Genomic DNA, 57,671 nt, shown 5'->3' on the forward strand with positions numbered 1-57,671 from the left:
AGCCGGTGCCGGTCTGGCGTGCGGCATATCCGTCAACCGGACCGGTGGCCGTCTGCTTCTTGCCCTCGACAACGATCGTGGAAAGCTGCGTGCTGGTTTCCTGGGCCAGAGCCAGGGCCGGCGCGCCGACCACAACCAGGGCAACGCCCGCATAGCACGCCCGTGTCAACGACCGGTAATTCCTCACTGAACCCATCCTATTTACACCCCATCTGGCTGGATCTGGCATCCGCCTCAATTCCGTCAAATAAGATGAGTTTCTATATCAGGTATTATTGCGCTGCTTGTCAGATCCTGCTGCGACTGGATCAATTCTGGACAAACTTTGTGGCAGTGCACACAAGCCCGGCACGCATCCAGAAGACGCTCAAGCCGCATAGGCCTTGCGCCACGCAGACGGCGACAGGCCCGTATGGCGTCGGAAGGTGCGGGCGAAATGTGCTGGATCGGAAAAACCCGTCTCGGCTGCGACCGTGGTCAACGACATGTCGCGCTTTATCAGCAAGGCTTTGACTCGATCCATCCGCGCCCGCAATTGCCATTGATGCGGCGGCAGGCCGGTGCTTGCCTTGAAGGCATGGCTGAAATGCGATTGCGACAGGCCGGCGATCGCCGCCAACTCTTCCAGCCGGATCGCCCTCAGGCAATTGTGCTCCATGAACGCGGTGACCTTGCGCAACTGCCACGGCGCCAGCCTCGATCTGCTGCGTAGGGTCGGCGGCGCGATTTTCAGCACGTCGATCAGAAGCGCGAGCGTCAGCCCGTCGCCATAAAGATGGTGCAGCGGATCAGGCGACGCGCATTCGGCCGCAATCAGATCGGCAAGCAACAGCAACCGCTGATCCTGCACCAGGAATTTCGGCTCCTCCAGCCGGTCCAGCGGCAGATCCTCGCCAAAGCGGCGGGTGAGGCCATCGACATCAAAATGCAGATCGAGATGCTGAAGGAACTGCATACCCGACATTTCAGTTCGCAGTTCCAGCCCGGCCGGGATGAAGGACACCGAGCGACGATAGCAGGCGTCGACGAGTGGCCCACCGATTTCAGCCATGACGAAACTGCCCTCGGGCCGCCGACGGGCCGCCAGCACCGCAAACAGTCTCGGGTGCGGCCCCATGTAGTACCCACCTGCATCGACCGCGCAATCGACGTCCCAGAGATCGACAACCATGCCATCCCAATAGCGCCGATGAAAATTACGAAGGACGGAAAATCCTTCGGTGCGGGTCTGCATCTGGGGGAGGAAACTCATCTGGCCAAACCATCTGCGCCCGAACGGGCGAACACATGCGAAAAACAATACTTGAAGACATTTATCATATTTAGTAGTCCGACCTCAACACCTGTCACGTCTCAAGGGAGAACGGTCGATGAACCGTCCAGCAACAGACCAACCGGCCGCATTTTCGGCCCGCGACATTGATCTGGAGATTGATGGACGACGGATACTGAATCAGGTCTCCCTGGACTTCGGCAGTGGCGAAATCACCAGCCTGGTCGGCCACAACGGCTCCGGCAAGTCCTCGCTTCTCAAGATCCTTGCACGGCAGAACAAGGCGACAGCTGGCAGGGTGCTGTGCGCCGGACAGGAACTCGACGGCTTTTCCTCGCGGGATTTTGCCCGGAAGGTCGGTTATCTGCAGCAGGATCTCGGCGCCGGCAGCGGCATGACCGTGCGCGAACTCGTCGCCTGCGGCCGCTATCCCTGGCATGGCGCGCTCGGCCGTTTCAGCGACATCGACCGACGCAAGGTCGAGGATGCTCTGGCACTGACCCATATCGAGCCGCTGGCGGATCGTCCGATCGAAACGCTGTCGGGGGGCGAGCGCCAGCGTGCCTGGATCGCGATGCTGATGGCCCAGGACACCGAATGCCTGCTGCTGGACGAGCCGACCTCGGCACTGGATATCGCCCACCAGATCGAAGTCCTGTCGCTTGTCCGCCGTCTGTCGGCCGATCGCGGCCTAAGCGTGGTGATCGTCCTGCATGACATCAATATGGCTGCGCGCTTCTCCGATCGCATTCATGCCCTGAAGAACGGCGAAGTGGTGGCCAGCGGCACGCCGGCCGACATCCTGCAAACCGCAACCTTGCGCCAGATCTACGGCATCGACATGGACGTGACCCCGCATCCGTCCCTCAATGTGCCGATCGCCTATGTCCGCTGATCCGATGCATCCGCTCACCGCCCTGCCCTTCGGCCGTCGTCAGTTGCTCGCCGGCCTTGCCACCAGCTTGCTGGCACCGCGCCTTGCCATCGGTTCCCAGGCACCGCAACGGATCATCAGTCTCGATTACGGCCTTGCCTCGACGGCCATGGCACTCGGCGTGGTGCCCAAGGCCATTGCCGCCAGCGCCGACTGGGACAGATGGGTGATCGAGCCGCCCCTGCCGCCGGAGGTTGCCGATCTCGGCTCTCCCTGGGAGGTCAATTTCGAGATCATCTCGGAGCTGAAGCCGGATCTGATCCTGAACACGCCCTATGGCGGAGCCCTGACGCCAAGGCTGCAAGAGATAGCGCCTGTCCTGCAACTCGACGTCTATACGGCCGACGGTGGCGACGTGCTGCCAAAGGCGGTCGCTGCAACCCGCAGGCTCGGCGTGGCCCTTGGCCGCAGCGCCGAGGCCGAGCAGTTTATCCTTGAGGCCGACACACTTTTCGACACCTGCCGCGAGCGGATCGCCAAGGTCGGATCGCAGCCGGTGGCTATGGTTTATTTCATGGATCCGCGCCATGTGCGCATCTACACCTCGCCGGGCCTCTACGCCAATGTCCTGAAGCGCATCGGCATGAACAATGCCTGGACCGCAGAGGGCAATTTCTGGGGATTCGAGACGATCCCGATCGAAAATCTGGCGACAATCACAGATCCCGAGGCACGCCTGATTGCCTTCGATCCCTTGCTGCCCGACGTCATGCCAATCCTTGAGCGAAGCCCGCTATGGCAGACCCTGCCATTCGCCCGGCACGGCCATCTGACCGTTTTGCCCGGGTCGCTGATGTTTGGAATGCTGAATGATGCCATGCGCTTTGCCCGGATCATGACCGACTATGCAGAGGCCAACGCATGATCAGCCGCTCCAACCTTCTTCCGTTGCTCGTCACGCTGCTTCTGCTCGGCATGGCATCGATGCTCGCTTGGATGCAGATCGCCCCGACGTTACAGCTCGCATCCACGGCGCCCGACTACGCCATCCGCTGGATGGTTCTGGTCTACTCCACCCTGCCGCGCATGGCGACGGCACTGCTGTGCGGCGCGGCGCTCTCGCTGTCAGGCGCCTTGTTCCAGCAGGTTCTGCGCAATCCGCTAGCCTCGCCGACCACGCTCGGCATATCGGCCGGCGCCAATCTGGCGCTGGTCCTGACCATGTTGTTTTTCCCGGCATTGCTTGGCGTGGGGCGTGATCTGGCCGCTCTTGTCGGCAGCTCCGCCGCAGCCGGCCTTGTCTTCCTGCTCGGTGCAAGGCGCGGATTTTCTCCCTTCTCACTGGTCATGGCTGGCCTGGTGGTCAGCTTATGGTGTGGCGGCCTCGCGGCAATCCTGACGCTGCTCAACGAGCGCTATCTGGTCAGTCTCTACATCTGGGGTGCCGGTTCGCTGTCGCAGCAAAGCTGGGACACGTCGATCTCGCTGGCGCTGAAACTGCTCGTCATCGGCACCATGGCGGCGCTCATCATCCGGCCGCTGGGGCTGATCGAACTGGGCGAGGCCGGTGCAGCCTCCGTCGGCCTTAAACCTGCCCGCCTACGCTTCATCGCCGTGACGCTGGCGGTCATGCTGGCAGCTTTTGTCACCAGTGCCGTCGGCGTCATCGGCTTTATCGGCCTGGTGGCCCCGACACTGGCCCGGCTCGCCGGCGCCAGGCGCCCGGCCGCCCTGCTCGCCTGGTCGACCGTCATCGGTGCCAGCCTGCTGTTCTTCGCCGACAGTGCCCTGATGAACCTCGCCGGCGCCTGGTCCGACATGCTGCCGACCGGGGCGGTTACCGCCGTCTTCGGTTCACCTTTGCTGCTTGCCATGTTGCCGCGCCTGAAGATCCGCAACCGGATCATCGAGCAACCCCGGTTGGCGGGCTCCGGCCTGATGTCACCGCGCTGGGGGCTTTGGTTCGCCGGGCTTAGCTGCCTGGTAATCCTGATCGGTGCCATTTTCATCGGCCGCGCCACCAATGGAGACTGGACGATTGTCTCTCCGGATCTCTGGCAGAGCATTCTGCCGCTGCGCTGGCCGCGGCTGGTTGCCGCCTTTGCCTCAGGCGCCATGCTGGCTGCCGCCGGCACCATCCTGCAGCGCCTGACGGGCAATGAGATGGCAAGCCCCGAAGTCCTCGGAATCAGCGCCGGCGCCACGCTCGGCATCACCATCGCCGTGTTTTTTGTAGCCGTCCCGAGCCTTGCCGGCCAACTCGGTTATGCGGCAATCGGCGCGCTGTCGGTTCTGGCGCTGATCTTCCTGCTCGCCGCGCGTTCTGGCCTCGCCCCGGAACGGGTTCTGCTGGCCGGGATTGCGTTGTCCGCCATGGCAGACGCCGTTGTCGGCATACTGGGTGCGACCGGCGATCCGCGCACCGTCTTCCTGATGCGCTGGATGAGCGGTTCGACCTACAACGTCAACCAGGAGATTGCGGTCACTGTTTCCGGCCTCGCAATCCTCCTGGTCGCAGCAAGCCTGCTGCTGAGGCGCTGGCTCGATCTGCTGCCGCTGGGACAGCGCCCGGCAGGTTCCCTCGGCGTGCCGACAAGGACCGCAAGGCTGGCGCTGCTGTTGCTGGCGGGCCTTCTCAGCGCGGCCGCAACGCTGAGCGTCGGCCCGCTCACATTCGTCGGCCTGATGGCCCCGCATCTGGCGCGTGAATTCGGTGCCCGGCGCGCGACGAGCCAGCTCGTGGTTGGCAGCCTCGCCGGCGGTGGCTTGATGGTCATGGCGGACTGGATCGGCCGGACGCTTCTTTTCCCTTACGAGGTTCCGGCCGGTCTGGTATCCGCCCTGATCGGAGCACCCTTCCTGATCATCCTGATGCGGCGCAAAGCCTAGAGCCCGCAGCGGCCCTCTGCCACTGGGCAGACCTGGCCGCAACCGCCGACACCCGGCACGGCATAGCGCAGGCAGCAGACGCGGCGCTGGCTGATCACAGAACCATCCGGGCCGGGTTCGAAACGAAGCGTGCGATAAAGCGGGTTGCGCCAGCCATCCGGCCATGAAGCGTCTTCGATCAGGGGCAATGCCTCAATCTCCAGCGCCTTGTTGCCCAGCCGGCCGATTTCCCGGATCATCCAGTCGATATAGCCGGCGGCACTGGTCCACAGCACTTTCTTGCCGAGCCCGGAATGCGCGGCCACGGCATGGATCCATGGCTCGAGGTGATCGCGGATGACCGGGCTCAGCGCGTCGTGAATGCGGATCCCATTGCCGCTGCGATCTGAAATCGTGCCGATGTCTGCGAGCAGAAAACCCTTCGGCGCGGCTGTCGAAGGATCGATCAGCACCGTCAGTTCATCCAGCGCCAATGGCAAGCTCCGGCGCAGTTCCAGCCATGCGATTGCCGCGCCCATGCCGAGTGCGCTGACATAATAGAGCGACCAGAGGGAGACCAACGCCCGGCGGTCCGTGCCTTCGGGAAATCGGGCAGCGTAGCGATCGATGACGGCATTGAACCGACCTTCATCAAGCAGATCGGCGCAGGCGATGCTTTCGGTATTGGCCGGCTGGATGAAATGGAAGTAGCCTGACGCATAAACGTAGCGCTCGCCAACCACCGCGCGGAGAAGACTGCCAAGATCCTTCGGCTCTGAGGCTGGAAGCTCGCCCTTGACCGCAAGAGGGCCCTGCACGCAGATCACAGTGGGCGCACCTTTGCAGGGGTCATCTGCCAGCGATGGCCATCGAGGTCTGATATGTGCCGGCTGACCGCTTCCGGGCAAGGCATGACAGCAATGTCTCCAATCGTTCGGCCGGTCCACGGGCCGACTTGCGTCAAATCATTGGCGCAAGCTAATTACCAAACGAAAAGAGTCAACTTTAAATCTGCTGATGGCGATGACTTTATCCAGCAGCGATCTCGGCGATCAGGCCGACAGGGCGTCGTAGGCAGCCACAGACTTGATCGCCCGCTCGGAGATCAGAGCGGCGGCATCGCCCGGCTTGTACAGGCTCGTGCCGAGACCGAAGGCACGCACGCCGACCTTCCAGTAGTCGGCGAAATTGCTGTCCGACACGCCACCGACGGCACCGATCGGCAGGTTCGGTGGCAGGATCGCCTTGATGCCGGCAATGCCCGACGGACCAAGCGCGCTGGCCGGGAAGAATTTCAGCGCAGCGGCGCCTGACTTCGCCGCCAGCAGGGCTTCCGTTGCGGTGAATACGCCCGGCATGGTCACCATGCCGTGCTGCACGGCGCGGCGGATGACATCCGGCTCCACATTCGGCGTCACCAGCAGGTTGCCGCCGACATCCTTGAGCCGGTCGACCTGGGCGACTTCGAGCACTGTGCCGGCACCGATCAGGCAATTTTCCGGTGCGAGCCGGCGCGCCTTCTCGATCGAGATGAAGGCATCCGGCGAATTCAGCGGGACCTCGATCGCTTCAAAGCCGGCCTCTACGAGCGCTTCGACAGCCGCTTCGATGGCGTCCGGCGTGATCCCGCGCAGAATGGCGACGAGATTACGTTGGAGGGCTGGCCAGGCAACGACGGAAGCGGTCATGGAGCTATTCCTTGAATTCATGGTCGAAAAGAGAAAGGGCAGAGGCGAGCAGGCCGCGACGAACCAGAAGCCCGCCGTCCATCATGACAGCCTCGCCGCCGGCCCGGGTGATGGCGCGCGCATAGAGACGGGTCAGCTTGCCGGTACCGATCAGATAGGCCTTGCCATGGCGCTTGAGGTCATCGGCGATCGCGGCGATCTCCGAACCGATCAGCAGGCCAGAGAGGCGAGCAGCCGGGCCGGTGTTGCCACCTGCAGACAGAAGACCTTCGGCGCGGATGGAAAACAGCCGCGAGGTCAAGGCAAAACCGGGCTGGAGCGCCTGGTCGACAGCCTGGTCGAAGATATCGAGATCGGCTTCGGCATCGCCGTCTTCCGGCACCGAAAGCCGCAGGATCGATTGCCGGCTGATGAGATTGTAGAGTTCGCCCGTCATCACGGTGGTGAAACGGCTGATCTGGCCATCTTCCACCAGGGCCCATTTGGAATGTGTGCCGGGCAGGCAGATCAGTGCATTGTCGAGACCCTGTTCCAGCGCACCGGCCAGCTGGGTTTCTTCGCCGCGCATCACGTCGAAGGCGCCATCCTTGCGCTGGCAGACGCCGGGCAGGATATAGACCGGACGGCTGGCGCCGTCCGGAATGATGGCATGCTGGAACAGGCCGACGAGCGGGGCCGGCGTTTCGACATACGGTGCCTCACGCCATCCGGTGCGTGCGCCTGCCATGCCGGCAACAACCACCGGCAGGTCGGCCGATGCTCCGAAGGCTGCCAGATGGCTTTCGAGCACGGCAGGGTAGCTGGAGCGATCCAGACTTCCCATGCCTTCGGCCGATTGCCGTTCGGCCAGCACTTCGCCCTGGCTGTCGACCAGCCAGATGCGGAAGTTGCTTGTGCCCCAATCGACCAGTGCTGCGAAAGCTCTAACAGCCATGGTGCGGTCTCAGCGCAGATCTTCAGGCAGCAGAGCCGCCGGAATGTTCTGGTAGCTCACCGGACGCAGGAAGCGGCGGATTGCCATGGTCCCGACCGAAGTTGCACCAAAGTTGGTGGTAGCCGGATAAGGACCGCCGTGAACCATGGCATCGCAGACTTCGACGCCGGTCGGGAAGCCGTTGGCCAGAACGCGGCCCGACTTGCGCTCAAGGATCGGCAGCAGCGCCTGTGCGGTCGACATGTCGCCATCGTCCATGTGCAGCGTGGTGGTCAGCTGGCCGACAAAGCTCTCGGCAATCTTCACCATCTCGGCCTTGTCCTTGACGGTGACGAGAATGCCGAGCGGGCCGAAGACTTCTTCGCCGAGCACGTGATTGCCGAGCCAGTTTTCACCGGTGGTGGCAAACAGATACGGCGTTGCATTGCGCAGGTCGCAGGTCGAGGTCAGCACCGCCTGCACGCCCTCGGTGCCGGCAATGCGGTCCGCGCCGGCGCGGTAGGCATTGGCAATACCGTCGGTCAGCATGGTCTGGGCATTGGTTGCGGCAAGGGCTGTCTTGGCGGTTTCAAGGAATGCGTCGGCCTCTGTGCCTTCCTCGATGATCGCAATGCCCGGATTGGTGCAGAACTGGCCGGCACCCATGGTCAGCGAACCGGCCCAGCCCTTGGCCAGCGCTTCACCGCGCGCAGCAACGGCTGCCGGCAGCAGGAACATCGGATTTACCGAGCCCAGTTCACCGAAGAACGGGATCGGCTCCGGACGACGGACGCAGAGATCAAACAGCGCGCGACCGCCACCGAGCGAGCCGGTGAAGCCGACGGCACGGGTCAAGGGATGCAGGCAGATCGCCTCGCCGGTCTCGCGGTTGCCGCCCTGGACGAGCGAAAACACGCCCGGATGAACGCCACTGCGCTTGATAGCCGCATCGATGGCCTGGCCGACGATTTCGGCCGTGCCGGGATGCGCCTCGTGACCCTTGACGACGACCGGGCAACCGGCGGCAAGCGCCGAGGCCGTGTCGCCACCTGCCGTCGAAAACGCCAGCGGGAAGTTGGAAGCGCCGAACACGCCGACCGGACCGATCGGACGCTGCATCAGGCGGATATCCGGGCGCGGCAGCGGCTGGCGATCCGGAAGCGCGGCATCAAAGCGACGGTCGAGATAGTCGCCCTTGCGGATATGTTCGGCAAACAGCTTCAACTGACCGGTCGTGCGGCCGCGTTCGCCGATCAGACGGGCTTCCGGCAGGCCGGTTTCCTGGCTGCCGATCTGGGTGATCGCATCGCCACGCGCATCGATTTCCTCGGCAATCGCCTCGAGGAACTTGGCCCGCTCTTCGCGGGAAGAATAACCGTAGGTGACGAATGCCTCTTCGGCAGCCTTCATCGCCCGATCAACCAGCGCGGCAGATCCGAGCGAGAAAGTGTGGCTCTCGCCAGATGCGGGATTGGAGGCAAAGGTTCCAGAGCCTTCAACCCATTCGCCGGCAATAAGGTGCTTTCCGGTCAGGTTCAGCGTCATTGGGCAATCCTTTCAATAGAGGTCGAAATTATTCGACAAAGGGCTCGACGATACGGCGTTCGCCTGTGAGGAAGGCGTCTGCGACGAGCCGGAGGGGTTGGAAATCCGCGTCGCTTTGGCGGGTGCGGATGAGGTCGGCAAATCGGTCATAGATGCGGGCATATTCCCGGTCCGGACCTTCGATAGCCTGCTTGCCATCTATATAGAGTTCCGCGCCGCCTTTTGCGAGGCGCAACATGCCCTGCTCCGTCTCCACGACGATATCCCAGGTCTGCGGGCCTTCCTGGCGCCAATCGAATTCGGCGGTGATCGGAGCGCCGGCAGCACTTTTCATCGCGAGGCTGGCGGCAATCGGCTGCTGGCGGTTTTCAGGAAACGCCAGAATGGCTTTCTCGACGATGGTCTGGCCGGGGATGATCGCGGTCAGGATCGACAGGGCATTGATGCCCGGGTCGAACACGCCGAAACCGCCGGCTTCCCAGATCCACGCTTGACCCGGATGCCAGCGACGCACGTCTTCCTTCCAGGTGATCTCGATCTTGGCGATCGTCTTGCCCAGCAGCCATTCGCGGGCCGGCTCGACGCCATTGGCAAAGCGGGAATGCCAGGTGGCAAACAGGGTGACGCCAGATGCGTGGGCCAGTTCGGCCAGCGCCTGCGCTTCACCGATCGTCGCAGCCGGCGGCTTTTCCAGCAGCACATCCAGACCTTCAGCGATGGCCTTCTTGGCCATGTCGAAGCGAACTTCCGGTGGCGTGCACAGCGAGATCGCGCGAATATCGCCACGGGTCTCGAGAAACTTCTCGTAGCTCTCGAAATTTTCCGCGCTGTCGATCTTGCCGTTGCGGCTGATGGCAGCCTTGATGGTGAAATCACCGCCGTTTTCAACCGAGGGAATGTGCTGGTCGCGGGCGATCTTGCCAACGCCGGCCAATGCCAGCGCAATCTTCTGAGAAGAGGTCATAGCCTGCTCATCCTGTAAAGTTCAATGGAATGAAGCGCGCCGGAGGGCGCGCTTCCAAGTTCGGTTCAAGAGATCAATGCGAATCCTTGCCGACGGCAGATCCGCGACACCCCTTGAGGAAGTCGAAGTCGGCGCCGGTATCGGCCCCTTCGACGTGATCATGGAACATGCGGGCATAACCGCTGGTCGGCGGCTCCACAGACGGACGCCAGTCGGCGAGGCGGCGCTGCATTTCCTCTTCCGAAATGTCGAGGTGCACGCGGCGGGCTTCGACATCGATCTCGATGAAGTCGCCATTGCGCACGATTGCCAGCGGACCTCCGCGGGCGGCTTCCGGCGATGTATGCAGGAGAACCGTTCCATAGGCCGTACCGGACATGCGCGCGTCCGAAATACGCACCATGTCGGTGATGCCCTTGCGCAGGACCTTCGGCGGCAGGCCCATGTTGCCGACTTCGGCCATGCCCGGATAACCGCGCGGGCCACAGTTCTTCAGAACCATGACGCAGGTTTCGTCGATATCGAGCGCCTCATCGTTGATCTTCGCCTTGTAGTCGTCGATGTCTTCGAAGACGACGGCGCGGCCGCGATGCTTCAACAGATGTTCGGAGGCTGCCGACGGCTTCAGAACGCAGCCCTTCGGCGCGAGATTGCCGCGCAGAACCGCGATGCCGCCCTGCTGGGTCAACGCGTTTTCGACCGGGAGGATAACATCCTCGTTCCAGTTGCGAACGTCCTTGACCTCTTCCCAGATCGTGGTTCCGGAAACGGTGAGCGCATCCTTGTGCAGCTTGCCGGCTTCGCCGAGACGCTGGAGCACGACCGGCAGGCCACCGGCGTAAAAGAACTCTTCCATCAGGTACTTGCCCGACGGCATCAGGTTGACGATCGTCGGAATGTCGCGACCACAGCGATCCCAGTCGTCGAGCGTCAGGTCGATGCCGACGCGGCCGGCCATGGCGAGAAGATGAACAACGGCATTGGTCGATCCGCCGATCGCACCATTGGTGCGGATGGCGTTTTCGAAGGCTTCCTTGGTCAGGATGTCGGAGGGCTTCAGGTCGTCCTTGACCATCTGCACGATGCGGCGACCCGAGAGCTGCGCCATGACGCGGCGGCGGCTGTCGACAGCCGGGATCGCGGCATTGCCCGAAAGCGCCATGCCGAGCGATTCGATCATCGACGCCATGGTCGAGGCGGTGCCCATGGTGTTGCAGGTACCGGTCGAGCGCGACATCGAGGCTTCGGCTTCGAGGAACTCTTCCTGGGTCATCTCTCCGGCCTTGACGGCTTCGGAGAACTTCCACAGATGCGTGCCGGAACCGACGCGTTCACCACGGAAATAACCGTTCAGCATCGGGCCGCCGGTCACCATGATGGTCGGAATATCGGTGGAGGCAGCGCCCATCAAAAGCGACGGCGTAGTCTTGTCACAGCCGACCAGCAGGACTGCACCGTCGATCGGCTGGCCGCGCATGGCTTCCTCGACGGCGAGCGCCGCAAGGTTGCGGTACATCATCGCGGTCGGGCGGAAGGTGTTTTCAGAGGCCGAGAAGACCGGAACTTCGACTGGGAAGCCACCGGCTTCCCAGATGCCTGCCTTCACCTTTTCCGCAAGCTCGCGCAGATGGCCGTTGCAAGGCGTAAGATCGGACCAGGTGTTCATGATGCCGATCACCGGACGGCCATCGAAGAGGTCGTGCGGGTAACCCTGGTTCTTCATCCAGCCACGGTGATAAATCGTATCGCGGGACGTGCCGCCATACCAATGCTGTGACCTGAGTTGGCGCGGCCATGCCGCTGGCTTGAAATTGCTCATGACGTTTCTCTGTCTCTATCTGGGAGCCCGGCGCGGAACGCGCGAACAAGGCTCAGAGCATCTGGATGGCAACCGTTTCCTTCGCGGCAACGACAAGCTTGTTGCGCAGCGGAAGGCCGAATTGCGGAGCGTCGATCTCGAATACATCGCCTTCCCGCGTGACGAAGCCGTCCGCAACGGAGAGCGTTGCCGTGCCGTACATATGCACGTGCAGATCGCCCGGCTGGCAGAACAGCGCATACTTGAAATGGTGATATTCCAGGTTTGCGATCGTGTGGGACATATTGGCTTCCCCAGAGAGGAAAGGCTTTTCCCACACAGTCTTGCCGTCGCGCAGAATGCGAGACATGCCTTCGACGTGATCGGGCAGGGCGCCGACCAGAAGCTCCGGGCTAAACGACGCGGGCCGCAGCTTGGAATGGGCAAGGTAGAGGTAGTTGATCTTTTCCGTCACATGGTCGGAAAACTCGTTGGCAACGGAAAAGCCGAGACGGTAGGCCACACCATCGTCACCGATGATGTAGAAGCCGGCCATTTCCGGTTCTTCGCCGCCATCGAGGGCAAAGGACGGCGAAATCAGGTCGTCGCCATGGGCGACCGCATTGAAGCCGTTGCCCTTGTAGAACCATTCCGGCTGAACGCCGTTTTCGCCGGGCGCGGGCTTGCCGCCCTCGATGCCCATGCGGAACATCTTCATCGAATCGCTCATGCCCACCGTATCGGCGTGCATGCTGTCGCGCGCCGAGGCGGATCCGGTGTGGGTAAGGCCGGTACCGGTCAGGTACATATGGGCCGCATCCGGATGACGCACCGGACAATCCAGCTTGCCGGCGGCTGCGAGCGCGACGATATCCACGGCATCGCCGAGGCCCTGGCGCTCGATCAGCGCGGCCACCGAAACCTTGGCAGCGATGGCCGCCTTGGCGAGTTCATAGGTGGACTGAAAGCCAGGAACGAGGCGTGCAGCGTCACCCTGGCGGCAAATGACGCCGCCAGTCTTCAATTGCGAGAGAAACATAAGCCTTATCCTTAGACTGCTTTGTTCTTGTTGTAGACGTCGAAGTAGACGGCTGCGAGCAGCACCAGGCCCTTGACCAGCTGCTGGTAGTCGATGCCGAGACCCATGATCGACATGCCGTTGTTCATCACACCCATGATGAAGGCGCCGATAACGGCACCGGTGATCTTGCCAACGCCGCCGGACGCCGAGGCACCGCCGATGAAGCAGGCCGCGATGACGTCAAGTTCGAAGCCGACACCGGCCTTCGGCGTTGCCGAATTCAGACGGGCTGCGATGATCATGCCAGCAAGTGCTGCGAGCACGCCCATGTTGACAAAGGTATAGAAGGTGAGGCGTTCGGTGTTGATACCGGACAGCTTGGCCGCCTTCTCGTTGCCACCCAGCGCAAAGATGCGACGACCGATGGTCGAACGTGTGGTGATGAATGTATAGACCGCGATCAGCACGGCCATGATGACCAGCACGTTCGGCAGGCCCTTATAGGTCGCCAGCTGATAGCCGATGAAGATCGCAACCACGGCGGTCACCGCGATCTGCAGGAAGAAGAACACGAAGGGTTCGTTCTCCGAACCATGCTGCTCGTTGATCTTGCGTGAACGGAAGCCATTGTAGACCATCCAGGCGACCGCGATCAGCACGACGACCAGCGCCGTCCAGTTCTTGATCGTGTCGGTTGCGGGATCGGTCGAAAGGAACCACAGGACATCGGGAATGAAGCCGGTCGACAGGATCTGGAAGTCCTTCGGGAACGGGCCGATCGGGCGGTTCTGCAGGACCAGATAGGTCACGCCGCGGAACACAAGCATGCCGGCCAGCGTGACGATGAAGGCCGGGATCTTCTGATAGGCAACCCAGTAACCCTGGGCAGCACCGATCAAACCGCCAAGAACCAGACACAGCGGAATGACGATGATGTAAGGAATGCCCAGTTTGACCAGCATGATTGCTGAAAGCGCGCCGACAAGCGCCACGATCGAGCCGACCGACAGGTCGATATGACCCGCCACGATGATCAGCAGCATGCCCAGCGCCATGATGACGATGAAGGAGTTCTGCAGGATCAGGTTGGTGATGTTGAGCGGACGCAGAAGAACGCCGTTTGTCACCACCTGGAAGAACAGCATGATGACAACGAGCGCCAGCAGAAGCCCGTATTCACGGACGTTCTTACGCAGGTAGTCACCAACGGAAACTTTGGGGGTTTCGGTTTTTGTGTCGATAGCCATTAGTGTTTCTCCCCAGAGCGCATGATGGCACGCATGATGGACTCCTGACTTGCCTCTTCCTTCGAAAGCTCGGCAACGATGCGTCCCTCGTTCATCACATAGATGCGGTCGCAGGTGCCGAGCAGCTCGGGCATTTCCGATGAGATCATCAGGATGCCCTTACCTTCGGCGGCAAGCTGGTTGATGATGGTGTAGATTTCGAATTTCGCGCCAACGTCGATGCCGCGGGTCGGTTCATCGAGGATAAGGACCTCGGGATTGGTGAACAGCCACTTCGACAGAACGACTTTCTGCTGGTTGCCGCCCGACAGGTTGACGGCTTCCTGATAGATCGAATGCGAACGGATACGCAGCTTCTGCCGGTAGTCGGAAGCAACCTGGGCTTCCTTGTGTTCGTCGATCACACCAGCGGATGCCACCGCATTGAGGTTGGCAAGCGTGGTGTTGTCCTTGATGTTGTTGTTCAACACCAGACCGAGATGCTTGCGGTCTTCGGTGACGTAAGCCAGTCCAGCGGCAATTGCCTTCGGGATCGTGCTGACATCGACCGGCTTGCCATGCATCGAGACATCGCCGGTAATCTTGTGACCCCAGGCCTTGCCGAAAATGCTCATGGCCGTTTCGGTACGACCAGCACCCATCAGGCCTGCGATCCCGACGACTTCGCCGGCACGCACCGTGAAATTGACGTCATGCAGGAACTGGCGGTCGCGATGGTTCTGGTGGAAGACGTTCCAGTTCTTCACTTCAAGCAGCGTTTTACCGATATTCGGCGTGCGCGGCGGATAGCGATCTTCCATGTCGCGGCCGACCATGCCCTTGATGATCCGGTCTTCGCCGATATCCTGGGTATGACAGTCGAGCGTCTCGACCGTGCCGCCATCGCGCAGGATGGTGATCTGGTCGGCAACTTTGCGAATCTCGTTCAGCTTGTGCGAGATGATGATCGAGGTCATGCCCTGCTTGCGGAACTCCATCAGCAGGGTCAGCAGCGCGTCCGAATCCGTTTCGTTCAGCGATGCGGTCGGCTCGTCGAGAATGAGCAGGCGCACCTTCTTCGACAGCGCCTTGGCGATTTCAACCAGCTGCTGCTTGCCGACGCCGATATCGGTGATGCGCGTGCTCGGCGCATCTTTAAGCCCGACTTTCTCCAGCAGCGTCTTGGTGCGCGCGAAGGTCTCGGGCCATTTGATCACGCCATTGGTGGCGACTTCATTGCCGAGGAAGATGTTTTCGGCAATCGACAGGAGCGGCACGAGAGCCAGCTCCTGGTGGATGATGATGATGCCCAGATGCTCACTGTCGGAGATCGTGGAAAAACGGCGGACCTCTCCATCGAAATGGATGTCGCCTTCGTAGGTTCCCGCGGGGTAGACGCCGCTGAGCACCTTCATGAGCGTGGACTTGCCGGCGCCGTTTTCGCCGACCAGCGCGTGGATCTCTCCTTCGCGCACCTTGAAGCTGACGTTGTTCAGCGCCTTGACGCCCGGGAACGTCTTGGTGATGCCACGCATCTCGAGAATGATGTTATCCATGTGCAGATTCCAGCGCCTGCTCGACGACGATCACGTCAGGTCGGCGGCGCGAGCTCCCTCAATGCGAAAGAAAAAGGGTCCGCGACGTGGCCGCGGACCCGCATGTATCAGAACGATTAGTTGTCGATCTGCTCGGCAGTGTAGTAGCCGGAGGTGACCATGACATCCTTGATGTTGGTCTTGTCGACGGCAACCGGCTTCAGCAGGTAGGACGGAACAACCTTGACGCCATTGTTGTAGGTCTTGGTATCGTTCACTTCCGGTTCCTTGCCGCCCATGATGGCATCAACCATCGAGACGGTGACCTTGGCCAGTTCGCGCGTGTCCTTGAACACGGTCGAGTACTGTTCGTCAGCGAGGATCGACTTGACCGACGGAAGTTCGGCGTCCTGACCGGTGACAACAGGCATCGGCATATCGCCAGAGCCGTAGCCAACGCCCTTCAGGGCCGAGATGATGCCGATGGACAGGCCATCGTAAGGCGACAGAACGCCGTCAACCTTGGCATCGGTGTAGGTCGAGGACAGCAGGTTCTCCATGCGAGCCTGGGCGACAGTGCCGTCCCAACGCAGGGTACCAACCTGATCCATGCCCATCTGGCCGGACTTCACGACGATCTTGCCCGAGTCGATCAGCGGCTGCAGGACAGACATTGCGCCATCGTAGAAGAAGAAGGCGTTGTTGTCGTCCGGCGAACCACCGAACAGCTCGACATTCTTGGCTTCGGTCGCAGCGTCAAGCTTCAGGCCTTCGACGAGCGAAGTTGCCTGCAGAACGCCAACCTGGAAGTTGTCGAAGGTTGCGTAGTAGTCGACATTGCCGGAGTCGCGGATCAGGCGGTCATAGGCGATAACCTTGACGCCAGCATCAGCGGCCTTCTGCAGGATGTCCGACAGCGTGGTGCCGTCGATAGCGCCGATGACGAGAACCTTGGCACCCTTGGTGACCATGTTTTCGATCTGAGCGAGCTGGTTCGGGATATCGTCGTCAGCAAACTGCAGGTCGGCCGTGTAGCCGGCTTCCTTGAACAGCTTTTCCATGGTCTCGCCGTCGGAAATCCAACGGGTCGAGGTCTTGGTAGGCATCGAGATGCCGACGGTGCCCTTGTCCTGTGCAAAAGTGATAGGTGCAAAAGATGCGATACCGATTGCGACAGACGCAATCAGAGTGCCTAATTTCTTCATGGTAACCTCCCTGGTCATACCGTGCGCGACCAAGTCCTCCTGGCCACGCTGAAATCATGGACGGGTGACCGACGCGGCGGACCCCAGCTCCGTCGCGAGTCTTATCGCGTGCCACATATCGATCAAATGATTATTTTGACTTTGTGCATATCGTGGTTGATATGTTGTTTATGTCTGAAGCACGTATTGATCGTTTGCAACCCAAACATTTGAGCCTGATCCGCTCCATCTCGGAACTTGGCCAACTCAGCCTTGCGGCGCAAGCCCTTGCGCTGACACAACCGGCGGCTTCGCGCATGCTGAGCGAAATCGAGCGCGATGTCGGATCGCCGATCTTCACGCGTACGCCGAAGGGCATGGAGCCGACCGCCGTGGGAAGCGCGCTTGCCCGCCGCGCCCAGAACGTGCTTCAGGAAATGCGCGAGGCAGCGCGCGAGATCGAAGCCATACGACGCGGCCTGACCGGCAAGGTTCGTGTTGGCGCCGTCACCGGTGGCGCGGTCGGATACGTCGTTCCGGCTATCCAGCAGCTTAAGGGCGAAGCAGAAACGGCCGATCTCTATGTCGACGTGGCCTCGAGCGGCGAATTGATCCGCGATCTCCTGTCCGGCCAGTATGATTTTGTCCTCGGACGCATACCGAGCGGCGTCGATGCGCGACAGTTCAATCTCGAAGGCGGCATGATGGAGGAGGTGGAGCTTGTGGTCCATCAAAGCCATCCGCTGGTCAATGTCGATCTGCTGACCGTGGCCGACATGGCGCATTTTCCCTGGGTAATGCAGGCGCCGGGCGCGCCCTTGCGCCAGGCCGTTGAAAGCGTCTTCGTCGAACAGGGCGCACCCATTCCCTCCAACATCGTCAACACGACCTCGCTTCTGGTCATGATCGCCATGCTGGCGGCCTCCAATGCAATCGCGCCGATGTCGCGCGAGGTCTCCGACCTTCTCTGTCGTCAGACAGCGGCAGCGGGCCTGTATTCGCTGAAGCTCGAAACACCGATCGTGGTCATGCCCTACCACCTGATCACCGTCGCCGGCAAACGCCTGTCTCCGATCGCCGCGCGCCTGCGCGACCTGTTGCTTGGTGAATTCAGTGCGCGTGGCAAGCTGCGCGGCGTGTGACCGGCCTGCAGGCCGTGCGCCACGCCGCCTGAAATGCTTGCATTTTCGCCCATGTCAGGCACACTGTCACTCATCCGTCATGAATGAGAGCTCGAGGAGCATTGATGACCGACCAGCCGGAAGGGCAGCGCCAGGATACCGATGGCGCGGATCAAAGGCTCGCAAGCGTGGTGGATTTGGGGACCTATCGTCAGGCGGTCGACCCTCTTCCCGTGACCTTCCACCGACGAGAACTCGACGCCATCCTGTGGATTTATGGACGCATGGTCGGCGAGGGTGAGTGGCGTGACTACGCCATCGACCATCTCAGGGACAAGGCCGTCTTCTCGGTGTTCAAGCGATCCGGTGAATATCCGCTCTACCGCATCGAAAAGAACCCCAAACTCGCAGCCAAGCAGGGTGCTTTCTCCGTCACCGGTACCGATGGTCGCATTCTCAAACGCGGCCATGACCTGAAGGCGGTCTTGAAGGTGTTCGACAAAGGCCTGAAAGCGATCGACTGAGATCCTGTTTGCCGGCTTCCGTTTCCTTATTGGGCGGACCGCCGATAAAGCCGTATTCAGGATGCCTCTATATCATCGAGCCGGGATAGGCACCGAGATCAGGCGGAGTGGCATTTCCATCGCCCAGCGGTCGTTGCATGAAGACGGTATCCAGCCAGGTGCCATGCTTGAACCCCGTCCCGGTGAAGCGGCCGGCGTGTTCAAAGCCGCAACTGCGATGGACGGCAATCGACGCCGGACTGGCACCGCCTACGACTCCGACCATCTGGCGGAAACCAAGCGATGCACAGCGAAGGACCAGTTCGTTGAGCAGGGCCTTGCCGATCCCCATGCCGCGCGCCTCTGGCGCAAGATAGATCGAATCCTCCACGAGCCACCGATAGGCGGGCCTCGTGCGGAAAGCCGATGCATAGGCATAACCAAGCAGGGTCGCATCCGCGGACACAGCAACGATATAGGGATAACCCTTGTCGACGAGCGCTTGGTAGCGCCGTGCCATCTCCGCCGCATCCGGGGCCGCAAGTTCATAGCTTGCGCTGCCATGGTTTACCGCTTCGCCATAGATCGCGGTGATCGCGGCAATATCGGCCAGGTTCGCATCACGGATGTCGAAAGCCATAAACAAAGCTCCTTTGAGTCTGGCTTCTTCTTCCATGGCACGAAACCTGTCGCAATATGCCACTTGTCACAGTGACAGGACACAAATCCCGAAAACAGAAGGACCCGGCGAATGAAGCCGGGTCCCTCCTGATCGAGCCATCTTTCGATGGATGACGGTCACACCATCAGGCGTGGATATCGTTGTCCTTGGTTTCCTTCAGGAAGAACATGCCGATCACCAAGGTGATGCCGGCAATGACGATCGGATACCAGAGACCGTAGTAGATATCGCCAGCGGCCGCGCTCATGGCAAAGGCCGTTGCAGGGAGAAGACCGCCGAACCAGCCGTTGCCGATATGGTAGGGCAGCGACATGCCGGTGTAGCGAATGCGGGTCGGGAACATCTCGACGAGCATGGCGGCGATCGGGCCATAGACCATGGTCACGTAGATCACCAGGATCGTCAGGATGGCGATAACCCGCGTCCAGTTCACGGCGGCCGGGTCGGCGACCATGGTGAATGCACCCGCGTTCGGAACCGAGAAGACAGCCATTTCAGGAGCGGCGGCGGCTTCTTCGGCCGTCAGCAACTTCTGCGTCACGAGATCGGCCGCCGGTACCATGACCTTTTCGCCGGCGCGAATGGCTGTGGCATCAAGGGCCAGTTCAGGATTGGCGGCTACGAAGGCATCAAGCTTGCTGTCCGGAACCTTGGCAGCTGCGCGAACCAGCGGATAACCGTTGGCCTGCAGAGCCAGATTGACCGCCTTCTGCATGCCGGCTTCCAGACCCTTGGCCTTGTCTCCGGCGGCAATAGCATCGAAACCTTCGATCATCTTGTCGCCGATCTGGATGGTCGCGATAGAGCCGGCCGGGCCAGGAACCACGTCATAGGGAACGGAGTTGCGGGTCAGGAAGGCCGTCGCGATATCGCAGGAGGTGGTGAACTTCGCCGTGCCGGTCGGGTTGAACTGGAACGTGCAGTTCGCCGGATCAGCGGTGACCGTGGCGCGAATGGTATCCTGCGCCTGAGCGAGGGCAGGGTTGCCGGCCCAGGTCAGTGCCTTGAACAGCGGGAAGTAGGTGAGCATGGCGAGCACGAGACCGGCCATGATGATCGGCTTGCGGCCGATCTTGTCGGAGAGCCAGCCGAACACGACGAAGAACATCGTGCCGATGGCGAGCGAGATCGCAACCATGATGTTGGTTGCCTGGGCATCGACCTTCAGCACGTTCTGCAGGAAGAACAGCGCGTAGAACTGACCAGTGTACCAGACGACGGCCTGACCGGCGACGGCACCGAACAGCGCGAGCAGTGCGACCTTGGCGTTTTTCCACTGGCCGAAAGCTTCCGAGATTGGCGCCTTCGACTGCGTGCCTTCCGCCTTCATCTTCTGGAACGCAGGCGATTCGTTCATCTGCATGCGGATCCAGACCGACACGCCAAGCAGAACCGCGGACAGAAGGAACGGAATGCGCCAGCCCCAGGCAGCGAAGTCTTCCTTGCCGAGCAATGTCTGGATTCCGAGAATGATCATCAGCGACAGGAAGAGACCAAGCGTTGCCGTGGTCTGGATCCAGGACGTGTAGAAGCCACGACGGCCATGCGGCGCGTGTTCCGCCACATAGGTTGCAGCACCACCGTATTCACCGCCAAGAGCGAGGCCCTGCAGCATGCGCAGAATGATCAGGATGATCGGAGCAGCGATGCCGATAGAGGCCGACCCGGGCAAGATACCGACCAGGAAGGTCGAGGCGCCCATGATCAGGATTGTCACGAGGAAGGTGTATTTGCGGCCGACGAGATCGCCGAGACGGCCGAAGACCAGCGCGCCGAACGGACGCACCAGGAAGCCGGCGGCAAAGGCGAGCAGGGTGAAGATATTGCGCGTGGTTTCCGGGTACTGCGAGAAGAAGGTGGCGCCGATATAGAGCGCCAGAGAGCCGTAAAGATAGAAATCATACCATTCGAAAACAGTGCCGAGCGATGAAGCGAAAATGACTTTCCGCTCTTCGGCAGTCATGCCACGAGACGCGCCGGCCTCGATTGCAACATTTGCCATTGTAGTTCCTCCAAACCAAAAAGGGCCCCCCAGGACCGCCGACACAACTCTCCTCCGGGTCGAATTGTCGCGGTTACGGGTTGGGTACAGACTGGCAGAAATCACGGGCGAACAAGAGAGATGCTTTCGGATTATGACTTTAGTCTAAAACCGCAGACCAAAGGCACCGACGCGGGCAATCGCGAAAGGCAAAGGGCCGGCTTCGATAACGCCTGTCAGACACGCTCGCGCTCGCCTTTTCGACGCCCGGACAGGCTGGTTGGCTTGACTCCTTGGAAAAACCTTGTAATGCCTCGGCCAGAAGAGGATTCTGAATCATGCCTTCCGAGCTGCATCATAGTGCGGACTCCCCAAACCTACGGCTCCTGGCCGCAGGTGGCATTGTTCTGTCCCTTTCTTCCCCGACCAAGGCCAAAACGACGACGAAAACCGTCTGACGTCTCCGGCCACCGCTCTCTCCCCGGCACGGCCGGGGATAAGGAAGGTGCGCGATCGCCGCGAACTTTCCTTCTCACCAGTCCCGCGGAGAGAAAGAAAGAGAGCATTTACATGGGTTTCAAGATTGCAATCGTAGGCGCTACCGGCAATGTCGGGCGCGAAATGCTGAACATTCTCTCCGAGCGCGGTTTTCCGGCTTCGGAAGTGGTCGCACTGGCGTCGGCCCGCTCCCAGGGCACCGAAGTGTCGTTCGGCGATGCGACATTGAAGGTGCAGAACCTCGAGAACTACGACTTCTCCGACACCGACATCTGCCTGATGTCGGCCGGCGGCACGATTTCACAGAAGTGGTCGCCAAAGATCGGCGCAAAGGGATGCGTCGTGATCGATAACTCGTCTGCATGGCGTTACGATTCCGAGGTGCCGTTGATCGTCCCGGAAGTGAACCCGGACGCGATCGTCGATTTCAAGAAGCGCAACATCATTGCCAATCCGAATTGCTCGACCGCGCAGCTGGTTGTCGCCCTGAAGCCGCTGCATGATTTTGCCAAGATCAAGCGCGTCGTCGTCTCGACCTACCAGTCGGTTTCCGGCGCCGGCAAGGAAGGCATGGATGAACTCTTCACCCAGACCCGCGCCGTCTTCGTCGCCGATCCGGTTGAATCGAAGAAGTTCACCAAGCGCATCGCCTTCAACGTCATTCCGCACATCGATAGCTTCATGGAAGATGGCTATACGAAGGAAGAATGGAAGGTTCTGGCCGAAACCAAGAAGATGCTCGATCCGAAGATCAAGGTAACCTGCACGGCAGTGCGCGTTCCGGTCTTCATCGGCCATTCGGAATCGGTCAATATTGAGTTTGAGAACGAAATCACCGCCGATCAGGCGCGTGATATCCTGCGCGAAGCACCGGGTTGCCTCGTCATCGACAAGCATGAAAACGGCGGCTATATCACCCCGTATGAATGCGCTGGCGAAGATGCGACCTATATTTCGCGCATCCGCGAAGACGCAACCGTCGAGAACGGCCTGAACATCTGGGTTGTTTCCGACAACCTGCGCAAGGGCGCCGCCCTCAATGCCATCCAGATCGCCGAACTGCTCGTCAACCGTGGCCTGATCAAGCCGCGCAAGGAAGCCGCCTGATCCAATCTTTGCCCGCCCGCCGGAACAAACCGGCGGGCGCGGCCGTCTTCATGCAAAAGTGAAGGCTTTTTCAATTCATGCCATACCGGAAACATGTCACTGCGGATGACAGGCTGACCTTTCGCTGGCATGGTGCGCGCAAATCAAATCAGTGAATCACGAGGCATTAATGCGACTGACCAAGTATCTGTCGGCAGCTCTTCTTACAGTGGCGGCAACTGTTTCAAGCGCTAGTCTGGCAATGGCTGCATCCTGCAGCAATACATCCGCCGGGTTCGACCAGTGGAAGGGCGCATTCAAGGCCGAGGCTGCGGCTGCGGGCGTCGACCAGAGAACGCTCGACAAGGCTTTTTCCGCGGTCAACTACAACACCGGCACCATTCGCGCGGACCGCGGCCAGAAGAGCTTCAAGCTCAGCTTCGATCAATTCATGCAGAAGCGCGGTGGCCAGACCATCATCAACCGCGGCAAGAGCATGAAGAAGAGCAATGCGGCGCTGTTTGCCAAGATCGAACAGCGCTACGGTGTTCCCGCCGGACCCCTGATCGCGATCTGGGGCATGGAAACCGGCTTCGGCTCCTTCCTTGGCAAGGAACATACGCTCTCGGCCGTGGCAACGCTTGCCTTCGACTGCCGTCGCAGCGAATTCTTCACCGACCAGCTGTATGCAGCGCTAGAACTCGTTCAGCGCGGCACGCTGGATGTGGCCGCCCGCGGCGCCGCCCATGGCGAAATAGGACAGACGCAGTTCCTCCCGCGCAATGTCGTGCGCTTCGGCGCCGATGGTGACGGCGACCGTCGCATTGACATGGTGCGTTCGAAGGCTGACGCTCTGGCTTCGACCGCAAACTTCCTCAAGGGCCATGGTTGGCAGGCGGGCGCTGGCTATCAGCCGGGCGAACCCAATTTTGCCGCCATTCAGGGTTGGAACGCCGCATCGGTCTACCAGCAGGCCATTGCCTATATCGGCGCCCGCATCGACGCGGAATAACCGCGACAGTTCAAGACCGGCGGCGCATCACGCCGCCGGCTTTGCCAGCATCTCTATAGGTTCGATATCGATATCGCAGATCACACGGTTGCGGCCCGCGGACTTGGCCGCGTAAAGTGCCTGATCGGCGCGTTTCAAGGCATCGTGCACAGAGGCGCGGTTGACGCTGCCGTCGATGCGGGCGCAGCCGAAACTCGCGGTCACCCGCAGGCTCTCCCCGTTTTCAAGCTGGACCTCGGATCGCTCAAGTGCCTCGCGTATCCGATTGGCAAGATCGGCAGCCTCGGCCAGAGAAACGTTTGACACGAAGCCGACAAATTCCTCGCCACCATGGCGGGCCAGAAGATCATCGAAGCGAAACAGCTTCCTGGCGATTTCAGCCGTTTTTTGCAGGACGAGATCGCCGACATCATGACCATGGCTGTCATTGATGTGCTTGAATTTGTCCAGATCGAAGATCATGACCGACGAACTACCCGATACCAGGCGCGTGTTCGGCCGCAGCGTCAACGCCACATCGAAACCGCGCCGATTGAGCAATCCGGTCAACAGGTCTGTATGCGCGGCTTTCTGAAGCTCGCCGATCAGTTGCTCACGATCGCGCATCAGCTGCTCGATGAAACGAACACTCTTCGCAGCCAGGAACAGGGCCGCGAGCACCGCGCCGAACAGCGTCACGCCGGCGAGCAGGAATGCGGTGAACTGGAAGCGCGCTTCCGCCGCCATTGCATCGCCGATCGACCGAATTTCCGCGCTGGATTCGTCCAGGTCCTTGCGCAACGCTTGCATTTGCTGCGCCTTCACATTCTGCCATCGCTCATACAGTCGGTCAGATGGAACGACCGCATTCGCCTCGATCCGTCCCGTCAAGTCTGCCAGCCACTTGCCTTGACTGGTGTCGTTGAACGCCAGTGTCGCTCCGATGGTGCGCGATTCCGGATAGCTGCGCAGCTTTTCTATGTTCTCGGTCAGGATGGCGGAGAACCCGGCCAATGCCTGTGTTTCGGCGCGCGAGAGCGGCTCGCCTCGCAGATATTTGTCCGAATAAAAGAGAGCCTGCAGCGATGCATCGTTCGCGTCGAGCGTATCGAGAAAAAGATTGATCTGCCGAGTGGCTTCCGGTGTTCCCATCTCGAACCGCAGCACTGAGACAAACCGAAGAAAATCCTTCGAGAATGGCTTCATCGCGGCGATCACCGCATCTGCCGACAGGCTCTCTTGGTCCGCCTGCTGGCGAAACCGCTTCAGAGCTTCCGCCGCATTCCAGATCTCCTGGATTGCAAACACCATATCCTGACGGCCGGCAATCTTCTGCGCCAGCATTTCGAGCACGGTAGCAAGCGAATGATCTGTTTCTGCGCGGGCCTTTTCCAGCACCTGAGCGGAAAATTCGGACCCGCTCATCTGGTAGGCTGTCGTCGCTGTGCTTTCCTGCGGCAGGACAAAGGACGCGATGTAGCCGGCTTGCGAGGTTATGTAGGCATAGTCGCGACTATTCTCGAGCGCCCGATATTTGCTGAACTGCTCACGGAGCAAGGCCCCAGCTTCCAGGATCATGACAAATCCCGGCAACAAGAGGGCGGCAATCACATGCTTTTTTGCAGATTTCAGATACATTATCAGGCCCAGTTTAGGAACCTGATCGCCAGATCACGAACAACAGGCCCCACCGCATTTGCGCGCGAACCAGACTAGTCTCCAGCACCTAAGAATTCTCTAAAGAAGAGAAAGATCCGTCGGGACCTGATTTTCCAATCGGACGAAATCGCGCGTCTTCGGATCCATCACCCACAACTCGCCATTGCCGATATCGAACCAACAGCCGTGGATGCGCAACTTGCCACTCTCTTCCATGGATTTGACATAAGGGAATGTGCGCAGATTGGCGATGGAATTGCGGATGGAAATCCGCTCCAGTGCCGTCTGGCGTTCCGTCGCTGTCATGACCGAATTGCCCTGGATCTGCTCAGCAGCCGGCGCGACCAGGTTCATCCACTTACCGATGAAGTCACCGGGTGACAGCGGTTCGGCATTCGGGTCGAGCGCTGCACGAATGCCGCCGCAACGTCCATGTCCCATCACGATGATGTCGCGGACCTGCAGGGCCTGAACCGCAAATTCGAGCGCAGCCGAGGTCGAGTGATATTGCCCGTCCGGTTCATAGGGCGGGACCATATTGGCGACATTGCGCACGACGAAAAGTTCGCCGGGACCCGCATCGAAGATCATTTCCGGCGCGGCGCGCGAATCGCAACAGGCCACAACAAGCGTATGCGGCTTCTGCCCCTGTTCGGCGAGCACGCGATAGCGTTCCCGCTGGTCGACATAGCGGCCACTCATGAAATTGTTGTAGCCGGTCAAAAGAGAAGGAGGAAAACTGCTCATAACCTACCGATTACAGCGCAAAACGAGCCAAGGCAACCACTCACCTTGCACTGCAACGTAACCGTCCTGAAAATAATCAGAGCGGTTTGCGCGGCCTTTGTGCCGGGTGAAGCAGTCGGCGCATCTGCACGAGCGCCATCGGCCGCGACAGGCTGGACGCATCGCTGGCCAGCGCAAGCTCGTCCGCGCCGCGCTTGGCCGTCCGCGCCAGGATTTCGAACACGCTTGCGGTGGCGAGTTGCAAGGCCCTCTCCTCCTCGCAACCCTCGAGCAGCCGCGCCAGAAACACGGCCCCGAGCAGATCGCCCAAACCGTTCGGCGCGTTGTCGATCAGCCGATGCTCCGCCAGGAGCGCATTGCGACCGGTGAGCAGAAGATTGCCGGTGCCGCCCGTCATCATCGGGACAGCCGATGTCACCAGCATGCGCGCCGGCCCGAGCGACAGGGCCGCTTCCATGATCAGTGAATTGCTGTCGAGCGTGCTGCCGACCAGCCATTGCAGTTCGTAGCGATTGGGCGTTGCGACGGAGGCCAGCGGGATCAGACTGTCGCGAACCGCAGCGGCAGTCTCCTCCGGAATGTAGAGGCCGCCAAGATCGCCCATGACAGGATCACAGACATAAAGCAGATCGGGGTTTTTCGTCCGCGCTGCCTCGACAAGCCTGGCCACTGCCGCCGGCTGTGCGGGACTGGCGAAATAGCCGGTCAGAATTGCCTTGACCTCGCCCAGCCAGGGCGCCTTGATCAAATCATCTATTGCTTTTTCGAAGTCATCGTCGGCAAATCTTAGACGCGTCGATGGACCGTGGCCCGGATGCCATGGCAGCACCAGCGTGGGCAGGGCCCAGACCTGATGACCCAATGTCTCCAAGGCGAATACGGCCGCACGGTTTCCCACGGAACCACGCACGACATGGCTGGAGATGACGATGACAGCGCCTGGCGAATTTTCGGGCATGAGGCGATTCCGCGTTAAAAATTGAGCTTAGAACGCAATTTGATGTCAGTTTTGTCAAAAATTCAGAGAAATTTAGAGGAGGAACGCGTTTTTTTGACAATTTCTCTTCCGAATTTGCATCATACATACTTCTGCAAAACATTATTCCCAAATATGCCGGCAAAGCCGACCAAGAGGAGAGGGTACATGGCCAAGACGCGGACCACCAAGCGGGAACAACAGCTGCGAGGTGCCGGCCAGATTGCCGAAGCCCTGGGCGAGGCTTTCGTCACACCGGCAATGCTGTTTGGCCGGGCGAGCAACGACGATCTCGATCGCTATAGCCCGGAAATGCTGGCATTCTCTGCGGTGCGCGCAGCCTCGGACCTGTCGGCATGGGATCGCAAAAAGCCGCATGTCAGTATCTCGCCGGTGACCGAAGTCAGCCCGGAGGGCAATCCGGTCAGCGTCCTGTCGATTGTCGATCACAACAAGCCGTTTCTCTATGATTCGGTGATGGCGGAAGTGACAAGCGTCTACCGCGATATCTTCATGGCCGTGCACCCAATTCTGGCCATGACACCCAAGGGAGACGTTTCCCTCGCCAATCCGGATACCGATCCTGACGATGTCCTCAAGGTCAGCTACATCCAGCTGCACATTGCAACCCTCACCGATGAGCAGGCAAACGGCCTGATTCAACGCCTTCATCACGTACTCAGCCAGGTGAAAATGGCGGCCAGCGACTGGAAGCCGATGCTTGGCCTTCTGGACAATGCGCTGGCCGAACTGACGAACCTCGGGCCGGGCCGCAAGAAAGCCGATCGCGACGAAGCGGTCGCCTTCCTCGAGTGGCTGCGCGACGACAACTTCACGTTCCTGGGCATGCGGGAGTACATCTATTCCGGCGAGGGCACAGACGCCACCGTCGAGCGCGGCAAGGGCAAAGGCCTTGGCATACTCTCCGACCCGGATGTTCTGGTTTTGCGCCAGGGCAAGAACCACGTCACGACGACACCCGAAATCCTCGCCTTCCTGCAGGGGCCGGACTTCCTGATCGTCACCAAGGCGAATGTGAAATCCGTGGTGCACCGCCGTGCCTATATGGACTACATCGGGGTGAAGCGTTTCGGACCGGACGGCAAGGTCGTCGGCGAATTGCGGCTCGTCGGCCTGTTCACGTCCACCGCCTATACGCGCTCGGCCAACCAGATCCCCCTGCTTCGCGCCAAAATCGAAAAGGTCGTCGAATATTTCGACTTCGATCCGCAGAGCCATTCCGGCCGCATGTTGCAGAATACGCTGGAAAGCTATCCACGCGATGATCTGTTCCAGATCGAGCCGGAAATGCTGGCGAAATTCAGCGAACAGATCAACGATCTTTCGGAGCGTCCGCGCGTGCGCGTGTTGCCGCGTATCGATCAGTTCGACCGCTTCGTCTCGCTGATCGTCTATGTCCCGCGTGAAGACTACAATTCGATGGTGCGCGAAAAGATCGGCACCTATTTCAAGACCGTCTATGACGGCCATGTCTCCGCCTACTATCCGGCTTTCCCGGAAGGTGGCGTTGCACGTGTGCACATCATCATCGGCCGCTCGGAGGGCAAGACTCCACGAATTCCGCAGGCCAAGCTTGAAGAGGCCGTTCGCGAGATTACCGCACGCTGGAGCGATCGCTTCATCTCGCTGGCCGGCGCCGACGCGCCGCAACTGGATGTCAGCCAGGCTTTTCAGGAAGCCTTTGCCCCGGAAGAGGCGGTCGCCGACCTGAAGCATATCGAGGCATGCCTTGCCGGCGCACCGCTCTCCATCGCCTTCCATCAGGTGGCAGGCGCACAAGATCCGCTGCTGTATCTGAAAATCTTCCATTCCGGCCATCACCTGCCGCTGTCGCGACGCGTGCCTCTGCTGGAAAACCTCGGCTTCGGCGTCATCAGCGAGCGCACCTTCGATATTGGTATCGCCAGCACCAACCCGGATGAAAAGCCCGGCAGGCTGGTCGTCCTGCATGACATGGAACTTCAGGTTCTCGGTGGCGGCAATTTCGATATCGCGCGCCAGGGCCGGGAAATCGAGGAAGCCTTCATCGCAGCCTTTACCGGCACCGTCGACAATGATGCCTATAACCGTCTGGTTCTCAATGCCGGCCTCAATGCCCGCGAGGCATCGGTGCTGCGCGCCTATGGTGCCTATCTTCGCCAGGCCGGGTTCGTCTTCTCGCAGGGCTACATTGCCGAAACGCTGAACAAATATGCCGCAATCGCAACCGATCTGGTTCGTCTTTTCCGCAACCGCCTTGATCCATCCTTGAACGAGAAAAGCCGCGCAAAGCGGTCGATCGAACTTCACCAGGCGCTGGAGAGCAGTCTCGCGGCGGTCCCGAGCCTGGACGAGGATCGCATCCTACGGCGCTACATCAACGCCATCGAGGCGACGCTCAGAACGAATTTCTTCCAGAAAGGCTATATCGACAGCGACCGGCCGATGCTGGCGTTCAAGTTTGACCCGCACCGGCTCGACGGTCTGCCGGAACCACGCCCGTTCCGGGAAATCTTCGTCTACGGGGTCGAGGTCGAAGGTGTTCACCTGCGTTTCGGCAAGGTGGCCCGCGGCGGCCTGCGCTGGTCGGATCGCGCCCAGGACTATCGCACCGAGGTGCTCGGCCTGGTCAAGGCCCAGCAGGTCAAGAACGCCGTTATCGTGCCGGTTGGTGCCAAGGGCGGCTTCTATCCCAAGCTGCTGCCGCCTGCGAGCAACCGTGAGGCCTGGCTGTCCGCCGGCACCGAAGCTTACAAGACCTATATCCGCACGCTGCTCTCGATCACCGACAATATTGTCGGGGGGGACATCGTCGCGCCGGCAGATACCCTGCGGCTGGATGAGGACGATCCCTATTTCGTCGTCGCAGCCGACAAGGGTACGGCGACATTCTCAGACACAGCAAACGGCCTTGCCCAGGCAGCAGGCTTCTGGCTCGACGACGCTTTTGCCTCGGGCGGTTCCGCCGGCTACGACCACAAGAAGATGGGCATCACCGCCCGCGGTGCCTGGGAAACGGTCAAGCGCCACTTCCGCGAGATCGACACCGACATCCAGACCACGCCCTTTACCGTGGCCGGCGTCGGCGACATGTCGGGCGACGTCTTCGGCAATGGCATGCTGCTCTCCGAACAGATCAGACTGATCGCGGCTTTCGACCATCGCGATATCTTCATCGATCCGGACCCGGACACGGCCCGTTCGTTTGCCGAGCGCAAGCGCATGTTCGCGCTGCCGCGCTCCAGTTGGCAGGACTATGACCGCAAGGCACTCTCGCCGGGCGCCATGATCATCTCGCGCGCGGAAAAGTCCGTCACCCTGACACCGGAAGCCGCGGCGGCCATCGGACTGGAAACCCGGACCGCCTCGCCCTTCGACATTCTGACCGCGATCCTCAAAGCACCCGTCGATCTCATGTGGTTCGGCGGCATCGGCACCTATATCAAGGCTGCCGGCGAGACCGATGCCGAAGTTGGCGACCGCGCCAACGACGCGATCCGCATCACTGCGACGGAAGTTCGCGCCAAGGTGATCGGCGAGGGTGCCAATCTCGGCGTGACCCAGAAGGGCCGCATTGCCTATGCCCTGAATGGCGGCCGGGTGAATTCGGACGCGATCGACAATTCGGCTGGCGTCAATTCGTCCGACCTTGAAGTCAACATCAAGATCGCATTTTCGCCGGCCATGGCCGAAAAGCGCCTGACCCGCGACAAACGCAACAAGCTGCTGGTCGAGATGACCGACGAAGTGGCCGAACTGGTGCTGCGCAACAACTATCTCCAGTCGCTGTCGATCTCGTTGACGGAAGCGAAGCATGCCGGAAACCGTGAAGAGCTGAGCCGGCTCATGGATTATCTGGAAGGTCTCGGCAAATTGAACCGCAAGGTCGAGACCCTGCCGGATGCGGCCGCGGTCGCCGAACGTTACGTCTCCGGAAAGACCCTGACTCGACCGGAAATCGGCGTGCTCCTGTCCTATGCCAAGATCGTGCTGTTCGATCAGCTGATCCCGTCCGATCTTCCGGACGACCCCTATTGCCAGAGCACCCTGTCGAACTATTTCCCGGCCGGCATGCGCAAAAGCTTTGCCTCCGACATTGCAGTCCACCGTCTGCGCCGAGAAATCATTGCAACGGTCCTGGCAAACCATGCGATCAACCGCGGCGGGCCGGGATTTGTCGTGGCCGTCAGCGACGCAACGGGGGCAGCTCCCGACGCCGTGGTGAAAGCGGGGCTGGTCACCCGCGATGCGCTGAATCTCACGGCTCTCTGGGACAAGCTCGACAATCTGGACGCCAAGCTCTCCGGCCAAACGCAGAATCGCCTCTACGGCATTGTCACCGAAGTCTATGTCGGCATGACGCGTCTGCTACTGGATACCGGGCTGGCTACCGGCCCGATCAGTGCGGCCGTGACCCAATTGAAGGCTGCCGTCAAATCGGCAGGGCCGGTCTTCGCCGGTGCATTGCCGGCGCTGCTGCGCCAGTATTTCGACGAACAGGTGGCCGGACTGATTTCTGCGGGTGCACCGGAAGAGATCGCGGTGGAAGTCGTCAACCTTCAGACATTGCTGCTGCTTCCGGAAATCATGCAGATTGCGGATCGTACAAAGGCAAGCCTGGCACGGGCGATGGACGGATTCTTTGCCGTCTCGGAAGCCTTCCGCATTGGCCGCATCATAGAGAATGCCCGCAGGCTTCAACCGACGGACCAATATGATAGCCTGGCGCTGACAAGAAGCATCGATCGCATCGGCGCAGCCCGCCGCGAGATCGTTTGCGCAGCACTCATTGCCCATGAAGGTCACAAGCAGCCTGTCCAGGCATGGCTTGCCAATGACACGCTGCGCATCGAGCGGATCGGCAAGGAAATTGCCGCGCTGGTCGACAGCGGCGAGCCAAGTATCTCGAAAATGGCGGTCGCTGCCGGCCTGCTCGGCGATCTTGCACAAGGTCCTGCAAGGTGACAGTGTCCCGGCACCAAGCCGGGGATGATGCATGAACGGATCGGCCGTAACCGACAACAATGTCACTGGACGCCTCAATCGGGGCGTCCTTAGCTGGATGTTCTTCGACTGGGCGGCACAGCCGTTTTTCACGGTGGTCACCACTTTCATCTTTGGCCCTTATTTCGTGGCGAGGATGACCAGCGATCCGGTTTCTGCCCAAGCTTCGTGGAGCAATGCAGCGACCATCTCGGCGATTGTCATCGCCATCCTTGCACCCATCCTGGGGTCGATTGCCGATGAATCCGGCTCACGAAAGCCGTGGATCGCTTTCTTTGCTGTGATCAAGATCATCTGTCTTCTGGGTCTCTGGCTGGCTGCACCTGGTGTTTCGGTCGGATTGATCATGGTTCTGATGATCTTCGCCAGCATTGCCGCGGAGTTTTCGATCGTCTTCAACGATTCGATGATGACCCGGCTCGTCAGCCAGCGCGATGTCGGGCGCGTGTCTAATATCGCCTGGGGTCTCGGCTATCTCGGCGGCATGATCGTGCTGATCGCGATCGTTCTGCTGATCGCGGCAAATCCGACCACCGGCCTGACGCTGATCGGTATTCCACCGCTGTTCGGTCTCGACCCCGTCGCCGGCGAGGATGCACGCATCACCGGGCCGATTTCGGCGATTTGGTATCTCATCTTCATTCTGCCGATGTTTCTTTTCACCCCGGATGCGGCCCGCGGAAAGCCACTCGGCCAGGCAATCAACTCGGGCCTGAAGGAGATTGGCAACACGCTGTCGGAGGTCCGGCAGCGGACGGCGATCCTGCGCTTTCTCGTCGCACGGATGATCTACCAGGACGGCGTCAACGGGTTGTTGATCCTGGGCGGCGTCTTCGCGGCCGCGATGTTCGGCTGGTCGACGATGGAAATGGGCGTTTACGGCATCATCCTGAACGTCGTCGCGATCTTCGGATGCCTGATTGCCAGCCGCATCGACCGCCTAATCGGATCGAAAAATGTTGTCTTGATCAGCCTCTGCATGCTGATTGCCGCAACGCTCGGCATCATCTCCACCGGCCCGGATTTCACCCTTTTCGGATTTGTCGGCCTGCCTATCACCACCACCGACGGTCTGTTCGCCACGCCGGCTGAAAAGGCCTATATCCTCTATGGACTGCTGATCGGCCTGTCGTTCGGCCCTGTCCAGGCCTCGTCCCGCTCCTATCTGGCGCGCAGTGTGAAGCCGCACGAGGCCGGGCGCTATTTCGGCATCTACGCACTTTCGGGACGAGCCACGAGCTTCATGGCCACCCTGTCCTTCTCCGTTCTGACGACCTGGACCGGTTCGCCGCGCGTCGGCATGGCCAGTATGTTGGTTTTCCTGGTGGTGGGACTGGTCATCCTCTGGAACACCGCCTATCCGGCCGGCGACGACACGCCCACCCTGGCGTGAAACACAAAAAAGGCCGGCTGCGGAGACGCAACCGGCCATTCTCTATCCAAATTTCAAACCATCAGTGGCGGAAATGGCGAACGCCCGTGAACACCATGGTCACGCCGTGTTCGTCAGCAGCCGCGATCACTTCCTCGTCGCGCATCGAGCCACCGGGCTGGATAACAGCCGTAGCGCCCGCCGCGATCGCGGCCAGCAGGCCATCGGCGAAGGGATAAAAGGCTTCCGAGGCAACGGCCGCGCCCTTGGTCAGCGGCGTCGTCAGACCAAGCGCCTTGGCGGCATCTTCCGCCTTGAGCGCCGCAATGCGAGCCGAATCGACACGGCTCATCTGGCCGGCACCGATGCCGGCCGTCTGACCGTTCTTGGCATAGATGACCGCATTCGACTTCACATGCTTGGCGATCTTGAAGGCAAATTTCATGTCTTCAAGCTCGGTTGCCGTCGGCGCGCGCTTGGTGACCACCTTGAGGTCGAGATCCTCGACCAGAATGTTGTCGCGGCTCTGCACCAGAAGGCCGCCGGAAACCGTCTTTGCCATCAGGCCGCGCGAGCGCGGGTCGGGCAGGGCACCAGTGGTCAGCAGGCGCAGATTGGGCTTTGCCGCGATGATCGCCTTGGCTTCATCCGTTACCGAAGGCGCGATGATGACTTCGGTGAACAGCTTGACGATTTCCTGCGCGGTCGCGGCATCCAGCATCTGGTTGAGCGCGATGATGCCACCGAAGGCGGAAACGGAATCGCAGGCGAGGGCACGCTGGTAGGCCTCGACCAGCGTCGAGCCGGTCGCAACGCCGCAGGGGTTGGCATGCTTGATGATCGCGCAGGCGGGACCGTTTTCCGGCGCAAACTCGGCAACGAGTTCGAACGCGGCATCCGTGTCATTGATGTTGTTGTAAGACAGCTGCTTGCCCTGCAGCAGGGTCGCCGTGGCGACACCCGGGCGGTTTTCGCCGGTGACATAGAAGCCGGCGCTCTGGTGCGGGTTCTCGCCGTAGCGCATCTTTTCCTTCAGGGCGCCGCCAACCACGCGGTAGGCCGGCATCTCGATTTCCAGCGCTTCGGCAAACCAGTTGGAGATTGCGGCGTCATAGGCCGCAGTCCGGGCATAGGCCTTGGCGGCCAGCCGCTGGCGAAGCGCATAGGTGGTCTGACCGTCATTCTGCGCCAGGGCCTCGATCACGTCACCATAGTCGGCAGCATCGGTCACCACCGTGACATAAGCATGGTTCTTCGCCGATGCACGGATCATCGCCGGACCGCCGATATCGATATTCTCGACCGTTGTCGGATAGTCGCCGCCGGCTGCGCACACCTGCTCGAACGGGTAGAGATTGATGACCGAGAGATCGATCGCCTCGATACCATGTGTTTTCATGGCCTCGACATGCTCGGCATCGTCGCGGATCGACAGCAGGCCACCATGCACCAGCGGGTGCAGCGTCTTGACACGGCCGTCCATGATCTCGGGAAACCCGGTGATCTCCGACACATCGGTCACCGGCAGGCCGGCAGCGGCAAGGGCCTTGTGCGTGCCGCCGGTCGACAGCAGCCGAACGCCGCGCTGGTGCAGCGCCTGGGCAAACTCGACGATCCCCGTCTTGTCGGAAACCGAAAGCAGGGCAGTGCGAACACGCACGAGGTCTGGGGCGGGAATTTTCTTGGAAACGACGGCCATGGTTCAGCTCCGATCTGACGGGCGCCCGTCGAAAAGATCAGTATGACGGACGCGATGCCGCCGCCTAGCACAGCTGGGCCCCAGAACCAACAGTCTATGCGTGATGTGCGAGAAACCAGCGAATTTCCGGGCCGTGAAAGGCAATTTCCAGCTGCTGCGATGGCCGCACGCCGGAGACATCGGCAAAAAAGAATATCTTCGGCGATCTCGACCTCGCCGACCGGCAGCGAAAAGACCCAGCTCTCGCCATCCGGCGCGATCAGCCGAACCCTGCGCTCATCCATGCGCTCAAGCGAGATGGCCGGATGAATGTGGAACCGCGCGATGGCCGGTTCGGATGGAAGCTCTGGGGCGGGTAACCCTTCCGGCAGGAGAAACCTGTCCCGGCCGGCGATCTTTGTACCGGCCTCGTTGATCCGCACCTCGCGCTCGTGCAGCACGCCGAAACGCGCCAGATAGCCATCGTGGCTCGCCGACAGGCGGTCGCTGCCATCAGGGCCGGTCTGTCGGCTGATTTCCACCTTGGCAACGCCGGCAACCAACAGCGGGCCAAGGAAACCGGATGAGGCAATCCGGGCCGAGGACATGTCGCCGATCGCCACCGTTGAATGGGCAGCCGAAGTGCGCGCCAGTTGGCGGAGCTTTTCTCCCGCAAAGCGGGGAGATCCGCTATTAACGATGAAGCGGTTGCGACCCGACGAGAGCTCGAGCGACAGGCAACCTGCATGCGCGGTCCGTGACAGGGATCCCGATGGCGCATGGCCGGTGTCCAGCAGCATCACGGTGTCACCACCGGAAAGACGTTGATAGGCGGCATGCGGCAAGGCCTTGAATGGCTGGCCCGCTGTTTCATCATAACGCAGGACCGACATCAGGTCGGTGGCAAGTGTCGAACTAGCACCATTGAACAGCGCAAGATCGCCACTGCTATGGCGAAAAAATCGCACGGCGGGATACATCCGGTCGATCGCCGGGATCAGGCGTTGCGGCACGTCGTGGCCAAGATTGATATATGTCTGGCGAAGCGGCAGCAGGTCGAAGAGCAATTCGACCGCCGCCTGCGGATTGCGCGAGACATGACTGCCGTCCGGCAGGATCTGGCGTTCCAGTTCACGATTGAGCTGACGGCCCGCGCGGCGAATGGCCGAAGAGCGCGCTTCCGTTGAAATCGACGCCATCGCCAGCGCAATACGCGCCCGAAGGCGCGGCAGTCCTTCCGGCAAGAAACCGGCAATTCGATGCAGATAGCCGATCTGATAACTGAGCGACGCCATGAAACGCCGATAGAAGCCGGCATCGGCATCCTGAAGCACGACCGGTGAATGCGAGAGCCAGGCAACGATACGTTGCGCGACAACATCGGCGTCCCAGGCGATGCCCGTCACACGTCCGCCATGCAGATGGATCCACTGATCGACGACCCAGCGGGCGTTCTCGCAGGCCGCATGCGATTTGTCGGCCCGGATATGGCGCAACCAGCCGAACCCGTGCAGGCGCACAGCGAACTGCTGGGACGGCAGCTCAAGATCGAATGGCGATTGCCGGTCGGCATCCAGCACCCGGCCGGCAAGCGGATAACGCCCTTGGAAAATCTCTTCCGCCACGAATGGATCGATAGCTCGAAGGTCCGTTGGCGCGACAACCAGACGCATGGCACGAAAACCCGCACGGCCGCTGAACACAGGCAATGCCAGCGAGATTGCCAGCCCCGTTCTGCGCCAGCTCTCCGCAAGATACAGAGAGATCAGTCTCCGACGATCAGAAATTCGCATTCTCATTCCCGTTGCTGCGGCCGGTAACTATAGGTTTTTCCAAGGAAAATTCAGATAATCTTTAGGGCGCAAGCCGTCCTTCAAATCGCTTCATGACAAATCAGCCGATCGCAAAGGCAAAGTTCATAGCGACTAGGCCGACGGGCAAGGAACGCCCGTCAGCCAGTTTTCAGGTTCCAACAGTTTTATTGAATATTTCGCTAAGTTTTAGCAATTACGCAAGCGTAGAATCCATCGAGACCACCTTCAGCGTGCAACATCGCAGGCGTGGTACGGAATTCTCCGCGATCGCTGATCGCCGCCTCCAAGCCTGGCCAATTCTCCTTGCGGATCGGAACAAGCTTCAACTCCTGATGGTCGGCCAAAACCCGTTCCACGACCTGCTCTCCCTCGGAGGGATCGACGGAGCAGTTAGAGAAGACGATTCGGCCGCCCGGGGCGAGCAAAGTAATGGCATGCCGAAGCAGCTTTTCCTGCAACGCGGCGAGCTTGGCGATGTCTTCGGCATCCTTGCTCCACAGGACATCGGGATGTCGGCGGGTGGTACCGGTGGAGGAGCAGGGTGCATCGAGCAGAATGGCGTCGTAAACCTTGCCAGTATCGAGTTCCAGCAGATTGCTTGTGACGAATTCCGCAGAAAGACGAAGCCGCTCCAGGTTGGACTGAAGCCGCTTGAGACGGGACGCGGATTGCTCGACAGCAGTCACTTGCGCGCCAGCGAGCACAAGTTGGGCTGTTTTGCCGCCCGGTGCAGCACATAGATCGGCGACGCGCTTGCCGGTAAGGTCGCCGAAGAGCTTGGCCGGAATGCCGGCAGCGGCGTCCTGAACCCACCACTCGCCATCCTCGAAACCTTCGAGCGAGGGAATACTGCCCTTGAACGGCGCCAAGCGCACGGTACCGGTCGGCAGGACCGTGCCGCCAAGTTTTTCGGCCCAGCCCTGGGCATCGCTCTTGACCGTAAGGTCAATCATCACCGGCTGTAGCTGCGCCTCGGCGATCGCCAGGGCATGATCCAGGCCATAGACTGCGATCAGGCGTTTCAGGAACCACTCCGGCATGCAGGGTATGTCGTTGACCCATTCGAGCAGCGCTTCCTTTTCACGCCCCACGCGGCGAAGGATCGCGTTTACCAGCTTGGCGAAGCGGCGGCTGCGCGGGTCGCGATTGGCCTGCTCGACGGCAAGATCGACGGCCGAGTGGTCCGGGACATCAAGATAGAGCATCTGCGCTGCGGCAACGACCAGCAGGTGATGCAGTGAGCGGGCGCCTTCCGGCAGAGGCGTGTCCAGGAGCTCGTGCAGGATTGCTTCGATGCGCGGCAGATGGCGAAGCGCGCTGTGCAGGATCGCGCGAACCAGGCCGCGATCGGCTTCGTTCAGCGCCCGGAATGCCGGGTTGCCGTGTTCTGCGTCGAGCATGCCGTCCAGCGGCGTCTTGCGTTCGATCACGGCCGCAAGCAGGCGCGATGCAGCGATACGCGCATCCAGACCCGGTTTTGTTTCCGCCTGTTCCGTCGGACGGGACCCGCCATTGCCCTTGTGAAAGTGCTTCTGCGGTTTTCCCGGTGCTTTATCGTTCAAGACCATGGTCCTTTGGGCGGTTCGGAGTTGCCACGTCCCCATCCGGTATTCGGAACGGAACGCGCTTTGGGCCTTGCATTAGCAGCGGGACCGGTTGGCGTCGATACCCCCGGCCCAATGTCGGTCATCGCCATCAGCGCTTCGATACGGTTGCGCGTGTCTGGGTGGGTCGAAAACAGATTGTCCATGCGCCGTCCGCTGAGCGGATTGATGATGAACATATGTGCGGTCGCTGGATTGCGCTCGGCATCCATGTTTTCGATATGCGATGCATCGCCGGCAATTTTCTGCAATGCGGACGCAAGGCCCCGGGGATTGCCACAAATCTCGGCGCCACGCCGGTCGGCGGCATATTCCCGTGTTCGGCTGATCGCCATCTGAACCACCATCGCCGCCAGCGGCGCAACAATCATGGCCACAATAACCCCGATGAAACCGAACGGATTGCTGCGCTCGTCGCGATTTCCGGAAAACAGGAAGGCGAAGTTCGACAGCATCGAGATCGCACCGGCGAGCGTCGCGGTAATCGTCATCGTCAGCGTATCGCGGTTTTCGATATGCGCCAGCTCATGGGCCATCACGCCTGCGACTTCCTGAGGATTGAGGCGCTGCAGCAGGCCGGTCGAGGCGGCAACAGCCGCGTTCTGCGGATTGCGGCCAGTTGCAAACGCATTCGGTTGCGGACTGTCGAAAACGTAGACGCGCGGCATCGGCAGATTGGCATTGCGCGCCAGATCCTTGACCATCAGGTAGAATTCCGGCGCAGTCCGCTCATCGACCTCCTGCGCCCGGTAGGAGGAGAGAACCATTCGGTCCGAGTTCCAGTAGGAAAAGAAGTTCATGCCCGCGGCAACGACGAATGCGATGATCATCCCGCCGCGGCCGCCGATCAGAAAGCCGACGCCCATGAAGAGCGCCGTCATGAAGGCAAGCAGCATTGCCGTGCGCATGAAGTTCATGTCCTGCTCCTCTGAGATTCATGATCGGCAACAGACCTGTTGCCGATTTCACCTGTTGATTTAAAAAGCGGCAATGCCAATTTCAATGTTTGCGCATAAAAACCGCGAAATAGAGGTCTCATCATGTCAGACGATCAGGAACAGGAAGTCGCGGTCCGGGAACCACCCCGCGAACTGAGCCCTGCAGCCCAGCGCGCGCTTGCGGAAGCCGAGGAACGGCGCAAGCGGCAAACGCCAGCAGAGCCCGTGCCGGAAATCGGCGGTCGCGGCGGCGCGGATCCAGCGCGTTTCGGTGACTGGGAGATCAAGGGCCGCGCGATCGACTTCTAGCCTGAAAATATACCTATTGATGGCGCGGCAATATCGGAATATATTCCTGTCATGTTCAGATATCGCTTCTCATGGTTGCTCTTGACAATGATCGCGCTTGCGACAGGCCCTTGCCATGCGGGTCAGACGCTTGATGGTCCGGTGCTGGCCGAGGTGGTGCGGGTTATCGATGGCGACACCGTTCTGGTCGAAGCAATGCCGTGGCCTGACCATCGTATCAGCACCTATGTGCGCTTGCGCGGCATCGATGCGCCGGAGCTTAAGTCGCGTTGCCCGGCTTTCCGAGCAGCAGCACGCGAGGCGCAGGATCAATTGACCGCACTCATATCGGACCAGCAGCGCGTGTCCCTGGTCGATATATCCGGCGACAAGTATTTCGGGCGCGTGGTCGCCACTCTGGTGCTCTCAGATGGCCGGAGTCCTGCAGATCTTCTGCTTGAGGCCGGTCTTGTCGAACCTTATGCCGGCAAGGCCAAGCCACGGCATTCGTGCCCTGTCACATAAATACGAAGGGCTCCTCCTGGCGGGGGAGCCCTTCTGTTTTCACTGCAGGCTGATCAAGAAGCGCTGCGGTTTTGCCGGTTGTCGATCAGATCATCGACGACGGCCGGATCAGCCAGCGTCGATGTATCGCCGAGCGCGCCAAAATCGTCCTCCGCGATCTTGCGCAGGATACGCCGCATGATCTTGCCGGAACGGGTCTTCGGCAGGCCCGGGGCAAACTGGATCTTGTCAGGCGTTGCGATCGGGCCGATCTCGGTGCGCACATGCTTGACGAGATCCTGGCGCAGCGCATCCGTTCCGTCATGTCCTGCCATCAGGGTCACATAGCAATAGATGCCCTGGCCCTTGATGCCGTGCGGATAGCCGACGACGGCGGCCTCAGAGACAAGATGATGGGAAACCAGCGCCGATTCCACCTCAGCCGTCCCCAGCCTGTGGCCGGAGACGTTGAGGACGTCATCGACGCGACCCGTGATCCAATAATAACCGTCCTCATCGCGCCGGCAGCCGTCACCGGTGAAATATTTCCCCTTGTAGGTCGAGAAATAGGTCTGCACATAGCGCTCGTGATCGCCATAAACGGAACGGGCCTGGCCCGGCCAACTGTCGATGATGCACAGATTGCCGTCTGCGGCTCCCTCCAGCACCTTGCCTTCATTGTCGACGAGTTCCGGCTTGATACCGAAGAAGGGAAGGGTGGCCGAACCGGGTTTCAGTGCGGTCGCGCCCGGCAGAGGCGTGATCATGATACCTCCCGTCTCGGTCTGCCACCAGGTATCGACAACCGGGCAGCGCTGGTCGCCGACCACGTTGTAATACCATTCCCAGGCTTCCGGATTGATCGGCTCGCCGACAGAACCGAGCAGCCGGAGGCTGGAGCGCGAAGAGCGTTTCACAAACTCGTCGCCGACGCCCATGAGCGAGCGGATCGCCGTTGGTGCCGTATAGAAGATGTTGACCTTGTGCTTGTCGATCACTTCCCAGAAGCGGCCCTGATCGGGAAAATTCGGCACGCCTTCGAACATCAGCGTCGTCGCGCAATTGGCCAGCGGTCCATAGACGATATAGGAATGGCCGGTCACCCAGCCGACATCGGCCGTGCACCAGTAGACATCGCCATCGTGATAATCGAAGACATATTCATGCGTCATCGAGGCATAGACCAGATAACCGCCGGTCGTGTGCATCACGCCCTTCGGTTTGCCTGTCGAGCCTGACGTGTAGAGGATGAACAGCGGATCTTCAGCCTTCATCTTTGCCGGTGGGCAATCGCCCTTCACCGTCACGATTTCCTGGTGATACCAGACATCCCGGCCGGGAGCCCAGCCGATCTTGCCGCCGGTTCGGCGCACGACCAGGACCTTGTTGACGATCACATACTGCTTGGCAGCAATATCGATGGCGATATCGGTGTTTTCCTTGAGCGCCACCGGCTTTCCACCGCGCACGCCTTCATCACAGGTGATGACGAAGGTCGATTCGCAGTCGACGATACGCCCGGCCAGCGCTTCCGGCGAAAAGCCGCCAAAGACCACCGAATGGATAGCGCCGATGCGGGCACAGGCGAGCATTGCATACGCCGCCTCCGGGATCATCGGCATATAGATGGTGACGCGATCACCCTTCTTCACGCCGTGCTTCTTCAGCACGTTCGCCATGCGGCAGACGTGATCATAGAGCTCATTATAGGTGATTTTCTTGTCGATATACGGATTGTCACCTTCCCAGATGATCGCCACCCGTTCGCCATTGGTCTTCAGATGGCGATCGATACAGTTGTAGGAGACGTTCGTCAGGCCGTCTTCGAACCACTTGACCGGGACCTTGCCCTTGAAAGACGTGTTCTTGACCTTGGTATAAGGCTTGAACCAGTCGATACGCTTGCCGTGCTTGCCCCAGAATTTTTCGGGATCCTCGATGCTTTCCTCATACCACTTGCGATACTTGTCTTCATCGATCAGGGCCTGGGCTTTCGCCGACTTGAGCACCGGATAGGTCTTGGCTGACATTAACTCCTCCTCATTGAACGGCCAGGACTGTCGGACTGCGGACCGTCCTCCTCGGGCCTCTTGCACCCATTCTTATCAACTAAGATGCGTCCAGCAATTAGACAAAGGTCATTCGTTACTTCGCGAATTGCAATTTCGTTACATAATCGGTATAAGGACGCCGAATTCCCGGAAATAGTGGTTTAAACCCACGGCTCGCGACAACCGGCGCGGACCTTAGAAGGATTGTATCCATGGCACAGACATTGCTTATGCCGAAGGCAACGGCCGTATGGCTCGTCGACAATACCGCGCTGTCATTCGACCAGATCGCCCAGTTCTGCAAACTGCACCCGCTCGAAGTCAAGGCGATTGCCGATGGCGAAGCGGCGCAGGGCATCAAGGGCCTGGACCCGATCGCGACTGGCCAGCTGTCTCGCGACGAGATCGCCCGGGCTGAAAAAGACGTGAACCACAAGCTGAAGATTTCAGAACCGAAGGTTCGGGTTCCCGAATCCAAGCGCCGTGGTCCGCGTTACACCCCGGTCTCCAAGCGTCAGGATCGTCCGAACGCGATCCTCTGGCTGGTTCGCAACCACGCGGAGCTGAAGGACGCACAGATCTCCCGTCTGGTTGGCACGACAAAATCGACCATCGAGCAGATCCGCGAGCGCACCCACTGGAACTCGACCAACCTGACGCCGATGGATCCTGTCACGCTGGGGCTCTGCAGCCAGATCGATCTCGACCTGGAAGTCGAGAAGGCCTCCAAGGGCCGTCCGCTGCCGACCGCTGCCGAACTCGGCGCCACGCTGCAGGCCGCCACCGAGACCGAAAACCTCGACTTCGGCTATGGCCGCGACCGCGACGAAGAAAAGACGATCGACGCCAACGCCGTATTCGCCAAGCTGCAGTCGCTCAAGTCCGACCGCAACAAGGACGAGGATGACGATCAGTACTGATCGTCTTCCGGTTTCAACAGACATCGAGCCCCGGTCGCAGCAGTGCCCGGGGCTTTTCTTTGTCCAGGCAGGCGGCCGCCATCCGACGCAGCTTCGGCCAGATCAGGCAGCCACCTGGCCACAGGCTTTGAGCACGGCGGAAATCTCGTCCAAGACAATCGAATCATCGATCGTCGCCGGCATTTTCCACGGAAGGCCATCTGCGATTTTCTGCATCGTCCCGCGCAGGATCTTGCCTGAGCGTGTCTTGGGCAGGCGATCGACCATCAGCACCATTTTGAAGGCGGCAACAGGACCGATCTCATCACGCACCAGCTGCACCACCTCTTTCGAGATCGCCGCATGGTCTCGATGGACATTCTTCTTCAAGACCAGGAAGCCGCAGGGAATCTGCCCTTTGAGCTCGTCCGCAATGCCGATCACGGCACATTCTGCCACATCCGGATGCATCGCGCAGACCTCTTCCATTGCGCCTGTCGACAACCGGTGTCCCGCACAGTTGATGATGTCATCCGTGCGCGCCATGACAAAAACATAGCCGTCGTTGTCGATTACGCCAGCATCGGCGGTCTTGTAGTAGCCGGGGAATTCTTCGAGGCAGGATGTCCTGAACCGCTCGTCGGCCTCCCAGAATGTCACGAGGCAGCCGGGAGGAAGGGGCAATTTCACGACGATATTGCCCAACGTTCCCGGTACCACGGCATGACCGGCATCATCCAGCACCTCCAGGCCATAACCCGGCATCGGTTTTGCCGGCGAACCGTGCTTCACCGGCAGGAGCCCGAGGCCAGCTGGATTGGCGGCAATCGCCCAGCCCGTCTCGGTCTGCCACCAGTGATCGATGATCGGGATTTTCAGAATGCGCTCGGCCCATTTCAGGGTTTCAGGATCGGCGCGTTCGCCGGCCAGGAAAAGCGCGCGCAAGCCCGACACGTCGTAGCGCCCGACATGCTCTCCCTCCGGATCGTCGCGCCGGATCGCCCGAAAAGCCGTCGGCGCAGTAAAAAGCGCCTTCACATCATGATCGGCGACTACGCGCCAGAAAGTACCTGCATCCGGCGTCCCGACCGGTTTTCCCTCGAAGATTACCGTCGCATTGCCGGCCAGCAAAGGGCCGTAGACGATGTAGGAATGGCCAACGACCCAACCAATATCGGAGGCAGCCCAGAAGACTTCACCCGGCTTCACCCCGTAGATATTGGCCATGGTCCAGTTGAGTGCCACCATATGCCCGCCATTGTCGCGAACCACGCCCTTCGGCTGGCCGGTGGTTCCGGATGTGTAGAGAATGTAGAGCGGATCGGTCGCCAGAACCGGGGTGCAATCAACCGTCGTGCCACTGACCTTCTCCACCTCGATCGCCTGGGCAAGGTCGACATCGCCATGCTCGTAGCGCAAGGGCGCGTGATACTGGTCACGCTGCAGGATGAGGCAGCAATTGGGCTTCACCCTGGCCATGTCGATCGCATGGTCGAGCAGCGGCTTGTATGGAACGATGCGTCCCGGTTCCAGGCCGCAGCTCGCGCCGATGATGACCTTTGCACCGCAATCGTCAATGCGCGTCGCCAATTCATGCGCGGCAAAACCGCCGAAGACGACGGAATGCACGGCACCCAGGCGTGCGCAGGCCAGCATGGAGAAGACAGCCTCCGGGATCATCGGCATGTAGATGATGACCCGGTCGCCTTTGCCGACACCATGATTGCGAAGAACGGCGGCAATGGCGCTCACCTCGACCAGCATCTGATCATAGGAATAGCGGGCCGTCTGTCCGGTCATCGGACTATCGTAAATCAGGGCGGTCTGCGCGCCGCGGCCGTCCGCTATATGCCTGTCTATGCAATTGTAGCAGGTATTGGTTTCGCCGCCGATAAACCATCGACCATAAGGCCCCTGATCCGGATCAAAGGTTTTTTCCGGTGGCTTGAACCAATGTATCTGCTCGGCCGCGCGACGCCAGAACCCTTCCGGGTCCGCCTGCCACAGGGCATAGGTCTCCTGATAGCTCCCACGCATGCCGATCCTCCCGATGCCACGCAAGCCACTTGTTCTGGCGGCAAGTGTAGGAAGCCGTCAGCCCGGTGGAAACCCAGACGAAAGCGCTATGCCAAAGGTCGTAGAAAACTTAGCGACGACCAAAAATAGCGGATCCGACGCGAACGGTTGTCGCGCCAAAGCCAATCGCCGTCTCGAAATCGCCAGACATGCCCATGGACAAGCGTGCGACATCGTTTTCACCAGCGAGCTTGGCCAAGAGGGCGAAATGCGGGCCTGGGTTTTCATCAACGGGCGGAATGCACATCAGCCCTTCGACATTCAACCCCAACTCGTCGCGGCATAGCCGCACGAATGCCGCAACATCGTCGGGGGCGATCCCGGCCTTCTGTGGCTCAAGCCCGGTATTGACCTGGATATAGAAACGCAGGGTGCGATTTTGCCGCTTGCATTCTTGGGCCAGGGTACGGGCGATCTTTTCCCGGTCAACCGTTTCGATGACATCAAAAAGCGCCACCGCTTCAGCCGCCTTGTTCGACTGCAGGGGACCGATCAGATGGAGCTCGATCCCCGTTGTTTCCGCTTGAAGCGCCGGCCATTTGCCTTGTGCCTCCTGCACCCGGTTTTCACCAAATATACGCTGGCCGGTTGCGATCACCGGTCGGATGTCATCCGCTTCAAAGGTTTTCGACACGGCGACAAGCGACACGGACTCCGGCTCACGATTGGCTTCCGTTGCGGCTTTTGCCATCCGGCCCTGAATTTCGCGCAATCTCTCTTCGACCGACATCACAACTCCTCGCAGTCTCGCTCCCGAAAGACGGATCAGGACCTTCTCGAGACAAAGTCGTTAAAGCGCCTGAATTCGCATGGCAAGTCGCATCTCGACCATCACGCAAATGGCCCCGAAAACTTGACGCTTGGCCGGTTTCGTGGTGAAGGTCAGCCCTCCTTTTTATTGCAATCCCGGAAATGCGATCCATGGCCACCGAACGTTACAATCCGCGCGACGCCGAGCCCCGCTGGCAGGCGAAATGGTCCGAAGGCAACGTCTTCACGACCGACAACAATGACGAGCGCGAGAAGTATTACGTGCTTGAGATGTTCCCTTATCCATCGGGCCGCATCCATATGGGCCACGTGCGCAACTACGCCATGGGCGACGTCGTGGCCCGCTACAAGCGCGCCCGCCGCTACAATGTGCTGCACCCGATGGGCTGGGATGCATTCGGCATGCCCGCGGAAAACGCGGCCATGAAGAACAAGGTCCACCCCAAGGCCTGGACCTACGAAAACATCGCCACGATGCGTGGTCAGCTGAAATCCATGGGCTTGTCGATCGACTGGTCGCGTGAATTCGCCACCTGCGATGTCGAATACTATCAGCGTCAGCAGCACCTCTTCCTGGATTTCATGGAAAAGGGCCTCGTCTATCGCAAGAACTCCAAGGTCAACTGGGATCCGGAAGACATGACCGTGCTCGCCAACGAGCAGGTCATCGACGGCCGCGGCTGGCGTTCCGGCGCGCTCGTCGAACAGCGCGAACTGACCCAGTGGTTTTTCAAGATCACCGATTTCAGCCAGGATCTACTCGACGCGCTCGATACGCTCGATCACTGGCCGGAAAAGGTCCGGTTGATGCAGAAGAACTGGATCGGCCGCTCCGAAGGCATGCTGGTGCGCTGGGAAGTGGCATCCGGCAGCACGCAATCGGAAGTGACCGTCTATACCACGCGTCCGGACACCTTGTTTGGCGCCTCGTTCCTGGCCATTGCCGCCGACCACCCGCTGGCAAGGGAAGCCGGCGAAAAAAATCCGGCGGTTGAAGCCTTCTGCCAGGAATGCCGCCATGCCGGCACCTCGCTTGCAGCGCTCGAAACCGCTGAAAAGAAGGGCATTGACACCGGCATCAAGGTGAAACACCCGCTTGATCCGAGTTGGGAACTGCCGGTCTATGTCGCCAACTTCGTCCTGATGGACTACGGAACAGGCGCCATCTTCGGCTGCCCGTCCGGAGACCAGCGCGACCTCGATTTTGCCCGCAAGTATGATCTGCCGGTGGTGCCGGTTGTCATGCCGCGCGACGGCGATGCCGCAGCCTTCGAGATCGGTGATACCGCCTATGTCGACGATGGCGTGATGATCAACTCCCGCTTCCTCGACGGTTTGAGCACGGAAGAGGCCTTTGAAGAGGTCGTTAGGCGCCTGACCGAACAGACCCTCGGCAATGCCGCCCAAGGCGAGCGCAAGGTCAATTTCCGCCTGCGCGACTGGGGCATCTCGCGCCAGCGTTATTGGGGTTGCCCGATCCCGGTCATTCACTGCGATGATTGCGGCGTCGTTCCGGTGCCGAAGAAAGACCTGCCGGTCAAGCTGCCCGATGACGTGACCTTCGACAAGCCCGGCAATCCGCTTGATCGCCATCCGACATGGCGCCACGTGGCCTGCCCGCATTGCGGCAAGGACGCGCGTCGTGAAACCGACACAATGGATACGTTTGTCGATTCGAGCTGGTACTTCGCCCGCTTCACCGCGCCTTGGGAAGACAATCCGACGGATCCGAAGGCCGCCAACAAATGGCTGCCTGTCGACCAGTATATCGGTGGCATCGAACACGCGATCCTCCACCTGCTGTATTCGCGCTTCTTCACCCGTGCCATGCGTGAAACCGGCCATGTCGACGTCAAAGAGCCTTTCAAGGGCCTGTTCACCCAGGGCATGGTCGTGCATGAAACCTACAGCATAGGCGACGGCCTGACCCGCGAATGGGTGGCCCCAATCGATCTGCGCATCGAGGAGACCGACGGTCTCCGCCGTGCCTTCCTGTTGAGCAACGGCACTGAGGCCAGGATCGGCTCGATCGAGAAGATGTCGAAGTCGAAAAAGAACGTCGTCGATCCAGATGACATCATCGGTTCGTACGGTGCTGATACGGCACGCTTCTTCGTCCTCTCGGATTCGCCGCCCGATCGCGATGTGATCTGGTCTGAATCCGGTGTCGAAGGCGCGCATCGTTTCGTCCAGCGCGTTTGGCGTCTGGTGTCGGAAGCGGCGGAACAGTTGAAGTCCGTTGCTGCGAATCCGGCTAAGGATGGCGAAAGTCTGGCCGTGTCCCAGGCAGCGCACAAGACGCTGAAGGCGGTTCAATCCGATCTGGACAAGCTCGCCTTCAACAAGGCGATCGCCCGCATTTATGAGCTGGTCAACACCTTGGCGACGCCCCTGGCGACCGTGGCCTCCGGGAAAGCCGATGCCGTGCTGACAGCGGCCGTTCGCAATGCGGCAGAAATCCTGGTACAGCTGATCGCACCGATGACCCCGCACCTGGCCGAGGAATGCTGGACGGTGCTTGGCAATAGCGGTCTCGTGGCTCAAGCTCCGTGGCCAAGCTACGACGAGGCACTCGTCGCCGAAAACGACGTGACAATGCCAGTTCAAATCAATGGCAAGAAGCGCGCCGAATTGACAATAAGCCGCGACGCGGACCAGAATGCGGTCAGCGAAGCGGTGCTCGCCCTTGAGCCCGTGCGGGCTGCCCTGAACGGACAGGCTCCGAAGAAGATCATCGTCGTTCCCCTAAGGATTGTGAATATTGTCCTCTAAACAGCAAGCTTCCGCGGTGCTTCGTCGTTCGATCCTGATCGGAGCAGCCCTGCTTCTCGCAGGCTGCCAGGCGCGCCCACTCTACAATAATGACGATGGCCAGACGCGCGAGGCGCTGGCCGCTATTGCCTATTCACCGGCCAATGGCCGCGTCGGGCTTGAAGTTCGCAACCGGCTGATTTTCCTGACCAGCGGCGGCTCCGGGGAGAGCGTTACGCCCCAATACAGGGTCCAGCTCGATGTTCAGAGTTCGGTCGCCGGTATTCTGCTCGACGAAGCGGCGGACACGCCGAACGCCGGCCGGGCCGTCGTCAGCGCGACCTACAACATCCGACGCATTTCCGATGACACCGCGCTCAAGGCCGGCCGCCGCGAAAGTGTTGCGCTCTTCGATTATCCGAAGCAGGAATTCGCCAAGCTTCGTGCCGTTCGCGACGCCGAGGATCGTGCGGCGCGGGAACTGGCGGAACTCGTCTATGCGGATCTTGCAATGGCGCTGGGTCGCTGATCTCAGCCATGGCCGAGATCAAGTCACACGAGTTCGAAGGATTTCTGCAAAAGTCGGTCCGCCACTACCGCGTATTCGTCATCTACGGGCCTGACCGTGGACTTGTGAATGAACGAGCGAGCCAGATTGCCAAGACGACCGGCGTCGATCTGCACGACGGATTTGCCCTTATACGGCTTGATGTCGGTGATCTCCAGTCTGATCCGGGACGCTTGCTGGATGAGGTCAACGCATTCGGTCTCTTTGGAGGCGAAAAACTCATCTGGATCCGCGGTGCGGCCAACGAAAAATCACTGGTCGACGGCCTGCAGTATCTAGGTTCCCATCCGCCTGAGGGCAGCTATGTCATTGTCGAAGCCGGCGATCTGAAGAAAGGATCGGGGCTTCGCAAGGTCGCGGAAGGCGAACGGTCGATTGCTTGCATTGCCTGCTATCAGGATGACACAAGGGCACTGAACGCCCTGATCGACAATGAGCTGTCATCGGCCAATCTCCGGATTACCCCAGCGGCACGAGAGCTCCTACTCGAATCAATCGGCGGAGACCGCATTGCCTCCCGCAACGAAGTGCGCAAACTCATCCTCTATTGTCTGAATGAGCCGGTCATCGACGAACACCACGTGCTCGATATAGTGGGCGATGCCAGTGCCATATCAACGGATGAGGTGGTGGATGCTGTTCTGAACGGCGATCCTGACGCATTTTTGCATGCCATTCAGAAAGTTGTTGCCTCCAAAACGGCTGTCTTTCTCGTTCTTCAATCCTGTATGAAGCAATTTCAACAGCTTGAAGTCATGCGTATCGAAATGGAAGAGCGTCAACAACAAATCGCCCAAGTGATGCAAACGCTCGGGCGCGGCATTCATTTCAAGCGTAAGCCGGTGATCGAGAAAACGTTACGGAACTGGAACAGTCAGGACCTCGGCCGCGAGGCGAGCCGCCTCAATGGCGCAATTTTCCAGAGCCGCCAGCGGGCGTCCATTGAGGACAACCTCGCCATTCAAACCTTGCTGGCGACAACGCTGCAATCGGCGCGCCGCAACCGAAGAAGCTAGCGAGCTTCCAGCAGGCGGCAGATTTCTTCGAGCTGATCGAGGGTCTTGTAACTGATCTTTAGCTGACCAGCGCCGCCTTTATGATTGATCGCAACGGAAAGGCCAAGGCGGTCCGTCAGGCTGCGTTCGAGGGCAATCGTGTCGGAGTCCTTGGCATCCCGATGCTCGGCCGCGGGAGGGGCGTTTTGCGCCTTGATATGATTCTGCGCCAATTTTTCGGCATCACGCACCGACATACCCTTGGAGGTGATGATCTTGGCCAATACGACGGGATCGGGTGTCGAGACCAGCGCACGCGCGTGACCGGCGGACAGGCTTCCCTCGGCTAGCATGTCGCGAACCGGCTCCGGCAATTTCAACAACCGCAGGCTGTTGGCGACATGGCTTCGGCTCTTGCCGATAATTTCCCCGAGATCGTTCTGGGTATAGCCATGCTCCGCGATCAGCTGGTCGTAGCCGAGCGCCTCTTCGAGCGGATTGAGATCGGCGCGCTGGACGTTTTCAACAATGGCCAGTTCCAGCGCCGTACGGTCGTCGACATCGCGAACGATGACCGGGATATCCACCAGACCGGCAAGCTGGGCCGCACGCCAGCGTCGCTCGCCTGCAATAATCTCATAGCGGTCGTTGCTGGTGGTCCGCACAACGACCGGCTGCACGATGCCGTGCTGGCGAATAGAGCCTGCCAGATCCTGGAGCTCTGATTCATCAAAATAGCGACGTGGGTTCTTCGGACTGCGCGAAACGAATTCGATCGGCACCGTGCGATCTGGATTGATGCTGGGGCGAGCGTCACCCGCCGGCAGGGGCTGATCCATTTCACCGATAAGTGCCGCAAGACCGCGACCCAGGCGCCGTTTCGAAACGTCTTCACTCATGTACTCAGACCCTTATAGGATGGCTAGGCCGCCTTACGTTGACGTTCGCGTTGAATGACCTCGGATGCCAGTTGCAGATAGGCCTGGCTGCCGGCGCACTTCAGATCATAAAGAATGGCAGGTTTGCCGTAGGAAGGCGCCTCGGATACCCGGACGTTGCGCGGAATGAGGGTCGTGTAAACCTTCTCACCGAGATGCTCCCGGACATCGTTGACAACCTGCTGCGCAAGATTGTTGCGCGAGTCAAACATCGTCAGCACAATGCCCTGTATATCGAGGGTCGGGTTCACCGTCTGACGCACCTGGTTGATGGTCTCGAGCAACTGGCTCAAACCTTCCAACGCAAAAAACTCGCATTGCAGAGGCACCAGGACCGAGTGCGCCGCCGCCATCGCGTTCATAGTGAGCAGATTGAACGAGGGCGGGCAATCGAGCAAAATGTAGCTATAGGCCCGCGCATCCTCGCTGTTCAGCGCCTTCTTCAGGCGAAAGACACGGTCGGCCTGTTGTGAGATTTCCATCTCGAAACCAAGCAGATCCATGGTTGATGGCACGATCGACAAGTTCGGCACCGCAGTCTCAAGCGCAGCCTGCGACACCGTCTCGGTGCCAACCAGCACGTCATAGGAGGATAGCTTGCGATTGCGCCGGTCGATCCCAAGGCCGGTGCTGGCATTGCCCTGCGGATCAAGATCGACGATCAGCACACGTTCACCGATTGCAGCGAGCGCGGTTGCCAGATTGATGGCTGTCGTCGTCTTGCCGACGCCACCCTTTTGGTTCGCGATAGTAATGATACGGTTCTTCTCGAAACCCATGCAGCCACCCGAAGTGTTAGCCCCTGCGCTTCAGCGAGGCGATTTCCAGAATGACGGAGTCCGCCTCGACAGCGCTCTGATGTGTTACCAGATCAAATGCCCAGCGACCACGCGCTTTATCGATCTCGTCCAGGTAATCCCGCCCTTTATGGAAAACCATCCGCAATTCGGGGTTTCTTTGCGACCACGGCTCGGCATAGGCCAAGAGCAGATCAAGCTCCGCCAGTGCCCGGGCAGAAATCACATCCGCCTTTAGCAGCTTTGTTGCGGCCTCCTCGATCCGTAGCGGATGGACGGACCCGCGCCCGCCAGTCTCCAGAAGCGCCATGCGCAGGAAGCTCGCTTTTTTGTGATTGCTCTCAACCAGATCGACCCAACCCTGTCCGGGCTCCGCAAGCACGATCGCAGTGACGATGCCAGGAAAGCCGCCGCCACTTCCCAGATCAATCCAATGTTTTGTTTCCGGCACTATGTTTCGAAGCTGTAACGAATCGGCGATGTGTCTTGTCCAAAGCGTATCGATGGTGGAAGGTGCAACGAGGTTGATCTTGGCTGACCATTTCATGAACAGTTCAGCAAAGCGCTGAAGCCGCTCTTGCGTTTCACGTGAAACATCGAGCATCAATTGATTCCTCATAAAGTCACTTTCCCAAGTCAGCATGCCTGTTTCAGATCGCCTGCTCGCCGCAGATGAGCAATCAGAAGGGCCACCGCCGCTGGTGTCATGCCCTCAATGCGAGAGGCTTGTGCGATGTTCAACGGCCGTAGGTGGGTGAGCTTTTGTCTCAGTTCATTCGAAAGACCGGGTAAATTCTCATAAGCGAAATCTGCTGGAATTGTTCGATCTTCTTCGGATCGTATCGAGGCGACGTCATTCGCCTGGCGGGCGATATAGGTGCTGTATAGCGCATCAATTGCGACCAGCTTCGCCACCTTCCTGTCAATGTCCAACAGAGACGGCCAAACACGGCAGATATCGTCCCACTGAATCTCCGGATAGGACAGAATCTCCCTCGCGCTGCGCCGGCGCCCATCCTGATTGATATGCAATCCGGCACCCGCCATTTCTGTTGGCGATGCCGTCAACTCCGATAGTTTTTGATTGAGATCAGTCCGTGCCAACTCATAGTCGGCGAATTTGTTCGCGCGCTCGACACCGACGCAGCCGAGCTGCACTCCAATTGACGTCAGACGCATGTCCGCATTGTCTGCACGAAGACTCAAGCGATATTCGGCGCGAGACGTAAACATTCGATATGGTTCAGCCACACCGCGTGACGTCAGGTCATCGATCATCACACCGATATAGGAGTTGGTGCGGCTAAAGCTTTGGCCTGTAGAGCCTGCTGCATGGAGAGCAGCATTGATCCCGGCGACCAGGCCCTGCGCGCCAGCTTCTTCGTACCCGGTCGTACCGTTGATCTGTCCGGCCAGATAGAGTCCCTTGGCCTTCTTGACGGATAGGCGCAAATCCAGTTGCTGCGGATCAACAAAATCATACTCGATCGCATAACCAGGCTGCAAAATGGCCACATCTTCCAACCCAGGAATGGAGCGAATGAAAGCCTCTTGTACGTCCTCAGGCAATGAGGTTGAGATTCCGTTGGGATAAATGGTGTGGTCATCCAGGCCTTCCGGTTCAAGAAAGATCTGATGCCCATCGCGGTCACCAAAGCGATTGATCTTGTCTTCAATTGACGGACAATAGCGCGGACCGACACCCTCGATTTGACCGGAATACATCGCAGACCGATGAATATTCTCGCGAATGATCCTGTGCGTTTCAGTGACGGTCCTAGTGATGCCGCAACTGATCTGAGGAGTGGTAATGCGATCCGTCAGGAAAGAGAAGGGGATCGGATCACTGTCCGCATCCTGCATCTCAAGATCCGTCCAGTGGATCGTCCGTCCATCCAATCGAGCTGGCGTGCCCGTTTTCAACCGTCCCAATGTCAGGCCTAGCGCTTCCAGATCCTCGCTCAAACCGAGGGAAGGGGCTTCCCCAACGCGTCCGGCAGGGATCTTGCGGTCTCCGATATGAATCAAACCACGAAGAAATGTGCCGCTGGTCAGAACGACGGCTCGTGCTGTGAGGTGCCGACCATCCTGCAGAACGACGCCATTAATTACGGTATCGTTACGAATAAAGCGATTTACGCCACCTTCGACAATCGTAAGCTTGGGGACTTCCGACAACATTGTCTGAACAGCCTCCCGGTACAGTTTGCGGTCAGCCTGTGTCCTCGGGCCCCAGACGGCGGGGCCTTTCTTACGATTGAGCATGCGAAACTGAATGCCGCCGACATCGGCGGCACGACCCATAATTCCATCAAGCGCATCTATTTCACGTACTAGGTGGCCCTTGCCCAAGCCTCCAATAGCAGGATTGCACGACATCGCACCGATCGTATCCCGGCGATGGGTGACGAGCGCCGTATTCGCACCCATTCGTGCGGCTGCGGCAGCGGCTTCGGTTCCGGCATGGCCGCCACCGACGACAATGACGTCAAAATTCAATTTTTCCATGGCTTTAGTCCGAATAAAGGGCCGGCTGTTTCACGTGAATCACTTGCCGACGCAAAACTCCGAGAAAATCTTGCCAAGAAGCGTTTCGGTATCGATTCGACCGGTAACGCGTGCCAAGTCATCGGAGCCCAGCCGAAGTGACTCGGCCCTGATCTCCAGCGGATGAGCGGTCAGGTTCAGAGCATCCATGAGATGCAGCTTCGCACTCGACAGCAGTTGTGCATGCCGCAATCGGCTGGGAATTGCAAGACTATTCACTTGAACGCGGTCTTGCAATTCCGTCAGCAGGCGTGATCGAAGTTCAACCAACCCGGATCCGGTCTCCGTGGAAAGCACCAGATCTACAGATCGGATCGTTCCCGAATCGATCTGTAGAAGATCATTTTTCGTACCGATTTTAAGCACATGCGGATTGGATATCTCTACGATAGCTTCATTTGCGCTCAGGTCGACGAGATGAAGCACCAGATCGGCATCATCGATCGACAATAGCGCTCGGCGGATGCCCTCCCGTTCCACCGGCTCATCGGTCTCCCGCAATCCTGCCGTGTCGTAGAGATGAACTTTATACCCCGAAAGATCCAGTTCGCAGTGCAGTATATCGCGGGTCGTTCCGGCGAAATGGGTGACAATTGCAACATCCCTACTCACCAAAGCGTTGAGAAGGCTTGATTTTCCTGAATTCGGCCGACCAGCAATAACAACCTTGAATCCGTCGCGGATGATCTCGCCTGACTTCAACTGTCCCAGCACCTGATCGAGCTCACGGATCAATGTTTCGATCTCACTCCACACCTGATCCGAGACCGCACCGGGAATATCGCCTTCGTCACTAAAATCGAGTTCGGCTTCAATCATCGCTCGACAAAAGACCAGCCGTTCGCGCCAACCTTCATAGATCGAAGACAGGTGGCCGTTGCTTTGTTCTGTTGCAAGCCGGCGCTGCATCTCGGTCTCGGCCGCGAGCAAGTCAGCCAAACCCTCGATCTCGACGAGATCCATTTTGCCATTCTCAAACGCCCGGCGGGAAAACTCGCCGGCTTCCGCCAAACGGCAACCGGAGAATCCGGCTAATGATTTCAACGTCGCTGCGACAAGTGCTGGCCCACCATGCAGATGCAATTCCACACAGTCTTCGCCGGTAAAGGAATTGGGGCCTGGAAACACGATGACCAAACCCTGATCGAGCATGGATCCGTCTGTGTCACGGATAGTCCGCAGAGCGGCTGTCCTGGGCACCGGCAAGGCACCAACCATGCTGGCCGCGACGGGGCAGGCAAGCGGTCCGCTTAACCGCACCACAGCCACGCCGGCCGGAAGGCCGCCTGAGGCCAAGGCAAATATCGTATCACGGGATGCGGTCATGCAGATCATCTGCCTGGGGCGGAACGAAAAACCGGCCCGAAGGCCGGTCTCTGGTCAGGTGTTCATCGAGTCGAAGAAGTCGCCATTGTTCTTCGTCTGCTTGAGCTTGTCGATGAGGAACTCGATTGCGTCCGTCGTGCCCATGGGCGCCAGGATACGACGCAGGACAAAGATCTTCTGCAGGTCCTGGCGCGGTACCAGCAGGTCTTCCTTACGCGTACCGGACTTGAGGATGTCCATCGACGGGAAGATGCGCTTGTCAGCTACCTTGCGATCGAGCACGATTTCAGAGTTGCCCGTACCCTTGAACTCTTCGAAGATGACTTCGTCCATGCGGCTCCCGGTATCGATCAGGGCCGTCGCGATGATCGTCAGCGAACCGCCTTCTTCGATGTTACGTGCAGCACCGAAGAAACGCTTCGGTCGCTGCAAGGCATTCGCATCCACACCACCGGTCAGCACCTTGCCGGAAGACGGCACAACGGTGTTGTAAGCGCGACCGAGGCGGGTGATCGAATCAAGCAGGATGACCACGTCGCGGCCGTGCTCGACAAGCCGCTTGGCCTTCTCGATGACCATTTCAGCCACCTGGACGTGACGGACCGCCGGTTCGTCGAAGGTCGAAGAGACGACTTCGCCCTTCACGGAACGCTGCATGTCGGTCACTTCTTCCGGACGTTCGTCGATCAGAAGAACGATCAGGTAACATTCCGGATGGTTTGCGGTGATCGAGTGGGCAATGTTCTGCAGCAGAACCGTCTTACCGGTACGCGGCGGGGCGACGATCAGACCGCGCTGACCCTTGCCGAGTGGTGCCACCAGATCGATGACACGGGCCGACAGATCCTTCGTCGTCGGAATATCCAGTTCCATCTTGAAGCGCTCGTTCGGATAGAGCGGCGTCAGATTGTCGAAGTGAACCTTGTGGCGGATCTTTTCCGGATCTTCGAAATTGATCGTGTTGACCTTCAGCAGCGCGAAGTAGCGCTCGCCTTCCTTGGGTCCACGGATTGGTCCCTCGACGGTATCGCCCGTCTTCAGCGAGAACCGGCGGATCTGCGACGGCGAAATGTAGATGTCGTCCGGGCCCGGCAGATAGTTGGCGTTTGCAGAACGCAGGAAACCGAAACCGTCCTGCAGAACTTCAACGACGCCTTCGCCGATGATCTCGACATCCTGGCTCGCCAGCATCTTCAGGATCGCAAACATCAACTCCTGCTTGCGCATGGTGCTTGCGTTTTCGACTTCGAGCGATTCGGCGAAAGTCAGCAGATCGGTTGGCGATTTGCTTTTAAGTTCTTGTAGCTTCATTTCAGCCATGAAGAGGGACCACGTCAGGTTTTTATTTTATGGGGAACGGCGAGCTGATGGAATTCGGTGCGATCGCGAAGTGCCGCAAATGACTGAATGTTACGCAAGCCTAAAAGATGAGATGTCGCGAAAATAGCGAGTCAGCGATTTCACCGCAAGCGAAAACCGGCACTTGTAAAAATAAAGCGCAAAACAGCGTTTCGATCAGAATGGTTTGACGACGACGAAAATCACGATGGCAATCATCAGCACGGTCGGCACTTCGTTCATCAGACGCCAATGACGCGCATTTCCAACGTAAACTCC

The 57,671-nt window shown here is 59.8% G+C and carries 44 protein-coding genes and 1 pseudogene (1 of these 45 running past the window's edge); 15 read left to right on the forward strand and 30 right to left on the reverse strand.

Annotated elements, in window-relative coordinates; translation table 11 throughout:
* Positions 1-367 precede the first annotated feature (367 nt).
* A complete protein-coding gene (locus PDO_RS18525; protein ID WP_007605565.1) occupies positions 368-1,252 on the reverse strand; it encodes an AraC family transcriptional regulator in 885 nt (294 codons plus the stop codon).
* Positions 1,253-1,370: 118 nt separating this feature from the next.
* On the opposite strand from PDO_RS18525, the gene PDO_RS18530 reads away from it, so the two are divergent.
* The 3 genes from PDO_RS18530 to fhuB are packed head-to-tail and all read left to right on the forward strand — an operon-like array spanning position 1,371 to position 5,036.
* Complete coding sequence (locus PDO_RS18530) at positions 1,371-2,168, forward strand: ABC transporter ATP-binding protein (protein WP_007605567.1); 798 nt, start codon at positions 1,371-1,373, stop codon at positions 2,166-2,168.
* A gap of 22 nt (positions 2,169-2,190) precedes the next feature.
* Positions 2,191-3,072 (forward strand): iron-siderophore ABC transporter substrate-binding protein, encoded by an 882-nt coding sequence (locus PDO_RS18535; protein ID WP_458574663.1) that lies wholly within the window; start codon positions 2,191-2,193, stop codon positions 3,070-3,072.
* Positions 3,069-5,036 carry a Fe(3+)-hydroxamate ABC transporter permease FhuB gene (gene fhuB / locus PDO_RS18540; protein WP_007605571.1) on the forward strand — a complete coding sequence of 656 codons (1,968 nt, stop codon included), beginning with the start codon at positions 3,069-3,071 and terminating at the stop codon, positions 5,034-5,036. Before PDO_RS18535 ends, fhuB begins: the two co-directional genes overlap by 4 nt.
* Here fhuB and fhuF read toward each other — a convergent pair.
* The 10 genes from fhuF to chvE all read right to left on the reverse strand — a co-directional run bounded on the left by fhuF (position 5,033) and on the right by chvE (position 16,910).
* Entirely contained in the window at positions 5,033-5,833 is an 801-nt protein-coding gene (gene fhuF, locus PDO_RS18545; protein ID WP_160167049.1) for a siderophore-iron reductase FhuF, read from the reverse strand. The two genes, fhuB and fhuF, sit on opposite strands and share 4 nt — an antisense overlap.
* Before the next feature lie 234 nt (positions 5,834-6,067).
* A complete protein-coding gene (locus PDO_RS18550) occupies positions 6,068-6,703 on the reverse strand; it encodes a 2-dehydro-3-deoxy-6-phosphogalactonate aldolase (RefSeq protein WP_007605573.1) in 636 nt (211 codons plus the stop codon).
* A 4-nt stretch (positions 6,704-6,707) separates the two neighbouring features.
* Positions 6,708-7,637, reverse strand: a complete 930-nt coding sequence (locus PDO_RS18555) for a 2-dehydro-3-deoxygalactonokinase (protein ID WP_007605574.1) — start codon at positions 7,635-7,637, stop codon at positions 6,708-6,710.
* A gap of 9 nt (positions 7,638-7,646) precedes the next feature.
* Positions 7,647-9,161: an aldehyde dehydrogenase (NADP(+)) gene (locus tag PDO_RS18560; RefSeq protein ID WP_007605575.1), complete on the reverse strand. Its 1,515-nt coding sequence runs from the start codon at positions 9,159-9,161 to the stop codon at positions 7,647-7,649.
* A 28-nt stretch (positions 9,162-9,189) separates the two neighbouring features.
* Positions 9,190-10,125, reverse strand: coding sequence for a Gfo/Idh/MocA family protein (locus PDO_RS18565; RefSeq protein ID WP_007605577.1), 936 nt, complete (start codon positions 10,123-10,125; stop codon positions 9,190-9,192).
* Positions 10,126-10,198: 73 nt separating this feature from the next.
* Entirely contained in the window at positions 10,199-11,944 is a 1,746-nt protein-coding gene (gene araD / locus PDO_RS18570; RefSeq protein WP_007605583.1) for an L-arabinonate dehydratase, read from the reverse strand.
* A gap of 52 nt (positions 11,945-11,996) precedes the next feature.
* Positions 11,997-12,962 (reverse strand): AraD1 family protein, encoded by a 966-nt coding sequence (gene araD1 / locus PDO_RS18575; protein WP_007605585.1) that lies wholly within the window; start codon positions 12,960-12,962, stop codon positions 11,997-11,999.
* Positions 12,963-12,973: 11 nt separating this feature from the next.
* Positions 12,974-14,191 (reverse strand): multiple monosaccharide ABC transporter permease, encoded by a 1,218-nt coding sequence (gene mmsB / locus PDO_RS18580; RefSeq protein ID WP_007605587.1) that lies wholly within the window; start codon positions 14,189-14,191, stop codon positions 12,974-12,976.
* Positions 14,191-15,726, reverse strand: coding sequence for a multiple monosaccharide ABC transporter ATP-binding protein (mmsA, locus tag PDO_RS18585; protein ID WP_007605589.1), 1,536 nt, complete (start codon positions 15,724-15,726; stop codon positions 14,191-14,193). The genes mmsB and mmsA overlap by 1 nt, the downstream gene beginning before the upstream one ends.
* Before the next feature lie 116 nt (positions 15,727-15,842).
* Entirely contained in the window at positions 15,843-16,910 is a 1,068-nt protein-coding gene (gene chvE / locus PDO_RS18590) for a multiple monosaccharide ABC transporter substrate-binding protein (RefSeq protein WP_007605591.1), read from the reverse strand.
* Positions 16,911-17,080: 170 nt separating this feature from the next.
* On the opposite strand from chvE, the gene PDO_RS18595 reads away from it, so the two are divergent.
* Positions 17,081-18,031: a LysR family transcriptional regulator gene (locus PDO_RS18595; protein WP_037074640.1), complete on the forward strand. Its 951-nt coding sequence runs from the start codon at positions 17,081-17,083 to the stop codon at positions 18,029-18,031.
* Positions 18,032-18,135: 104 nt separating this feature from the next.
* Positions 18,136-18,534, forward strand: a complete 399-nt coding sequence (locus PDO_RS18600; protein ID WP_007605598.1) for a DUF2794 domain-containing protein — start codon at positions 18,136-18,138, stop codon at positions 18,532-18,534.
* A gap of 67 nt (positions 18,535-18,601) precedes the next feature.
* Here PDO_RS18600 and PDO_RS18605 read toward each other — a convergent pair whose 3' ends face one another.
* The gene (locus PDO_RS18605; protein WP_007605599.1) at positions 18,602-19,153 is read right to left on the reverse strand and encodes a GNAT family N-acetyltransferase; all 552 of its coding nucleotides are present in this window, start codon (positions 19,151-19,153) and stop codon (positions 18,602-18,604) included.
* A 166-nt stretch (positions 19,154-19,319) separates the two neighbouring features.
* Positions 19,320-21,197 (reverse strand): MFS transporter, encoded by a 1,878-nt coding sequence (locus PDO_RS18610; protein WP_007605600.1) that lies wholly within the window; start codon positions 21,195-21,197, stop codon positions 19,320-19,322.
* A 549-nt stretch (positions 21,198-21,746) separates the two neighbouring features.
* Here PDO_RS18610 and PDO_RS18615 point away from each other — a divergent pair.
* Together PDO_RS18615 and PDO_RS18620 are read left to right on the forward strand one after the other, a co-directional pair.
* Positions 21,747-22,781 (forward strand): aspartate-semialdehyde dehydrogenase, encoded by a 1,035-nt coding sequence (locus PDO_RS18615; RefSeq protein ID WP_007605603.1) that lies wholly within the window; start codon positions 21,747-21,749, stop codon positions 22,779-22,781.
* Between the two features lie 169 nt (positions 22,782-22,950).
* Positions 22,951-23,772: a lytic murein transglycosylase gene (locus PDO_RS18620; RefSeq protein ID WP_007605607.1), complete on the forward strand. Its 822-nt coding sequence runs from the start codon at positions 22,951-22,953 to the stop codon at positions 23,770-23,772.
* A gap of 27 nt (positions 23,773-23,799) precedes the next feature.
* Here PDO_RS18620 and PDO_RS26790 read toward each other — a convergent pair whose 3' ends face one another.
* The 3 genes from PDO_RS26790 to pdxY all read right to left on the reverse strand — a co-directional run bounded on the left by PDO_RS26790 (position 23,800) and on the right by pdxY (position 27,115).
* Complete coding sequence (locus PDO_RS26790; protein WP_160167050.1) at positions 23,800-25,329, reverse strand: GGDEF domain-containing protein; 1,530 nt, start codon at positions 25,327-25,329, stop codon at positions 23,800-23,802.
* A 159-nt stretch (positions 25,330-25,488) separates the two neighbouring features.
* The gene (locus PDO_RS18630) at positions 25,489-26,157 is read right to left on the reverse strand and encodes a carbonic anhydrase (RefSeq protein WP_007605609.1); all 669 of its coding nucleotides are present in this window, start codon (positions 26,155-26,157) and stop codon (positions 25,489-25,491) included.
* A gap of 76 nt (positions 26,158-26,233) precedes the next feature.
* A complete protein-coding gene (gene pdxY, locus PDO_RS18635; protein ID WP_007605610.1) occupies positions 26,234-27,115 on the reverse strand; it encodes a pyridoxal kinase PdxY in 882 nt (293 codons plus the stop codon).
* A 186-nt stretch (positions 27,116-27,301) separates the two neighbouring features.
* On the opposite strand from pdxY, the gene PDO_RS18640 reads away from it, so the two are divergent.
* Positions 27,302-32,098 carry an NAD-glutamate dehydrogenase gene (locus tag PDO_RS18640; RefSeq protein ID WP_007605611.1) on the forward strand — a complete coding sequence of 1,599 codons (4,797 nt, stop codon included), beginning with the start codon at positions 27,302-27,304 and terminating at the stop codon, positions 32,096-32,098.
* A 31-nt stretch (positions 32,099-32,129) separates the two neighbouring features.
* Positions 32,130-33,530, forward strand: coding sequence for an MFS transporter (locus tag PDO_RS18645; protein ID WP_007605613.1), 1,401 nt, complete (start codon positions 32,130-32,132; stop codon positions 33,528-33,530).
* Between the two features lie 61 nt (positions 33,531-33,591).
* Here PDO_RS18645 and purH read toward each other — a convergent pair whose 3' ends face one another.
* From purH to htpX, 4 genes and pseudogenes are all read right to left on the reverse strand, one after another.
* Positions 33,592-35,208: a bifunctional phosphoribosylaminoimidazolecarboxamide formyltransferase/IMP cyclohydrolase gene (gene purH / locus PDO_RS18650; RefSeq protein ID WP_037074642.1), complete on the reverse strand. Its 1,617-nt coding sequence runs from the start codon at positions 35,206-35,208 to the stop codon at positions 33,592-33,594.
* 94 nt (positions 35,209-35,302) lie between these two features.
* Positions 35,303-36,980 (reverse strand): annotated as a pseudogene (locus PDO_RS18655) (heparinase II/III family protein).
* Between the two features lie 200 nt (positions 36,981-37,180).
* Positions 37,181-38,569 (reverse strand): RsmB/NOP family class I SAM-dependent RNA methyltransferase, encoded by a 1,389-nt coding sequence (locus PDO_RS18660; RefSeq protein ID WP_052023476.1) that lies wholly within the window; start codon positions 38,567-38,569, stop codon positions 37,181-37,183.
* Positions 38,560-39,522 (reverse strand): zinc metalloprotease HtpX, encoded by a 963-nt coding sequence (gene htpX, locus PDO_RS18665; protein ID WP_007605622.1) that lies wholly within the window; start codon positions 39,520-39,522, stop codon positions 38,560-38,562. The genes PDO_RS18660 and htpX overlap by 10 nt, the downstream gene beginning before the upstream one ends.
* A gap of 123 nt (positions 39,523-39,645) precedes the next feature.
* On the opposite strand from htpX, the gene PDO_RS18670 reads away from it, so the two are divergent.
* Positions 39,646-39,852: a DUF1674 domain-containing protein gene (locus PDO_RS18670; RefSeq protein WP_007605623.1), complete on the forward strand. Its 207-nt coding sequence runs from the start codon at positions 39,646-39,648 to the stop codon at positions 39,850-39,852.
* Positions 39,853-39,903: 51 nt separating this feature from the next.
* Positions 39,904-40,356, forward strand: coding sequence for a thermonuclease family protein (locus PDO_RS18675; RefSeq protein ID WP_007605624.1), 453 nt, complete (start codon positions 39,904-39,906; stop codon positions 40,354-40,356).
* A gap of 53 nt (positions 40,357-40,409) precedes the next feature.
* On the opposite strand, the gene acs is transcribed toward PDO_RS18675, so the two are convergent.
* Positions 40,410-42,365 carry an acetate--CoA ligase gene (acs, locus tag PDO_RS18680; protein ID WP_007605626.1) on the reverse strand — a complete coding sequence of 652 codons (1,956 nt, stop codon included), beginning with the start codon at positions 42,363-42,365 and terminating at the stop codon, positions 40,410-40,412.
* 233 nt (positions 42,366-42,598) lie between these two features.
* Here acs and PDO_RS18685 point away from each other — a divergent pair, with 233 nt between their 5' ends.
* Positions 42,599-43,306, forward strand: a complete 708-nt coding sequence (locus tag PDO_RS18685) for a DUF1013 domain-containing protein (RefSeq protein WP_007605627.1) — start codon at positions 42,599-42,601, stop codon at positions 43,304-43,306.
* A gap of 102 nt (positions 43,307-43,408) precedes the next feature.
* Here the strand turns inward: PDO_RS18685 and PDO_RS18690 are convergent, their stop codons facing one another.
* Positions 43,409-45,322, reverse strand: coding sequence for a propionyl-CoA synthetase (locus PDO_RS18690; protein WP_007605629.1), 1,914 nt, complete (start codon positions 45,320-45,322; stop codon positions 43,409-43,411).
* Positions 45,323-45,431: 109 nt separating this feature from the next.
* Positions 45,432-46,091: a YggS family pyridoxal phosphate-dependent enzyme gene (locus PDO_RS18695; RefSeq protein WP_007605631.1), complete on the reverse strand. Its 660-nt coding sequence runs from the start codon at positions 46,089-46,091 to the stop codon at positions 45,432-45,434.
* A gap of 191 nt (positions 46,092-46,282) precedes the next feature.
* Here PDO_RS18695 and leuS point away from each other — a divergent pair, with 191 nt between their 5' ends.
* From leuS to holA, 3 genes are read left to right on the forward strand one after another with little or no spacing between them, the layout of a single operon-like run.
* Positions 46,283-48,904, forward strand: a complete 2,622-nt coding sequence (leuS, locus tag PDO_RS18700) for a leucine--tRNA ligase (RefSeq protein ID WP_007605633.1) — start codon at positions 46,283-46,285, stop codon at positions 48,902-48,904.
* Positions 48,894-49,412: a hypothetical protein gene (locus PDO_RS18705; RefSeq protein WP_007605634.1), complete on the forward strand. Its 519-nt coding sequence runs from the start codon at positions 48,894-48,896 to the stop codon at positions 49,410-49,412. The genes leuS and PDO_RS18705 overlap by 11 nt, the downstream gene beginning before the upstream one ends.
* 8 nt (positions 49,413-49,420) lie before the next feature.
* The gene (holA, locus tag PDO_RS18710; RefSeq protein ID WP_007605635.1) at positions 49,421-50,467 is read left to right on the forward strand and encodes a DNA polymerase III subunit delta; all 1,047 of its coding nucleotides are present in this window, start codon (positions 49,421-49,423) and stop codon (positions 50,465-50,467) included.
* Here the strand turns inward: holA and PDO_RS18715 are convergent.
* The 7 genes from PDO_RS18715 to hemJ form a co-directional block, all read right to left on the reverse strand.
* Positions 50,464-51,345, reverse strand: coding sequence for a ParB/RepB/Spo0J family partition protein (locus PDO_RS18715; RefSeq protein ID WP_007605636.1), 882 nt, complete (start codon positions 51,343-51,345; stop codon positions 50,464-50,466). The genes holA and PDO_RS18715 overlap by 4 nt on opposite strands.
* Before the next feature lie 23 nt (positions 51,346-51,368).
* Positions 51,369-52,163, reverse strand: coding sequence for a ParA family protein (locus PDO_RS18720; protein WP_007605637.1), 795 nt, complete (start codon positions 52,161-52,163; stop codon positions 51,369-51,371).
* A gap of 16 nt (positions 52,164-52,179) precedes the next feature.
* Positions 52,180-52,785: a 16S rRNA (guanine(527)-N(7))-methyltransferase RsmG gene (gene rsmG / locus PDO_RS18725; RefSeq protein ID WP_007605638.1), complete on the reverse strand. Its 606-nt coding sequence runs from the start codon at positions 52,783-52,785 to the stop codon at positions 52,180-52,182.
* Positions 52,786-52,817: 32 nt separating this feature from the next.
* Positions 52,818-54,689, reverse strand: a complete 1,872-nt coding sequence (gene mnmG, locus PDO_RS18730; protein ID WP_007605639.1) for a tRNA uridine-5-carboxymethylaminomethyl(34) synthesis enzyme MnmG — start codon at positions 54,687-54,689, stop codon at positions 52,818-52,820.
* A gap of 39 nt (positions 54,690-54,728) precedes the next feature.
* On the reverse strand, positions 54,729-56,054 hold the full coding sequence (gene mnmE, locus PDO_RS18735) for a tRNA uridine-5-carboxymethylaminomethyl(34) synthesis GTPase MnmE (protein WP_007605641.1): 1,326 nt from the start codon (positions 56,052-56,054) through the stop codon (positions 54,729-54,731).
* Positions 56,055-56,108: 54 nt separating this feature from the next.
* Complete coding sequence (gene rho, locus PDO_RS18740; RefSeq protein WP_007605643.1) at positions 56,109-57,374, reverse strand: transcription termination factor Rho; 1,266 nt, start codon at positions 57,372-57,374, stop codon at positions 56,109-56,111.
* Positions 57,375-57,569: 195 nt separating this feature from the next.
* On the reverse strand, positions 57,570-57,671 hold the end of the coding sequence (hemJ, locus tag PDO_RS18745; protein ID WP_037074653.1) for a protoporphyrinogen oxidase HemJ. It continues 435 nt past the right edge of the window; 102 of the gene's 537 nt are visible here — the last part of the coding sequence; its start codon lies beyond the right edge, outside the window; the stop codon is at positions 57,570-57,572.

The organism is Rhizobium sp. PDO1-076 (assembly GCF_000247475.1).
In the GTDB taxonomy this organism is placed as follows: Bacteria; Pseudomonadota; Alphaproteobacteria; order Rhizobiales; family Rhizobiaceae; genus Allorhizobium.

What these genes read in the sequence shown, in the direction of transcription:
- PDO_RS18525 (WP_007605565.1), bottom strand. Translation starts at nt 1,252, where the DNA reads ATGAGTTTCCTCCCCCAGATGCAGACCCGCACCGAAGGATTTTCCGTC.
- PDO_RS18530 (WP_007605567.1), top strand. Translation starts at nt 1,371, where the DNA reads ATGAACCGTCCAGCAACAGACCAACCGGCCGCATTTTCGGCCCGCGAC.
- fhuB (WP_007605571.1), top strand. Translation starts at nt 3,069, where the DNA reads ATGATCAGCCGCTCCAACCTTCTTCCGTTGCTCGTCACGCTGCTTCTG.
- PDO_RS18550 (WP_007605573.1), bottom strand. Translation starts at nt 6,703, where the DNA reads ATGACCGCTTCCGTCGTTGCCTGGCCAGCCCTCCAACGTAATCTCGTC.
- PDO_RS18555 (WP_007605574.1), bottom strand. Translation starts at nt 7,637, where the DNA reads ATGGCTGTTAGAGCTTTCGCAGCACTGGTCGATTGGGGCACAAGCAAC.
- PDO_RS18560 (WP_007605575.1), bottom strand. Translation starts at nt 9,161, where the DNA reads ATGACGCTGAACCTGACCGGAAAGCACCTTATTGCCGGCGAATGGGTT.
- PDO_RS18565 (WP_007605577.1), bottom strand. Translation starts at nt 10,125, where the DNA reads ATGACCTCTTCTCAGAAGATTGCGCTGGCATTGGCCGGCGTTGGCAAG.
- araD (WP_007605583.1), bottom strand. Translation starts at nt 11,944, where the DNA reads ATGAGCAATTTCAAGCCAGCGGCATGGCCGCGCCAACTCAGGTCACAG.
- araD1 (WP_007605585.1), bottom strand. Translation starts at nt 12,962, where the DNA reads ATGTTTCTCTCGCAATTGAAGACTGGCGGCGTCATTTGCCGCCAGGGT.
- mmsB (WP_007605587.1), bottom strand. Translation starts at nt 14,191, where the DNA reads ATGGCTATCGACACAAAAACCGAAACCCCCAAAGTTTCCGTTGGTGAC.
- mmsA (WP_007605589.1), bottom strand. Translation starts at nt 15,726, where the DNA reads ATGGATAACATCATTCTCGAGATGCGTGGCATCACCAAGACGTTCCCG.
- chvE (WP_007605591.1), bottom strand. Translation starts at nt 16,910, where the DNA reads ATGAAGAAATTAGGCACTCTGATTGCGTCTGTCGCAATCGGTATCGCA.
- PDO_RS18595 (WP_037074640.1), top strand. Translation starts at nt 17,081, where the DNA reads ATGTCTGAAGCACGTATTGATCGTTTGCAACCCAAACATTTGAGCCTG.
- PDO_RS18600 (WP_007605598.1), top strand. Translation starts at nt 18,136, where the DNA reads ATGACCGACCAGCCGGAAGGGCAGCGCCAGGATACCGATGGCGCGGAT.
- PDO_RS18605 (WP_007605599.1), bottom strand. Translation starts at nt 19,153, where the DNA reads ATGGCTTTCGACATCCGTGATGCGAACCTGGCCGATATTGCCGCGATC.
- PDO_RS18610 (WP_007605600.1), bottom strand. Translation starts at nt 21,197, where the DNA reads ATGGCAAATGTTGCAATCGAGGCCGGCGCGTCTCGTGGCATGACTGCC.
- PDO_RS18615 (WP_007605603.1), top strand. Translation starts at nt 21,747, where the DNA reads ATGGGTTTCAAGATTGCAATCGTAGGCGCTACCGGCAATGTCGGGCGC.
- PDO_RS18620 (WP_007605607.1), top strand. Translation starts at nt 22,951, where the DNA reads ATGCGACTGACCAAGTATCTGTCGGCAGCTCTTCTTACAGTGGCGGCA.
- PDO_RS26790 (WP_160167050.1), bottom strand. Translation starts at nt 25,329, where the DNA reads ATGATCCTGGAAGCTGGGGCCTTGCTCCGTGAGCAGTTCAGCAAATAT.
- PDO_RS18630 (WP_007605609.1), bottom strand. Translation starts at nt 26,157, where the DNA reads ATGAGCAGTTTTCCTCCTTCTCTTTTGACCGGCTACAACAATTTCATG.
- pdxY (WP_007605610.1), bottom strand. Translation starts at nt 27,115, where the DNA reads ATGCCCGAAAATTCGCCAGGCGCTGTCATCGTCATCTCCAGCCATGTC.
- PDO_RS18640 (WP_007605611.1), top strand. Translation starts at nt 27,302, where the DNA reads ATGGCCAAGACGCGGACCACCAAGCGGGAACAACAGCTGCGAGGTGCC.
- PDO_RS18645 (WP_007605613.1), top strand. Translation starts at nt 32,130, where the DNA reads ATGAACGGATCGGCCGTAACCGACAACAATGTCACTGGACGCCTCAAT.
- purH (WP_037074642.1), bottom strand. Translation starts at nt 35,208, where the DNA reads ATGGCCGTCGTTTCCAAGAAAATTCCCGCCCCAGACCTCGTGCGTGTT.
- PDO_RS18660 (WP_052023476.1), bottom strand. Translation starts at nt 38,569, where the DNA reads ATGGTCTTGAACGATAAAGCACCGGGAAAACCGCAGAAGCACTTTCAC.
- htpX (WP_007605622.1), bottom strand. Translation starts at nt 39,522, where the DNA reads ATGAACTTCATGCGCACGGCAATGCTGCTTGCCTTCATGACGGCGCTC.
- PDO_RS18670 (WP_007605623.1), top strand. Translation starts at nt 39,646, where the DNA reads ATGTCAGACGATCAGGAACAGGAAGTCGCGGTCCGGGAACCACCCCGC.
- PDO_RS18675 (WP_007605624.1), top strand. Translation starts at nt 39,904, where the DNA reads ATGTTCAGATATCGCTTCTCATGGTTGCTCTTGACAATGATCGCGCTT.
- acs (WP_007605626.1), bottom strand. Translation starts at nt 42,365, where the DNA reads ATGTCAGCCAAGACCTATCCGGTGCTCAAGTCGGCGAAAGCCCAGGCC.
- PDO_RS18685 (WP_007605627.1), top strand. Translation starts at nt 42,599, where the DNA reads ATGGCACAGACATTGCTTATGCCGAAGGCAACGGCCGTATGGCTCGTC.
- PDO_RS18690 (WP_007605629.1), bottom strand. Translation starts at nt 45,322, where the DNA reads ATGCGTGGGAGCTATCAGGAGACCTATGCCCTGTGGCAGGCGGACCCG.
- PDO_RS18695 (WP_007605631.1), bottom strand. Translation starts at nt 46,091, where the DNA reads ATGTCGGTCGAAGAGAGATTGCGCGAAATTCAGGGCCGGATGGCAAAA.
- leuS (WP_007605633.1), top strand. Translation starts at nt 46,283, where the DNA reads ATGGCCACCGAACGTTACAATCCGCGCGACGCCGAGCCCCGCTGGCAG.
- holA (WP_007605635.1), top strand. Translation starts at nt 49,421, where the DNA reads ATGGCCGAGATCAAGTCACACGAGTTCGAAGGATTTCTGCAAAAGTCG.
- PDO_RS18715 (WP_007605636.1), bottom strand. Translation starts at nt 51,345, where the DNA reads ATGAGTGAAGACGTTTCGAAACGGCGCCTGGGTCGCGGTCTTGCGGCA.
- PDO_RS18720 (WP_007605637.1), bottom strand. Translation starts at nt 52,163, where the DNA reads ATGGGTTTCGAGAAGAACCGTATCATTACTATCGCGAACCAAAAGGGT.
- rsmG (WP_007605638.1), bottom strand. Translation starts at nt 52,785, where the DNA reads ATGCTCGATGTTTCACGTGAAACGCAAGAGCGGCTTCAGCGCTTTGCT.
- mnmG (WP_007605639.1), bottom strand. Translation starts at nt 54,689, where the DNA reads ATGGAAAAATTGAATTTTGACGTCATTGTCGTCGGTGGCGGCCATGCC.
- mnmE (WP_007605641.1), bottom strand. Translation starts at nt 56,054, where the DNA reads ATGACCGCATCCCGTGATACGATATTTGCCTTGGCCTCAGGCGGCCTT.
- rho (WP_007605643.1), bottom strand. Translation starts at nt 57,374, where the DNA reads ATGGCTGAAATGAAGCTACAAGAACTTAAAAGCAAATCGCCAACCGAT.